Source organism: Streptomyces sp. NBC_01476 (assembly GCF_036227265.1).
GTDB lineage: Bacteria > Actinomycetota > Actinomycetes > Streptomycetales > Streptomycetaceae > Actinacidiphila.
In genome coordinates this window covers 2,648,488-2,706,158 of the sequence record NZ_CP109446.1, presented here as the reverse complement: position 1 = coordinate 2,706,158, position 57,671 = coordinate 2,648,488, and the positions used below count along the sequence as shown (strand labels likewise).

Below are 57,671 nucleotides of genomic sequence, written 5' to 3'. Positions count from 1 at the left end.
ATCGACTACCTGCGGCCGTTGGTACACCGTCATGAGCCGGTCACCATCGAGACGTGGGTGACCGATATCACCGCCGCGTCCATGACGGTGAAGTACGAGGTCAAGGACGGGGACGCGGTTTACGCGCGGGCGTCGACCGTGGTGGTGCCGTACAGCCTGGTGAACCAGAGGCCGCGGCGGATCACGGCGGAGGAGAAGGAGTTCCTGGAGCGGTATCTGGACGAGGGGACCGTCGCCGCATGAGCGTGCGGCTCGGTTTCGCGGAAGGACCTGGCGGGGAGGGCGCGGCGGAGGCGGAACTCGCCGCGTTCCTCGGCCGGCTGGTGCGGTGGGACAAGGCCGCGGTGGTACGGCTCAGGTCCGCCGAGGAGGAGCCGGCGCTGGGGGTGTTCGGGCACCCGCCGTTCGGGGGCGTGCTCGCGGTGAAGAGCATGGCGCTGCGCGGGGGCGGGATAGGGGCGGCGGTCGACGCGACCGTTTCGGCCGGGGAACTGCTCGAAGCGGTGGGCGAGGCGGCGCACGGCGGTGAGTTCGGGGTGCCGGCGTCGGTGACCGGCCCCGCGTGGGCCGGGCTGCTGCCGCCGCGTGCGGGATGGCGGCGCGAGGCCGAGATCGACGCCGGGGCTGTACGGGAGCTGGCGGCGCGGGTGGTGGCCGAGTTCCGGGCCAGGACCGAGGCGCTGGTGCCCGAGCAGCGGACCCGGGCGGAGCTGGACGCGCTCGCGGAGGAACTCTGGCGCAGGCCGCTGCCCGCGGGTTCCGCGGCCCAGGAGGTGACCCTGCGGGTGGTGCACGCCGCCCATGCGCTCGGCTTCCTGCCGGCGCAGGGCCGGGAGGACACCGTGGCGGTACTCGCGGCGGGCGCGTGGGTACGGCTCCGGACGGCATACGGCTCAGTGGCGATGCGGGGTGCCTCCGCGGGGTCGGGCCTGACCGTCTCCCCCGCCTGACCGCCCGCGCGGCGGCCTGAGCGTCCTTCCGCCGCCCCGCACCCCGGCGGTGCCGCCCCGCCCGACCGCCGACCCGGGCGCTCGTCCCGCCCGGCCGGCGTCCCGGGGCGTCCGTTCTACCCGGGCATCCGCTTGGCGTCCGGCGCCGGTTCCGCCCGAGCGCTCACCCCGCCCGACCCGACCGCCGTCCCGGGGCGCTCGCCTCGCTGGGCGTCCGTCCTGCCCGTGTCTCCGCCCGGTGTCGGGCGCCGGTTCCGCCCGGCACTCACTCCGCCCCGCCCGACCGGCGCCCCGAGCGCTCACCCCGCCCGACCGCCGACCCCGGCTTTTGTCCCGGCCCGCGCGGGCGTTCGCCCGGCCCCGCGTTCGCCTTCGGGTCCGTTCGGATGGCTCAGTGGGTGGGTTCTTGGTTTGAGAGGGGGACTCGCAGACCCCGGGCTGGGGGAGGCCCGTTTCGGGGGGTGGCGGGGGTGGTGGGGGTGGTTGCCTGGAAGGGAGGCCGGGAACCGGGGGGATCGGTAACCGGAAGATTCCCGCACTGTGGAGAGGCCGCGCCATGACCGAGCAGCAGACCCGTTTCACCACTCCCTTCACCGCCGAGTCCACCGCCGCCGAGGTGATCGACGGTATCGACCTCACCGGGCGCCGGGCGATCGTGACCGGCGGGGCGTCCGGGATCGGTGTCGAGACCGCCCGGGCGCTGGCTTCGGCCGGCGCCGAGGTGACACTCGCCGTACGGGACACCGGGGCCGGCGAACGTGTCGCCAGGGACATCACCGCGACCACCGGCAACCAGGGGATCCATGTCGCGCGGCTCGACCTCGCCGACCAGAAGTCCGTGGCCGGCTTCGTCGCCGCCTGGGACGGCCCGCTGGACATCCTGATCAACAACGCCGGCGTGATGATGACGCCCGAGCTGCGCACCCCCGAGGGCTGGGAGCTGCAGTTCGCCACCAACCACCTCGGGCACTTCGCGCTCACCACTGGGCTGCACGACGCGCTGGCCGCGGCCGGCAAGGCCAGGGTGGTCAGCCTCTCCTCGTCCGGTCACCAGCGGGCCGGTGTGGACTTCGACGACATCCACTTCCGTCACCGCCCCTATGACGCGGCCGTCGCCTACGGCCAGGCGAAGACCGCGAACGCGCTTTTCGCGGTGGAGGCGAACCGCCGCTGGGCCGCGGACGGCATCACCGTCAACGCGGTGCACCCCGGCGCGGTCCTGGACACCAACCTCTCGCGGCACCTGCCGAAGGAGGAACTGGACCAGTTGGTCAGCAGCGGCGCCTACGTCTTCAAGACGCCGCAGCAGGGTGCCGCGACCTCCGTGCTGGCCGCGACGTGGCCCGCGCTCGAAGGGGTGGGCGGGCGGTACTTCGAGGACGTCAACGAGGCGCTGCCGTACGACCCGGAGGCCCGCGGCGGGGTCACCCCGTACGCCCTGGACCCCGACGCCGCGGCCCGGCTCTGGCAGGTCTCCCTGGACACGCTGGACACGCCCGCGCGCTGATCCCGCCCGCCGATCCGCCCGGGCCCGTACGCCAGAAGCCCGCCCGCCCCGGAACCCCGCAGTGGACCCCTACGCGTCCGGCTCCCGCTGCGTGTCCGGCCAGACCCCGATGTGGTCCGGCTCCAGCTCCAGCAGCACCCGGGACCGTATCTCCAGCGCTTCGGTGTAGTCGCGGGGCAGCTGGAGCCGGCCGGCCCGGTCGACGGTGGCGTACTCGCGGGCCACCACCGACTCCTGCCCGTGCTCGTCGATCTCGGTGCGGCGGACCACCTCGGAGGAGGTGCGGCCGTCGCGGATGGCCACCGTGCGCCGGACGGCGTTGGCGACCGCGTGGTCGTGGGTGACCACCACGACGGTGGTGCCCAGCTCCTCGTTGGCGGTGCGGAAAGACGCGAAGACCTGCTCTCCGGTGGCGGAGTCCAGTTCGCCGGTGGGTTCGTCGGCGAGGATCACCGCCGGGTTGTTGGCCAGGGCCACCGCGATGGCGGTGCGCTGCTGCTCACCGCCGGACATCTGCCCGGGCAGGCGGTCGCGGCAGTAGCCCACGCCGAGCATGTCGAGGAGTTCGGTGGCGCGGGCCGCACGCTGCCGCTTGGCGCGCAGCCCACCCCGCGCCCCGGCCCCACCCCGCGCTCCGGCCCCACTCCCCGCCCCGGCCCCGCCCCCCGCTCCGGACCCGTCGCCCGGCCCCGCCCCGCCGCCCGACCCGGCGAGCTGCATCGGCAGGACGACGTTCTGCGCGGCGGTCAGATACGGCAGCAGATTGCGGGCGGTCTGCTGCCAGACGAAGCCGACGACCTCCCGGCGGTAGCGCAGGCGGGACTTGGCGTCCATGTTCAGCAGGTCGTAGCCGCCGACCGAGGCCGCGCCCGCGGTGGGGACGTCCAGGCCGGCCAGGATGTTCAGCAGGGTGGACTTGCCGCTGCCGGACGCCCCGACCAGTGCCATCAGCTCACCCGGCCCGACCAGCAGGTCCAGGCCCTGGAGCGCTTGCACCTCCACGCCGTCGGCGGTGAAGATCCGCACCAGGCGGTCGCAGCTGATCAGCGCGTCGGTGCCGTACGAGGCTCCCTCCGCCCGGCGCTGCGCCGCCTGCCGCTCCAGATCGGCGAGGCTGGGCGGCGGCACCGCACCCCCGGAACCGGTCCCTGCTGTCTCCGACGTCGTCCCAGCGCTCATGCCCGGTCCCCCGCTCTCAGTTCGGTACTCTCACGCCGCCGCCCGCTCACCCAGACCTGGGCCACCAGCACCGCTCCCGCCAGTATGAGCAGCCCGGCCGACGGCAGGGCAAGGGACAGGGGGTCGGCCCGCAGACCGAGACCGAAGTCCACCGGTGCCAGGCTCTGCGGCCCGTTGCCGAAGGTCAGCGCCTTCAGATCCACGCCGGGGCCCAGCAGCGGGATCACCGCGAGCCCGACCAGGACGCCGCCGATCGCCGCCAGCAGGACCTGCGGCAGCATCTCCAGCAGCACCAGCCGCCGTGCCTGGCGCCGGTTCATGCCCATGGTCCGCAGCCGTGCCAGCAAGGTTGCCCGCTGGGGCGCCGCCTGCAGCAGCGAGAGCAGCAGCGCCAGCGCGCTGTAGGCCCCGCCGACCGCGACCGAGGCCAGGTAGAGGGAGCGGGCGCCGTGCTGGAGCGGGCTGTCGTTCATCGCGGCCCGCTGGTCGGTACGGAGCAGCGCCGTCGCCGAAGCCGTGGTGTTCCGGACGACGTCCCGCAGCGCCTTGGCGTCGATCGTCCTGCCCGGCGCGGCCATCGCGAGCAGCGTGGTGGGCCGGGTGAACAGGTCGTAGCCGACCAGGCCCTTGTGCTGCGCGGCCAGTTGCGCCGAGGAGATGATCACGAACTCGCCGCCGGGGGTGGCCGGGGTGAAGGAGAGCACACCGGCCCTGCGGACCTCGGCGATGCCCACGCCGGTGTTGATCCGGTCGGTGCTGTCGCCGATCGCGGTGGCCAGGCGGGGCGAGAGCACCGCCGGCAGCGGCCCGCGACCGTCGTAGCCGGCGAACGCCGAGGCGGGGAAGGCGGGCAGCCCGATCGCCCGGGTGAGGCCCGCGTACGCCACCGGGTCGACGACCACCAGCGAGTACGGTTCGGTGAAGACCGCGTCGGGGCTGTCCGGTTCGATGCGGGCGGTGACCATCCGGCCGATCCCGGGCACTTTGCTCAGTTCGCCGGGCAGTTGCGGGGCGAGGGTGTGGAGGGCGTCGATCCGCAGGTCCGCGCCGACCGTCGCGGTGGCCGCCCGGTCCCGGCCGTGGTCGATGCCGCTGAGCACCGAGCCGCCGAAGGACGCCAGGGTCAGCGCCACCAGCAGCGCCAGCAGCGGCAGTTGCCCGGTGGCGGGGGAGCGGCCGGCCCTGGCAAGGCCCAGGTGGGTGACCGCGCCGGACAGCCGGGCCGCGGGGCGGGCCAGCAGCCGCAGCGGCAGCGGATAGACCCGCAGCAGCACCACCGCCGCGGCCACCGCGACCAGCACCGGCGCGGCGGCCAGGAACGGGTCGGTGCCGCCGCTGGTGCCGCGCTGCCGCAGCGCCACCACCGCGCCGGCCATCAGCACGGTCAGCGTCAGCTCCACCACCAGCCGCCGCCGCGACGGCCGGGCCGCGGTCAGGTCCTCCCGCGTGGCCGGGCGCGGGCGGCGGACCGACCAGGCGGCGCGCAGCGGCAGGGTCAGCAGCGCGACCACGGTCACCACCGCGCCCAGCAGCACCGCCTGCGACCACCGGTCGGTCGGCAGCACCAGCAGCGCCAGCGCCGTACCGATCACCCCGGCCGGCAGCGCGACGGCCGTGGTCTCCCCGGCCAGCCGGCGCAGGATGCCGCGCAGCGAACCGCCGCGGGAACGCAGCAGGGCGATCTCGTCGCGCCGGCGCTCGGCGGCGAGTCCGCCGGCCATCAGCAGCACCGCGAGGGCGGTGGTGGCGGCGCCCACTTCCGCGATCAGCACCAGCGGATTGACCGCGTCGCGTTCCGCGGTGAAGGCCGCCAGGACGGTGGCGATGCTCCCGGTGGAGTGCACCTGCGAGTGGGTGCTCGCCTGCAGCGCGGCGGCCTGGGCGCCGCTGTCGAAGGAGGCCAGTTCGCGTTGCAGGGCGGGGACGTCGTGCGCGGTGAGCTTCGAGGCGTCCAGCGGGTGGTGCCAGTAGAGGGACGCGCCGGAACCCAGCAGCGGGAAGGCGTCGGCGGCGGTGCGGTTCACCAGCAGGGTGAAGTGCCAGTAGAACTTGGGTTCCTCACCGAGCGGGGGAGTCGGCGCGGTCTTCTGCGGGCGGAGCAGGTCGTCGTCCATGTGCCAGTAGAGCGACGCCGGGTCGAGCGGGGCGACGATGCCGGTGACGGTGACGGTCAGCGGAGTCCTGGTGCCCTGCTTGACCAGGTGGACCTGCCGCCCGACCGTCAGGCGCAGCGTTTTCGCGGTCTGCTCGGTGATGGCCGCGTCCACGTTCAGCGGCCGTGCACCGGAGTCCGGGACGTCCAGCGGGCCCGGCATCTTCCCGCTGACCAGCTTCACGTGCGCGTCCAGCCCGGCTTGGGCGACGAGGGAAGCGCCGGGGTCGTGCGAGGAGAACCGGGGGAGCGCCTGGTCGGTGACGTCGGACTCGGCGCCGGTCCGCACTCCGTACACGGCGCTGTTCCGGAGCAGCCGGACCGGCGGGCGGACCATGCGCTGGAACGCCTTCTCCACGGCGTCCACAGCGCCGGGGGCCACCGGGTCCTGGCCGGCGGAGAGGGTGGGGTCGTAGGAGTCGGTGAGGTCCAGACCGCGGGCGAGGGGCGAGGCGCCGGCCAGGGACGTGCGCAGCGCGCTGTCCTGGTAGCGGTCGACCGACCGCGGCAGGGCGGCGGCGAGGAAGGCCGTGACCAGGACCAGGACGAAGAGCGCGGCGGCCGGGCCGGGCGCGGTCCGCAGCCGTACCCGCACCCAGTTCAGGCCGGTGGGGTGCTCCTGACTCGCTGTCATCTCAGTCCTCCCCCTGCCGCCGCAGCGCCGACGCGGGATCGCCGCGGCGCACCGCCGTGGCCAGTACCACCAGGAGCGGCACCACCAGCACCAGCGCCAGCAGTTCCACCGTCCGGCCGGCCGGCAGCTCGATCAGCAGGGCAGGCACCGGCCGGGACGCCTGCGTGGTCAGGACGATCAGCGGGGTCACCAGCCGGGTCAGCAGTTCGCCCAGCACCACCCCGACGACCAGCGAGATCAGCACCAGCAGGCCCTGCTCGGCGGCCACCACCCGGGCGAGTTTGCGGCGGGGGGCGCCCAGTGCGCGCAGCACCGCGAACTCGGGGTTGCGTTCCCTGATCGCGCCCGCTGACGAGACCGCGAACCCGACCGCGGCCAGCACCGCCGCCGCCACGACCGCCGCGGGCAGCGCCGACTGCGGGCCCGCGCCCAGCGGGTCGGCCCGCAGTTCACCGGTGATCTCGTCCGCCACCAGCAGGGTGTCGACATCGGTACGGGCGCGCAGGGCGCTCGCCACCCGGGCGGAGGCGCCGGGGGCGGTGGACACCCACCACTCGGTGGGTGCGACGGGCTGGGCGTCCCGCGCCTGCAGCTGCCGGTTCACCGCGCGCAGGTCGAGCAGGACGGCGCCCGCGTCCTTGCCGGTGGAGTCGTCCGCGGACTCGGTCGCCGCGTCGGAGGCGTCGGCACCGGAGAAGACGTCCGAGGCCCCGCCGACGAGATTGTCACCGGTGCCGGGGATGCCGCGCACGGCCGCCGTGATGTGCACCGGGAGGGTGATCCCGCTGAGCTGCACCTGCACGGTGTCGCCCGGCTTCGCGCCGTTGGCCTTGAGGAACGAGTCGGTGGCGATGCCCCGCAGTTTCGGCGGTTCCGGGGCCACGGCGTCCAGTTGGACGGTCACGTTCGGCGGCTGCTGCAAGGTGGGCCGGTCCAGCTTCAGGCCACCGGTGGTGTAGTCGACGCCCCAGAGCGAGGAACCGCCGGCCCGTGAGCCGGCCAGTGCGGGGGCCTTGAGGTCGGGCAGGCCCGCATAGCTGCTGTCGTCGAAGCTGATCCGGGGGGCCCACTGGCCGGTGGCGGTGGGCAGTGGCCGCACCGAGCCGTCCGCGTCGGTCACCTGGGCGGAGGAGACGGTCAGCCGGTGAGCGGTACTCGTCTCCGGCAGCGTGTAGGTCGCGCTGAGCCGGATCAGCCGCAGGGGTCCTGCGGGTGCGCCGCCCGCGGTGCCGACCTGGGAGGTGAGGTCGAGCACGACATGGTGCGGGGCGCCGTCCGGGGGCAGGTCGCCGACGGCGAGGTCGTACGGCACGCCCTCGGCGTCCAGGACGGTCGCGGTCAGTGTGTCGGGCGCGCCGCCGCCGGCCGGCCGGCCGTTCGCCCCGGTGGCCCGGAGCGCGGCGGTGAAGGTGACCTTGCGGGCGTCGCCGGGGAGCGGGAAGCCGTACGGGGAGGCCGCGCCGGCGGACCCGGCCGGCGGACCCGAGCTCCCCGACCCGTCCGTGCTCCCCGACCCGCTCGTGCCCCCCGACCCGTCCGACCCGCCCGTGCGCTCCGACCCGCTCGTGCCCGCTGATCCGGCTGCCCCGTCCGCCCCGTCCGCCCCGTCCGACGATCCCGCCCCCGCCGGGGCGGCGGCCGCCCGCGGCACCGTCCCCCCTTCCGTCCGCAGCGGCGCCAGCAGCTCCGCGATCGGCCGCCCCCCGGTCAGGTCCGGGCGGACCCGCATCGCCTCGCCCGCCTTCCGGGTGTCGATGATCAGGGCGGTCGCCTGCCGTTCCTGGCTCAACTGGAGCGGCTCGCGGGCCGCGGGGGCCGCCTCGGTGATGCCGGGCACCGACGCGTAGATGCCGGCCTGCCCGAACGGCGGCGTGGTCATCCCGGTGACCCGGATGTCGGAGCCGACCGCGTACCGCGCCTGGTCGCGCTGCGAGCGGTCCCAGCTGGCGCCCTGCCCGATCGCGAAGATGCCCATCGCCACGGCCAGCACCAGCAGCAGGACGGCGCCCGCACCGCGCCGGGGGCGGCGGGCGAGCTGCCAGCCGGCCAGCGCCAGGGCCAGGCCGCTGCCCCGCGCGGCACGCCGCTCGCCGAGCTTCGCGGCCAGCGGCAGCAGCCGCAGCACCAGCACGGTGCCGGCGAGCAGGCACAGCGCAGGCGCCGCCACCAGCACCGGGTCCACGCCGAGGCCGCCGCCGGTGGTCACGCTCAGCGTGCCGCTGCCGGACGACCGCCGATGCAGCTGCCAGAAGGCGACCCCGGCGACCACCAGCAGGCCGACGTCCGCGCCCGCCTGGACGGTGCCGGGCAGCGCGCCGCGCCGGGCGCGGGAGGCGCGCAGCGCGGTGTGCGACCCGGTGCCGCGCAGTGCGGGCGCGATGACCGCGAGCGCGCAGGCCAGCGCGACGATCCCGGAGACCAGCCAGGCCGCCCCCGGGTCGCCGTCGCCGAGCGAGGTGCCGGTCCTGGCCATCGCGCCGGTCCCGCCCAGCAGCCGCATGACCGGTCCGGCCAGCAGCGGGGCGGCGATCACTGCCGGCAGCGCGAGCAGCAGCGCCTCGCCGGCGGCCAGCCACGCCACCCGCTCCCGGGAGCCGCCGCGGGCCCGCAGCAGCGCGGTCTCGCCGGCCCGCTCCTCGGCGAGGAGCTGGGCGACCAGCAGCAGGGCGAAGGCGGCCAGGATGACCAGTTGCAGGGCGCCGATCAGCAGCGTGGAGCGGGTCACCAGCAGGCTGCGGCGCAGCGCGTCGAGCAGATCGGGCAGCCCGCTGGACGCCTGGGCGGCCGTGGTGGCGGGGTCGTCCTTGAAGGCCGCCACGGTCTGCCGTACGTCGTTCTCCAGGCGGTCCATCGAGCCGGTGGTGGCGGTACGGAAGTCGCCGGACGCCTGCCAGGCGACATTGTCGGCGGCCACCCGGCCGGAGCCGAAGGTGCCGTCGGCGACCAGCATCGGCCCGTAGGTGGTGAAGGCCAGGGTGTGGATGCCGCGGCCGTCGAGCGTGTCCAGCTGCCAGTAAGGGGAGGTGGCGTCGGCCGGGCGGTAGACGCCGGTGATCCGGATCCGCAGCGGTCGCCCGCCCAGCCGGTCGGCGAGCGTGACCGCCCGGCCGGGGCCGGTCTTGAGCGCGGTCGCCACCGCCTGGGGCACCGCTACCTGCACGTCGGCGGCGGACTTGGCGGCAGCCTGCGGCCAGCTGCCCGACACCAGCGTCATCCGCGCGCGGTCGAAGGTGGCCAGCAGGGTCAGATCCGGGTCGGTGCTCTTCGGGGAGCCCGGCGGGCGCAGCGCGAAGGGGAGGCCGAACGGGCCGGAGCGGGTGCTGGCGTCCACCGTCGCCGGCAGTCCGGCGAACGCCCCGCGCAGCCGGGCGCGTACCGCGGTGTCGAGGGGGCCGGGGTCGGTGCCCTGGACGCTCGCCTGCACCTCGATGGTGGACTGTGCGGCGGCCTGGTGCTGGAGGGTCCGGCGCAGTGCCGCGTCACCGATGGCACCGGTGAAGGTGGTGAAGGTGGCCAGCACGCAGGTGGTCAGGACGACGGTGAGCAGGGCGGCGGACAGGAGCAACCGGTGCGCGCGCACGCGCAACAGTACAAAACCGGCCACTGATGCTCCCCCGTCCTCTTACAGGGGGGATGCTCTCAAGCGGGACCCGATGGTGAACAGTGGGAGAGATTGTCGCAATACGATCGTGACCGACCGGTCCCCGGACACTCGGACGTCCGGGGACGTATGGCTGAAAACGGCCGCTAGCCCGGGGTGTTGACCATCGAAGCGGCCGCGTACACCAGGTAGTCCCACAGTTGATGCTCGTACGCGGGCTCCAGTGCCAGGTCGTCCACGGCGTCGCGCATGTGGCGCAGCCACGCGTCGTGCGCGGCTCGGTCGACGGTGAACGGGGCGTGCCGCATGCGCAGGCGGGGGTGGCCGCGCTCGTCGCTGTACGTCCGGGGGCCGCCCCAGTACTGGATCAGGAAGAGCGTCAGCCGCTCCTCGGCGGGGCCCAGGTCCTCCTCGGGGTACAGCGCGCGCAGCTCGGGGTCGTCCGCGACGCCTTCGTAGAAGCGGTGCACCAGTTTGCGGAACGTCGCCTCGCCGCCGACCAGCTCGTAGAACGTCGCTTGCGGGAGCGTGCCGTGCGGGATCTCAGTCACCCTTCTATGGTCGCAGACGGTCCGGCCGGGCAGCGGGGGCCCGGCACCATTGCGCCGCCCGTGGGAAACCGTCCCCGCCGCCCGGTCGTAGGACCGGCTCCGGGGGCGCACGATGGAGAGATGACCGCGGGCGTGGGCCAGGAGCGCTACCGGGCGGCCGCGGACGCGCTGCGGGCCCGGATGGTGCGGCGGATCGTGGCCGGGGGCGGCCTGACCGACCCGGCCTGGCGGGCCGCCTTCGCCGACGTGCCCCGGGACCTGTTCGTGGACCTCCCCGAGGACACCGACCACGGGAGCCGGCTGCGGCGGCTGGCCGGGGTGTACGCGGACCGGCCGATCGCGGTGCGGACGGTCGGCGGCGAGCTGGTCTCCTCCAGCAGCCAGCCGTCGCTGATGGCGCTGATGTGCCAGGCGCTGGACGTCGCCGACGGGCACCGGGTGCTGGAGATCGGCACCGGCACCGGCTACAACGCGGCGCTGCTCGCCCACCGCCTCGGCCCGGACGCGGTCACCACCGTGGACCTCGACCCGGAGCTGACCGGGGCCGCCCGCGCCCATCTGGACGCCTACGGCACCCCCGCGGCCCGCTCGGTGGCCGTGGTCACCGGTGACGGGGCGCTGGGCTACCGCGACCGGGCCCCGTACGACCGCGTCATGGCGACCTGCGACATGCCGGTGATCCCGGCCGCCTGGCTCGAACAGGTACGGCCCGGCGGTCTGATCCTGGCGCCCTTCGCGACCGGTCTGGTGGCACTGACGGTGAACGGGCCGGGGCAGGCCGAGGGGCGGTTTCTGGCCACCCCGGCGTACTTCGTCCCGCTGCGCGGCACCGCCGCCCGCGCACCGCGCGGCGGCATCGGCGAACGGCTCTTCGCCGACCGGACCGCGGACCGCACCCGTTACGGCCTCACGGTGGCGGACGGCCGCCAGTGGGTGTGGCGCGACGACCCGGCGGGTCCTGACCGCTGGGAGGTGTAGCGGAAGCCGGCCGCCCGCGAGCCGGTGTCAGGCCGCGGCGCCCCGAGCCGCGCCGCGGCCCCGGCGGCTCAGCCGATCGGCTCCCACACCGACGCGTCGTGCGCGAACAGGACCCGGCGCGGGTCGAACTCCAGCAGCCGCGCCGGCCAGGAGTCGGGCGGCGGCAGCGGTGGTACGGCGCCCTGCCCGACGGCGGTCACCGCCAGCCGGGCCGCGGCGAAGTCGGAGGCGGAGGCGTGGGTCTGCCCGGCCAGCACCACGGTGCCGTCCGGCTGCCCGACCACGAGCGACTGGTGGCCCGCGGTGTGTCCGGGGGTCGGCACGATCCACACCCCCGGCCGGATCTCCGCCTCCCCGGACAGCTCCTCGTAGCGCGCGCCGGGGAAGCCCACCAGCGCGTCGGGGGTGTGCTTGCCCGCCCGGACCAGCGCCATCTCCGCGGCCTGGACCATGATCGGGGTCGCCGGGAAGAGCGGGTTGCCGCCGATGTGGTCGAAGTGCAGATGGCAGTTGACCACCAGCGCGATCTCGGCAGGCGACGTACCGGCGGCGGCCAGCGCCTCCTGGAGCGGGCGGCGGTACGGCCGGTAGTGCGCGTCCGTCTCCGGGTCCGCGGCGCCGATCCCGGTGTCGAAGAGCAGCAACTCGCCCTGGTGGGCGACCAGATAGCCCAGCGCGGGCTCCACCCGTGGCTGTCCGTCAGCGGTCTCGGTGCCCGGCCGGACGAACCAGCCGAGATCCAGCCGGCGTACGGCCGTGTGCGCGCTCATCAGCACCTCCTGGGTGTCACGCCCGCTTGAGTGTGATCGTCGTCCACGCGCCCACGTGCACCCGGTCGCCCTCCATCAGCGGCACCGGGGTGTACGGGCGGATCGGGTCCTCGCCGAGGTTGACGGTGGTGCCGTTGGTGGAGTCCTGGTCGACCACGGACCAGGCGCCGTCGGGCTGCTGGACGAGGACCGCGTGCTTGTGCGAGACCCCGGGGTCCTCGGGCGAGCGGGACAGGTCGATGTCGGGGGCCTCGCCGGTGCTGTGCCGGCGGCGGCCGATGGTGATCTGGTTGCCGATCAGGGGCAGTCGGACCTGGGGGGAGTAGGCGGGGAAGTACAGGCTCTCCGCCTCGGGGCCGCTGCGGGCCATCATCGCGGTGAAGTACTCCCGGTCGGCGGCGATCACCGCGATCCACGCGGTACCCCGCTGCTCCGGCTCCTGCCGGGCCGGCCCGGACCCGGACGCAGGGCCGGACGGCGGCGGGATCAGATAGTCGCCGGAGCCCGAGGTGACCGACTCCGAAGGCAGCGGCTCGGCCGGGCGGTTGATCTCGGAGCGGGCCGACAGCGGGGACTCGTAGGCCGGCTGCTCGGCGACGGTGGGCGGGACCGCGGGCACCACAGGGCCCACGGGGGGCGCCGGCGTCACCGGCAGCACGGGGGAGACGGTCGCGGCGTGGGTGCGGAAGTTGTAGCGGCACTCCTCGCAGAAGAGCGCCATGCCCTCGCGCGGGGTGTGGCACTGCGGACACAGCTCCGCCACCACCGCGGTCGCCTCGACGTCGAAACCGGGCGGTGAGAAGGAGGTCGGCGGGGTCGAGGCGGGTGACGACGACGAGCTGGACGACGCGGGACGGGACCCGTAGGGCGGTGCGGGCGGCGCGGCCATCCGGATGCCGCAGACCTCGCACCAGTCGTCAGTGGTCGACTGATGGCCGTTCGGACACATCGGCATGGTGCCGGCTCCCCCTGCTTATTTCTTTACGCGTACGGTCTTTGTCGACCGCGTCTCCAAGGTCATCTCATCGGCGTCGGCGACCCTCGCCTTCAGCCGCACAGTACCGCTCGCCGCGTCCACCACGTCCACCACCTTCGCCAGCAGCTTGGCGGTGTCCTCGTTGCCCGAAGCACTGGCCAGCTGCACCGCCCGGCCCAGCTTGGCGGTCGCGCCGTCCATGTCGCCGGACTTGCGGGCCTCCAGGCCCTGCTGGATCACCTGGGCCAGCTCGGCCTGCCCGGTGTAGTGCGCGACCTGCGGGTTGATCCGGGTGGAGGCCGCCATGTCGTCGGTCCACACCGCCCGGACCAGGCCCTGGCCGAGCACCTGGGGCGTGCCGTCGGGCTGGGGCAGCACCAGCGACAGCCGGGCGGCGAGCATCTCCTGGCCGACGCCGGCGGCCGGCACCCGGACCGCCACGTGGTAGTCGCGGGACTCGTCGCCCCACGAACCGGTGGGGTAGTCGCCGGCCCGCGGACCGGCCTCGGTACGGCGGCCGGTGAGGTCCTCCACCGTCGGCGCCACCTGCTTGACGAAGGTGATCTCGGAGCCCTGCGGGGTCCACAGCCGCAGCGCCACGTCCGCGATCTCCTTGCCCATCGCGTTCTCCATCATCGCCTGGAAGTCGGCGGCCAGGCCCGCCGGGTCGGCGACGATGTCCACCGAGCCGAGCAGCGCGGAGGCGATGCCGGTCAGCTCCTTGACCTCCCAGTCGGTGCCGACCCCGCGGGCGTCACAGGTGAAGGAGCCCGCGCACTGGTCGAGCGCGGCCTGCAACTCCTCGGGCTTCTCGTGCTCGTTGCGGCCGTCGGTGAGCAGGATGCCGTGCCGTATCGACACGTTGCCCGCGCCGAGCAGCCGGTCGGCGAGCTTCAGCCAGGTGCCGATCGCGGTGCCGCCGCCCGCGGTGAGCTTGCGCAGCGCCTGCTTGGCCTGCGCCCGGGTGGCCGGATCGGCCACCGCAAGGCCGCCGTTGGCCGGGAAGACCTCCCGGGCCTGGTGGGTGCCGGCCACCACCGCGAAGGCCACGCCGTCGCGGATGGCGTCGATGGCGACCGCCGTGGCGTCCCGGGCGTTGCGCATCTTCGTCGGCGGGTACTCCATCGAGCCCGAGCAGTCCACCATGATCACCACACCCGCGCTGGCCGCTGCCGGGCTCTGCTGCAGCCGGGCGCCGGTCGTACCCCCGCCGGTCGAGGTGACCGTGACGATGGCGTTGACCTCGCGGCCCCCCTCGTGCAGGTACTCGTTCTGGTACACGTCGACCGAGAACTGCGGCACGTTCGACTTGGAAAGAATGGCCATCGCTACCCCCAACACTCCTTCGGACATCTGGTCCAGCCCACCCCCGGCTCCGCCGGACCGCGTCTCAGGCGGGTGGGAATCCTGCCCGTGAGACAGCGGCCGGGAACGGGAGAACCGCGACCGTTACGTTGTCGTGGCCGCCGCCGTCGAGCGCCACCCCCAGCAGGGTGCGGGCGCTGTGCAGCGGCCGGGTCCTGGCGTCGGCGGGAAGGACCTCGGCCATCTCCGCCGCCGACTCCGCGTAGTTCCACAGCCCGTCGGTGCACACCACGACGACCCCCGGGCTCTCCGGCTGGAAGGCGGCCACATGCGGGTCGACCTCCACCGCGTCGGCGCCGAGCCAGCCGGTGATGGCGTGCGCGCGGTCGTCGGCGTACGCCTCGGCCTCCGTCATCAGACCGGCCGCGACCATCCTGGCCGCCCACGAGTCGTCCTCGGTGAGGCGGGCCGGCGGCTGCGCGCGGTCGTCGGGGATCCAGTAGGCGCGGCTGTCGCCGATCCAGCCGACGGTGAAGACCGGGCCGATGACGACCGCACCGACGCAGGTGCAGGCCGGGGCGTTGTTCTGGTGCGGGCCCCCGCCGGGCAGCTTCTCCTCCTCGGCGAGCCGGGCCACCGCGTCGAAGGCGGCCAGCAGCGCGCCGCTCATCGCGTCCTCCGCGCTCGCCCCCCGCTCCAGCGCGGCCAGCAGGGACTCGCTGCCGGCCGCGGACGCGGCGGCCGAGGCGTCGTCCGGCCGGTAGGAGGTGGAGACGCCGTCGCACACCACGGCGGCCACCGCGGGGGTGCCGTCCGGCAGTGAGGCGGCGGCGACGGTGAAGGCGTCCTCGTTGCGGTGGTGCCGCAGGCCGCGGTCGCTGACCGCGGCCACGCCCTCCAGCTCCTGCTCCTGGTGGTCGCGCTGCCGCGGCTGGGCGTGCCCGCAGTGCTCGCAGTACCCGTCCTCGTCCACCCCGCCGACCCCGCAGGCCACGCAGACCGGCCCGCTCTCCCGCGCGGCCGGCTCCTCGCGCGGGTCCGACAGCCGTGCGGCCACCCCGAGCACCAGCGTGTCGCCCGAGCCCCCCTCGGGGGCGGCGACCAGCGGCGGCGGCAGGTGGAAGGAGTCGGTGCCGGCCGCGTCGGGCGCGGGCGGCCATACGAGGGCGGCGGCCTTGCCGGTGTCCGTGCCGGTGTCCGGGCCGGCACCCTCGGCGGCGGCGCCCCCGGCTGCCGGGCCGGGCGCGCTGCCGCCCGCCGGGCCGGGCACGCTGCCGTCTGCCGCGGGACCGGTCGGGGCAGGCTCCGCGGCCGGCGGCGGCGCCGACAGATCAAGACCGCAGCCCTCGCAGAAGAGGTCGTTCGCCCCCAGGTGCTCGCCGCAGGCGCGGCAGTTGCCGGGCGTGGACGCCTGCGGGGCGGCGGCGGAGGCCGAGTCGGGGAGTGGTGGCATCGGCTACACCCAGGTCCGGGGGCGGAAGCGGTTGGCGCGCTCCACCAGTTCGATCCGCTCGCTGCCCTGCTGGGCGAGTCTGGCCAGCACACGGTAGGAGCGTTCCAGGCCGAAGCGCAGGTCGCGCTCGGTGAGTTGGGCGCCGAGCACACCGCTGCGCGGCTGCCCGGCGGGTGCGCCGCCGGCGGGCTCACCGGTGCGGCCGGCGAGCACCCAGTCCAGCGCGCTGCCGAGCACCTCGGTGGCGAGCTGCTCGCGCCGGTCGGAGTCCAGGCCCTGCCGTTGCAGGTCCTCCACCTGCCGGGCGGCGGCGTGCAGGTCGCCCAGCAGTGGTTCCCGCGGCGAACGGTCCCGCAGCCGGGCCCTGATCGCCGCCACCCGGGCGGCGGTGTAGTGGATGGACGACTCCGGCACCGACTCCAGGGCCCGCACCGCCCCGGGCCGGTCGCCGGACTTCAGCAGCACCCGGGCGAGGCCGAAGGCGGCGCTCACATAGCTGTGGTCGGTGGTCCACACCAGCCGGTAGTACTCGGCGGCGTTGTCCAGCTGCCCCAGCACCTCGGCGCAGACACCCAGGGCCAGCTTGGGCGCGGGCTCGCCGGGGAAGGCGTCGTACACCCCGTCGAAGCTGAGCGCCGCCGTCTCGAAGTCGGCCGTGCACAGCGCGGCCAGCCCGCGGTGCCACACCACCCGCCAGTCGGCGTCGCTGTCCGCGGAGCCGGCGAGGGCGCTGAGCACCTGCTGGGCGCCGGCCGTGTCGCCGAGCTCCAGCCGGGCCCGTACCTCCCGCAGCCGCTTCTCCACCGAGTCCTCGGGCGCGAGCTGGAGCGCGGTGACCAGCTCGGCCGGCGCTGCGGCCGAAAGCCCGGCCAGGAAGCCCGCGTTGGGGTCGCCCGGGTCCACATGCGGTACGGGCAGGGCGAGGGCGGCGGCGGCCGGGTCGAGCCGGGAGACCACCGCGCGGGCGGGCGAACCGCCGCCTGGGCCCGCCTGTCCGGGCAGCACCGGCGGCGGCCCGAAGGTCCCGGGCAGTGCCGCGGCGGCGCCGTTCGGGCCGGCCGCAAGGGGCGCGGCCCCCGCCTTGTCCCGTCTGCGGGCCGCTTTCTCCAGCGCGCGGTCCGCACCGAGCGCCGAGGTGTCACCGGCCACCGGACGGACCAACTCGGTGTCGACCACCCGCAGTTCGGGGCCGAAGAGGGTGGACAGGGCCGGCCGCGGCTGGCCGGTCTCCAGCGCCACCACCTCGCGCAGCACCCCGAGCAGCTGGTCGGCCATCTCCTCGGCGGAGGCGAACCGCTTGCCCGGATCGGGGTCGGTGGCGCGGACCAGCAGCCGGTAGAAGGACTCGTAGCGGGTGAACACCTCGATGCTGCCCGGGTCGGGCAGGCTGTCCGCGAAGACGTTGGTGTAGCCCTGGAAGTCGAAGGTCAGCACGGCCAGTGTGCGGGCGACGGTGTAGAGGTCGGAGGCCACCGACGGGCCGGCCTCGGCGACTTCGGGGGCCTGGTAGCCGACCGTCCCGTAGATCGCCGACTCGGTGTCGTCCATCCGCCGGACCGCGCCCATGTCGATGAGTTCGAGGCGGTCGCCGGTCTGGATCGCGTTGTCCACCTTGAAGTCGCAGTAGAGCAGGTTGCGGCTGTGCAGGTGGCCGAGCGCCTCCAGCGCCTCGATGGCGAAGGCGATGGCCTGCGCGACCGGCAGCGGCTCGCGCTTGCCGTCCGGCGTGCGCCGCTCGTTGGCGATCTCCTTGAGCGACTTGCCGCCGACGTAGGCCATCACGATGTAGCCGTCGAGGGTGCCGGTGCGCTGGTCGAGGTGTTCGACGAAGTTGTAGATGCGGACGATGTTGGGGTGCTCGATCTCGGCGAGGAACCGCCGCTCCGAGACCGCCGCGGCGAGCGCGTCCTCGTCCCCGGTGTCCAGCAGGCCCTTGAGCACCACCCAGCGGTTGGAGACCGCGCGGTCCACCGCCAGGTAGATCCAGCCGAGGCCGCCGTGCGCCAGGCAGCCCACCACGTGGTACTGCCCGTGCACCACGTCGCCGGCCTGCAGCTTGGGCGAGAAGGAGTACGGGTGGCCGCACTTGGAGCAGAAGCCCTCGGTACGTCCTGGCCGGTCGCCGCGGCTGCGGCCGACCGGGGCGCCGCAGTCGCCCTTGCTGCAGAACCGCTTGCGCTCGGGCACCTCGGGGTTCTCCAGCACCGCGGCGGCCGGGTCGGGCCGCGGGATGGGCGGTACCGAGACCAGCCCGGCACCCAGCTTGCCCCGGGTGGGGCCGCTGGTGGTGCCGCGCGAGCTGCGGACCGACACCGAGCGGCCGGAGGCGGCGCCGGTCAGCGACTGCGAGAGCCGCCCGGACACCGAACGCTTGGACGCCTGGGAGGTGGACCGTGAGGAGCGCGACGAATGACCCGAGGCGGACCGGCCGGACTCCCCGCCGGCCCGCGCGGACGGCACGGCGGGCGCCGGAGCACCCCCGGCGGCGCCGCCCGAAGCTGTGCCCGCTGTGCCCGCTGTGCCCGCCGCGCCCGCTGACACCACGGACGCCGGCGCGGCGGCCGGCAGCGGCGACAGCCCGCAGGTGTCGCAGTACAGCTCGCCGCTGCCCATGTCTTCCAAGGTCCCGCCACAGCCGGGCCGTTGGCACTTGCTCACGGTCTCCCCCTCAGCCTTTCCCTGCCTGTTGTCCGACGTGCCCGGCGTGTCCGACGTGTCCGACGCGGCGCCCGGCGTGCCGCCCGGCCCGCCTCCCGCCGTCCGGCACCGCCCGGCCTGCCGTCCCGCACCGCCGCCGCGGTCATCCCGGCCCCCGGCGGTCGGTCGGGGTGCGCGGCGCACTGATCTCCGCGACCGCCTGCTGGTAGCGCTGCACGGTACGGTCGGCCGCCGCCAGATCGCACGGCGCGCTCCACAGCAGCCTGCGCGCCTGGTCGTACCGCTCGATCAGCACCGGGTCCTCGGCCATCCCGAGCCTGGCCACCTTCGCCCGGTAGGCGTCGAGCCGGCCGCGCAGCTCCGCGCGTACCGCGAGCGGGGCGGTCACCGCGGTCAGCGAGTCGCGGGCGCGCAGGAGTTCGTCGTCGGAGCTCTCCTCCAGGCGGTCAAGCAGCGGCGACAGCCGGTGCCACTGCGCGGTCCTGGCGAACTCCTCGGCGACCGCCAGCTGTTCGTGCAGCGCCGCGGCCGGGCCGCTGACCGCCGGCACGTCGGAGGCGAGGATCTTGGAGAGCACCTCGACCCGGGCGCTGCGGGCCTCGGTGAGCGTGCGGTCGGCCCGGGAGAGCACATCGCGCAGCCGCTTCAGCCGGTCCTCGGCGTCGTCCCGTACGTGCAGCACTGCCTCCACCTCGCGGCGGATCTCCTCCAGCCGCCGGCCTGCCCGGTCGTAGCCCGAGGTGTCGGGCCGCCCGGGGGCGGGCGCGGCCTGCCAGAAGGCGAGCGGATCGGAGACCGTACGGGCCCGCAGCTCGGCCAGCTCCCCGATCAGCGCCTCCAGTTCGTCCCCGCTGGGGTGCGCGCCCGGCCGCACACCGACCGAGTGGGCCAGCGACCGCACCCGCTGCGTCTCGGCCGCCAGCAGGTCTATCCGGGCGGGCAGCGCCGACCAGACCGAGTCGGCGGCGGCCACCGTCTCCATGGCCCGGTCGTACCAGCCGTTCATCCGTGCCAGCAGCTGCTCCAGGCTGAGCCGCTCGGTGAGCCGGGCCGGACCGGTCAGCGAACGGGCGTGGTCGGGCACCTCCGCGCCGGTGACGGTGACGCCTTCGCCCCGCAACAGCTCGGTCAGCTGCGTGAGTTCGGTCTGGGTGGGCCAGCGCCTGCGGGCCCGCAGCTCACGGGCGGCGGTCAGCGCGTCGGTGTACGCCTCGAAGTGCGCCCACAGCGTCGAGATCGCCGCGTCCGTCGCCGCCCAGCGCTCCTTGGTGAGGCCGGTGAGCTGCGCGCCCTCCAGCAGCCTGCGGCCGGAGTGGTCCTGGAGGGCGAACAGCGACGACTCGATGGCTTCGTGCTCGGCGCCGAGCCGCGCCAGCGCACGGTCCACGTCCTCCCGGCCCATGACCGGGCCGGATGCTCCCGCGACCGCCATCACACCTTCTTCCTGTGCGTCTGCCCCTGCGTCCGCCGGTTTCCGCCGTCTGCCGCCGTCAGTGCCGTGCTACCGCTCCTTGTACTTCGCGGGCGGCGGCCCGCTGATGCCCGGCAGGTCGGCGGCGAGCCAGTGCTGGTACGAGGCCATCCACCGGCTGTCCGCGCCACCCGCCTCATAGGCGGCCAGTACCCGGTTGACCCGGCGGACCAGATCGGGGTGTCCCTTCTGCATGGCCACACCGTACGGCTCCCGGGTGACGGGTATCCCCACAAGGTGCATGGAGGGGTCCTGTGCCGCCTGCCCGGCGGCCAGCGCGTTGTCGGTGAACACCGCGTCGGCGAGCCCGAGTTGCACCCTGACCAGGCAGTCGAGCTGGTTCTCCACCGGCATGACGGTGGCGCCGAACCGCTGGGCGTCGGACTCCTTGGTGCCGCCACCGGTGCCGGTGAGGCGGGTCAGACCGGTCGAACCCGACGCCGCGCAGACCGTCTTGCCGCGCAGGGTGCCGTTGTAGCCGGTGATCGCCGAACCGTCGGGCACCAGCAGCTGCTGTCCGGCGGTGAAGTACGCGGTGGAGAAGTCGGCCTGGGCCAGGCGGTCGCAGGTGATGCTCACCGTGCGCACCACCATGTCCACGGTGCCGTCGTCGAGCCGGTCGAACCGCTTGGCGGTGGGCACGGTCAGATACTGCACCTTCGCGTCCGGGCCGAGGATGTCGGTGGCGATGGCCTTGACGATGTCGATGTCGAAACCGGCCAGCTGACCGGTGGCCGGGTCGCGGAAACCCCACAGGTAGCTGTTCTGGTCGATGCCGACCCGCAGCCGGCCGCGCTTGACGATGGCCTGCACGGCGGCGCCGTCGGTGCTGCCGAGGCCGGGGTCGAGGCTCGCCTCGGGGGTGTCGCAGGCCGAGGTGGAGGCGTACCGGGCCGAGACGGCCGGTCCCTGCACCCGTACCGCCCCGCCGGCGTGCCGGCCGCCGCCGTGTCCGTGCAGCGGGGCCACCGCCGAGGTGAGGGCCAGTGCGCAGGCCACCGCCATCGCCGCTACGCCGCCCCAGCCGCGCCAACTGCCGTTCACCGTACGTCCCGTTCCCGTGCCTCGGTTGTGCCGCTCGGTCATCGCGCTCACCGGTACTCCGACAGGCGGCGCCCGATGCCGAGCGCCGCGCCCGCCGCCGCGAGCACCGCGAGCGCCGCCGCGCCGGCCGGCAGCAGCGACATCGCGCCGCGGCCGTCGTCCGCCGCCCGCTGGAACTCCGTGTGCTCCTGGTCCACGGCCGCGTTCAGGTCGGCGTCGACCTTCTCGAAGCACTCGCCGGTGGTGTCGGTGACCGTCCTGCCGCTGCTGTCCTTGCCGCCGATGACCAGGGCCACCGCGGTCGTGTAGTCGCCCTTGTCGTCCGCGGCCCGGGCCGCGGTGTGCCGGGCCCGCCATGTCCGCATGCTCGACGCGGCGGCCTTGAGCGGCTCGCTGCCCGCGCTGCTGTCGGCCAGCGCCAGCGCCTGGGCGAGTTCGCCGCCGGTGCTCCGGGGGTCCTTGCCGGCCAGTCGCACCATCTCGCCGTTGAAGTCGTCCTCGTAGCTGTCACCCGAACCGCGGGCCACCAGCGTGAGGTTCTCGTTGCCGCGGGCCTGGAGCACCCCGATCCGGGCGTTGTTGAGCACTTGCAGCGACTCGGCGCCGTGCGTGTAGGAGTCCGAGAGCTTGGCGCGGGCCACCGTGTGCCCGGCGACCAGCCAGACCAGCACGATCGCGCAGGCCGCGCTGGCGGCCAGCATGCCCTGGTTGAACACCCGGTTGGTGCGCCGGTAGTGGCGGCGCTGGGCCCACACCAGGGTGGCCAGCACCAGGGCGCCGAGCACCCAGGCGCCCCAGGGCAGGGCCTTGGCGTCGGCGTAGTCGCGGTTCAGCCGGTCGTTCTCGATCCGGTAGAGCTCACCCGCGGTCGCCAGCAGGCCGCCCTTCTTCTGCATCTGCTCGTCGGCGTAGCGCAGGTAGGCGCCGCCGAGCGGCAGGCCCTGCCGGTTGTCGGCCTGCGCGGTGGACACCAGGCCGGTGTAGTACGGCAGTTGCTCGTTGAGCTTGGTGAGCTGGGCGCGGGCTTCCCGGGAGTCGTCGCCGCTCGCCGCGGCCTGGGTGATCAGACCGGCCGCCTGGGTGATGTCCTGCTGGTAGAGCTCGGCGACGGACGGCGGCTCCTGGCCGCCGGCCAGGAAGCCGCCCGAGACGCGGGCGTCGGCGTCGGCGAGCAGGCGGTAGATCTCGGCGGCGTCGGCGCTCAACGGGGCGCTGTGGTGGAGCACATGGTCGGCCGCGGTGGAGCGGTCGGTGATCTGCCAGGCGGTGACGGCGCCGAACGCGACGACGAGGACGGCCAGGGCGGCGCCGATCAGCCGCAGCCTGCCCGGCTCGGTGGTCGCGGCGGTACGCAGCCGGAGGGTGGTCTCCACCCAGGCCCTGCGCCGGGGCGCGGCGGCCCGCGGCTCCGGCACGTCCGGCTTCGCGCCCTGTGTCGGCGTGTACGTCACCTAACCTCCCCCAGCGGACCCGCTCTGCGCGGGGTCACCCAGCAGTATGGCTGCCGCGGCCGGCGCGGTTCCAGCTCACCGGGGTTCTCCCCGGGCCCCTGCCAGGTCACACGCGCCCACCCGTGTGTTCGGTTCCCGTCCGATGAGCTGCCCGGCGGCCGTGCCGGAAGGCTCTCGGCCTTCCGGCACGGCCGCCGGGGGGAGTTACGCGTAATGCGCCCGCAGGCGTGACCGTGCCTGCGGCGGAGCGCCGACGTGGTCGAGGCCGAGCAGGGCCGCGCCCAGCACCGGGGGCGCCGTCACCACGTGCGGACGGGCCTTGGGGGCGCGGGCGGTGAGCCGCTCGGTGATCGCGTCCATCAGGTACGGGTTGCGCGCCGCCATCACCCCGCCGCCGAGCACCACATCGGCCTCCTCGTCGAGCAGGCCGAGCCGGCCGAGGGCCACCGTGGCCAGTGCCACGATCTCCTCGGCCTGCCGGTCGAGCAGCGAACGGGCCACCGCGTCACCGGCGTCCGAGGTCGCGAAGAGCACCGGTGTGAGCTCGTAGCGGCGCGGCGCCGGGATCGTCTCCAGGTGCAGCGCCTCGATGAGTTCGTACATCGAGCCGAGCCCGAAGTGCCCGGGCAGCGTACGGGCCAGCGCGGTGGGCCCGCCGCGGCCGTCCTCGGCGCGGGCGGCGTGGAAGAGGGCCTCCTCCGCCAGGCCCGAACCGCCGCCCCAGTCCCCGGAGATCTTCCCTATCGCCGGGAAGCGGGCGGTGCGCCCGTCCGGCAGCATGCCCACGCAGTTGATGCCGGCGCCGCACACCACGGCCACGCCGCGCGGCTCGTCGACGCCGGCCCGCAGTATCGCGAAGGTGTCGTTGCGCACCTCAGTGCTGCGGGACCAGCCGTACGCGTGTACGGCGGCTGCCAACTGCCGCTCCTCGACAGGGAGATCGGCGTTGGCCAGGCAGGCCGAGGTGTGTTCTGCCAGGGGTACGGGCGGCGTCCCTCCGCCCGTCGGAAAACCCGCGTCGGCCGCCGCGCGCTCCACGATCCGCGCGAGGGCCGACACCGCGGCCCCGATCCCGACGACCGGCGGCTGGAAGCCGCCGCCGCGAGCGGCGCCGAGCACCGTCCCGTCGGCGGCGACCAGCGCCACGTCGGTCTTGCTGTTGCCCGCGTCGACGGCGAGTACGCCGCCGGGGACGAGTGGCTGGGGATGCTTCCCGGGCGGCGCGCCCTGGGGGAGGTTCAGGCCCACGCCAGGTGCTCCCGGTTGTGCGCGATCAGCCGGTCGGTCAGCGCCTCGGCGTACTCGTACTGGCCGATCAGCGGGTGCGACAGCAGCGCGGAGAAGACCCGGTCCCGGCCGCCGCGCAGCGCCGCCTCCAGCGCCAGGTCCTCGTAGGCGGTGACATTGGCCACCAGGCCCGCGTAGAGCGGCTCCAGCGGCGCCACCGGCAGCGGCTCGGCGCCTTCCGCGCCCACCACGGCCGGCACCTCGATCACCGCGTCGTCGGCGAGGAACGGCAGGGTGCCGTTGTTGTACGTGTTGACCACCTGGACATCACCGGTGTTGCGCAGCAGCGAGGAGGCCAGGGCGACCGCCGCCTCGGAGTAGTACGCGCCGCCCCGCTTGGCGAGCAGTTCCGGCTTCTCGTCCAGCCGCGGATCGCCGTACATCTCCAGCAGCTGCTTCTCCATCGCCGCCACCTGCGAGGCCCGCGAGGGGGTGGTCCGCAGCTCGCGGACCACCTCGTCGTGGGCGTAGAAGTACCGCAGGTAGTACGACGGGACCACGCCGAGGCGGTCCAGGATCTCGCGCGGCAGGTGCAGGTCGGCGGCGATGTCGTCGGTGTGCTCGGCGAGCAGCTTCGGCAGCATGTTCTCGCCGTCCGGGCCGCCGAGCCGCACCCCGCGCTCCCAGGTCAGGTGGTTGAGGCCGACATGGTCCAGGTGCACCTGCTCGGGCCGCACATCGAGCATCGCGGCGAACTTCCGCTGGAAGCCGATCGCCACGTTGCACAGCCCGACCGCCTTGTGGCCGGCCTGCAGCAGCGCCCGGGTCATGATCCCCACCGGGTTGGTGAAGTCGATGATCCACGCGTCCGGCGCCGCCCTGCGCACCCGCTCGGCGATGTCCAGCACCACCGGCACCGTACGCAGCGCCTTGGCCAGACCACCCGCGCCGGTGGTCTCCTGTCCGACGCAGCCGCACTCCAGCGGCCAGGTCTCGTCCTGGTTCCTGGCCGCCTGGCCGCCGACGCGCAGCTGCAGCAGCACCGCGTCGGCGCCTTCCACCCCTGCCTCCAGGTCGGCGGTGGTGACGATCCGGCCGGGGTGCCCCTGCCGGGCGAAGATCCGCCGGGCCAGTCCGCCCACCAGCTCCAGCCGGTCGGCGGCCGGATCGACCAGCACCAGCTCCTCGACCGGCAGGGTGTCGCGCAACCGCGCGAATCCGTCGATGAGTTCGGGTGTGTATGTGGACCCGCCGCCCACGACTGCCAGTTTCATCCCTTGACTCCCGTCAGGGTCACGCCTTCGATGAAGGCCTTTTGCGCGAAGAAGAAGACCACGATCACCGGGGCCATCACGAGAACGGTGGCCGCCATGGTCAGATTCCAGTTGGTGTGGTGGGCGCCCTTGAAGGACTCCAATCCGTAGCTGAGGGTCCACGCCGCCGGGTTGGAGCTGGCGTAGATCTGCGGGCCGAAGTAGTCGTTCCAGCAGGAGAAGAACTGGAAGAGCGCGACGGCGGCGATGGCCGGCCGGATCATCGGCACGATGACCGTGATCAGGGTGCGCAGTTCACCGCAGCCGTCGACCCGGGCGGCCTCGGTGTACTCCTTGGGGATGGTCAGCAGGAACTGGCGGAGCAGGAAGATGGTGAAGGCGTCGCCGAAGGCCATCGGGATGATCAGCGGCCAGAGCGTGCCGTCCATGCCCATCTGCTTGGTCCAGAACAGGTACATCGGGATGATCACCACCTGCGGCGGCAGCATCATCGTGGAGATCACCAGGATCATCACCAGATTGCGCCCGCGGAAGCGGAACTTGGCGAGCGCGTAGGCCACCGGCAGCGAGGAGACGATGGTCAAGGCCGTGCCGCCGACCGCGTAGAGCAGGGTGTTGCGCCACCAGGTGAGGAAGCCCGGGGTGTCCCAGACGGTACGGAAGTTGGACCACTGCCAGGTGTGCGGCCACAGATCGCGGGTGAGCGCCTGGCTGTCGCTCATCACCGCGGTGAGCAGGACGAAGACGAACGGCAGGATGAAGAAGGCGGCGGCCACGATGCCGAGGGAGTGCACCGCGATCCAGTTGAGGGTCCGCTTGCGCCGCGCGGTGCGCGCGGCCTGGCCGTCGGTGCGGTAGCCGGTGCCGGCGGCCGGTTCGGTGAGTGTCGCTTGGGTCATGTGGATCAGTCCCTCAATCCTCGGCCGACAGGAAGCCGTTGCGACGGCGCAGCAGCAGTGCCGTGAAGGCCATCGAGAGCACGAAGAGCACCAGTGCGATGACGCACGCGGAGCCGTAGTCGAAGCGCTGGAAGCCGGCGTTGTAGACGAGTTGGGGCAGGGTCAGGGTGGACTTGTCGGGGTAGCCGGGCTCGACCTGCTGCCCGGAGTTGCCGATCACGCCCGAGGCGACCTTCCCGGCGACCAGCGGCTGTGTGTAGTACTGCATGGTCTGGATCACCCCGGTGACCACCGCGAACATCACGATCGGCGAGATGTTCGGCAGCGTCACGTACCGGAAGCGGTGCCAGGAGCCGGCGCCGTCCAGTTCGGCCGCCTCGTACTGCTCCTTGGGCACGTCGAGCAGCGCCGCCATGAAGATCACCATCAGGTCGCCGATGCCCCACAGCGCCAGCATGGTCAGCGCGGGCTTGGACCAGTGCGGGTCGGTGAACCAGCCGGGTGTCGGCAGGCCGATGTCGCCCAGCAGGTGGTTCACCGGCCCGGTGCCCGGGTTGAGCAGGAAGACGAACGCCATGGTGGCGGCGACCGGCGGGGCCAGGTACGGCAGGTAGAAGAAGGTACGGAAGAGGCCCGCACCGGTCTTGATCTTGGTGATCAGCAGCCCGATGCCCAGGCCGAAGATCACCCGCAGCGTCACCATCACGATCACCAGCCAGAGCGTGTTGCGCAGCGCCGGCCAGAAGAACGGGTAGTCCTTGAAGACATAGGACCAGTTCTTCCCGCCGGTCCAGGTCGGCGGGTTGATCCCGTTGTAGTGCATGAACGAGAAGTAGACGGTGGACAGCAGCGGATAGACGAAGAAGACGCAGAAGCCGACGATCCACGGCGACAGGAACGCCAGGGTGCGCAGCGCCGACTTGCGGCGCTTCTTCTTCAGCAGCGGGTGGACGGCGGTGGCGGTCATCACTTGGCCTGCGCGATGTCCTTGTCGACCTGCTTGTCGACGCCTTGCAGTCCGGCCTGCAGATCCTTGGACTTGCCGGACTCCCAGGCATAGCCGAAGTCCTGCAGAGTCAGCTGGTACGAGCCGCCGTTGATGCTCGGCGGGGTGGTGGTGCTGTCCGGGTTCTGCGCGATGTCGATGAAGGTCTTGAAGCCGGGGTCCTGGTCGAGCTGCGGCGACTTGAGCGCGGCCAGCGTGGAGGGCACATTGTGGATCGCGTTGGCGAAGGAGACGACCGCGTCGGTGTCGGTGGTCATGAACTTCACCAGTTCCCAGGCGGCGTTCTTCTTGGTGCTGGTGTTGGCGATGCCGATGATGGTGCCGGACAGGTAGCCCTTGCCGTAGGTGCTCGCCTGGTCGTCGGGGACCGGGAACGGCGCCACGCCGAGGTCGTTCATCCCGGCGTCCTTGGCCATGCCCAGCCGCCACTCGCCGTCGATGCCCATGGCGACCTGACCGGTCTGCAACGGGTTCTTGGCGCCGAACTCGTCACCGAAGGTGTTGCGGAACTTCTCCAGCTTGCTGAAGCCGCCGAGCGACTTCACCATGTCCTGCTGCCAGGTGAACATCGACGCGAAGCCGGGGTCCTTGGCGACCTGCGACTTTCCGTCGGCGTCGAAGTACTTCACGCCCCACTGGGCGGCGAGGTGGGTGGTGGTCGACTCGTAGCCGTGGAAGTCGGGCATGTAGCCGAGCTGGGAGTACGAGTCGCCGCTGGACTTGGTGAGCTTGACCGCGTCCTGCTTGAACTCGCTGAGCGTCCTGGGCGGCGCGCTGATGCCGGCCGCCGCGAACGCCTTCTTGTTGTAGTAGAGGCCGTAGGCGTCGCCGAGCAGCGGCAGGGTGCAGCGCTTCCCGTCGAACTGGGTGTATTCCAGCATCGGCTTGGGGAACGTGGCCGCCGGGTCGATGTGGTCCTTGGTGAGGAACTGGGTCAGATCGACCATGGAGCCGGACGAGCAGAACTGGCCGACGTTATCGGTGGTGAAGGAGGAGACCACGTCGGGGGCCTTGTCACCGCCGGAGCGCAGCGCCTGGTTGATCTTGTCGTCGGTGATGTTGCCCTGCACCTTGACGTGGATGTTGGGGTGGGCCTTCTCGAACCGGGCGACGTTGTCGTTGATCGCCTTCAACTCGTTGGGCGCGGACCAGCCGTGCCAGAAGTTGATGGTGACGTCCTTGGTGGCGTCGTCGCTCGCGCCGCTCGAACTCTGTCCGGTACACGCGCTCGCGAGCAGGGATATCGCAGCGGTTGCCGCCACGGCGGCGGCTGCCTTCGTCAGTCGGGACACTGCTCTTTACCTCCGGGAACGGAAAGGGGCGGGCGGGGGTGCGGGTGGGCCCCCAGGGTGTGCGGTGCCGTCGGAACGGCGGGGGAGAGGTGCCGTTCCGCCGGGCGGGCGGGGAGTCAGCCGGTCGGGGAACCGGGAGTCGGAGGAGCCGGGGTCGGAGGAGCCGGGGTCGGGGGAACCAGGGGTCGGTCAGCGGGAGGTGTCGAACACCTCGTCGCGGGTCGTGGCGAGCGCGCTCTCCAGCGCTCCGCTCAGCACGGGGTGCAGTTGTACGGTGCCGAGCACCAACCGGGGCCGGGGCACGGCCAGTTCGGCCAGCTCCGACTGGATCAGCGCGCGCAGGGGTTCGCCGCCGGCGACGAGCACATTGCCGGAGAGCACGATCAGCTCGGGGTCGAGGACCGCGACCAGGGAGGCGAGACCGACGGCGGTGCCGGTCGCGCAGCGGGCCAGCAGCTCGGGGTAGGGGCCGGTGGGCCCGTCCGTGCCGTCCTGGTGGCGGGCCGCGGCCCGCGCCAGGAGTTCGGTGGCGGCGTCCGGCTGGGTGCCCTCGGGGATCTCCAGGCCGAGTTCGCGGGCGATCGTGATCACCGCGTTGCAGCCGGCCAGCTCCTGGAAGCCGCCGTTGTTGGCCTTGGTGACATTGCGTACCAGCGGGGTGCCGGGCACCGGCAGGAAGCCGACCTCGCCGGCGCCGCCGGTCCAGCCGCGGTGCAGCCGGCCGCCGATCACGATGGCGGCGCCGATGCCCTCCTCGTTCCACAGCAGCACGAAGTCCTCGTGCTCACGGGCGGCGCCGATCCGCTGCTCGGCGACCGCGGCGAGGTTCACGTCGTTGTCGTACTCCAGCGGCATCGGCAGTGCGGCGGCCAGTTCGTCCAGCAGGGCGGTGGAGTGCCAGCCGGGCAGGTGGCTGGCGTACCGCAGCCGTCCGGTGCTCGGGTCGAAGGCGCCCGGCGTGCCGATCACCACCCGGTGCAGGTCCGAGCGGCTGAGCCCGGCCGCCTTGACCGCGCCGTCCAGTGCCCGCACCACGTTCTCCACCGCGCTGCCGGCCTTGCGCTGCGGGGTGGGCAGCCGGAAGGAGCCGACGGTACGGCCGGTGATGTCGGCGACCGCGGCCCTGATCCGCTCCGGGTTGACGTCCAGGCCGGCGACATGGGCGGCGGCGGGGTTGACCGAGTACAGCTGGGCGTTGGGGCCCGGGCGGCCCGCGGTGGTGCCGGTGGCGAGCACCAGGCCGGCGGATTCGAGGCGGGCCAGCAACTGGGAGGCGGTCGGCTTGGACAGACCGGTGAGTTTGCCGATCCGGGTCCGTGACAGCGTGCCGTGCTCCAGCAGGAGGTCGAGCGCGGCGCGGTCGTTCATGGCGCGCAGGACGCGCGGGGTTCCGGGGGTGCCAGCCATGCGCGCCATCCTCTCTCACTCGTCCGCCGCGACTGCCCTGATCACTGTTAGGAAAGTTTCCTATTGGCAAAACGAAAGGTAGGCCCGCCGTCAGCAGCGCGTCAAGGGGTGTTGGCGCCGCGTCGGCCAAGTCGTTACCAACCGTGCCCCGCCCCGCCACATCTCCCGCGCCACCGGCCGCCCCGACGCGTACGGCCCCTGTCGCCACCAGCGTGACAGGGGCCGTACCACAGCAGAAGAGGGCGGGGCGGGCGCTTCAGCGCTCCCCGGCGGACGGCGAGCGCTTCACCGCTCCCCGGCGGACGGCGGCGGGATCTCCGCCGCGGCCGGCCGGGCCGAGGCGGGCGTCTCGGAGACCTGGGTGGGCTCCCGCTCGGCGGCGGTGGCGCCCGGCTCCTGGGCGGCCGCGGCGGGCGAGCCGCTGGTGATCTCGATGCCCGCCTGGTCGAACGCCTTCTTGATGCGCCAGCGCAGCTCCCGGGCCACCGCTTCCGACTCGCCCGGCATCGTCCTGGCCTGCGTCTGGATGACCACCGACTCGACGCCGACCGACTCCAGACCCAGCACCTGCACCGGCTCCCAGAGCTTCTCGTCCCACGGGTCCTCCTTGGCCAGCCCCTCGGCGACCGCCGAGATCACCGACCGGGCCCGGTCGAGGTCCTCACCCGCGCCCACCTGCACATCGACCATGGCGGTCGCCCAGCCCTGGCTGAGGTTGCCGATCCGCTGCACCTCACCGTTGCGGACGTACCAGATCTCGCCGTTGTCCCCGCGCAGCTTCGTCACCCGCAGGCCGACCTCGATCACCGTGCCCGAGGCGACGCCCGCGTCGATCACGTCCCCGACGCCGTACTGGTCCTCCAGGATCATGAAGACCCCGGACAGGAAGTCGGTGACCAGGTTCCGCGCGCCGAAACCGATCGCGACGCCCGCCACACCGGCACTGGCCAGCAGTGGCGCCAGATTGATCTTCAGCACCGACAGCACGGTCAGCGCCGCCGTGCCCAGGATCACGAACGACGTCACACTCTTCAGCACCGAGCCGATCGCCGCGCTGCGCTGGCGGCGCCGCTCGGCGTTGACCAGCAACCCGCCCAGCGTGGTGCCGGCCGCGGCCTCGGCGCCCCTGTTCATCCGTTCGATCAGCCGGGTGATGGTCCGTAGCACCACTGCCCGCAGCACCACCGCGATGACCACGATCAGGACGATGCGCAGCCCCGCGGCCAGCCAGTTGGCCCAGTTCTTGTCCACCCAGTCGGCCGCCTGCGTGGCGGAGTGCGGGAGACCCTGCTGGGTCGCGGCATACGGGGGCGCGGCGGCGCTGGTCGTCGCGTAGATCACGTGCGGGAACCTCCGTGGGGGTGCGGAGGTTCCAATCTAAGGGCAACTGACGCTGTCCTGATCCGCCACCGGGGGAGCCGAGGCCCGCCGGGCGGGGGATGAAGGGAATGCGGCGGCGCACGGCGAAACGGAGTGTGGTTCAAAACACCTCCGGTCCGTTACCAAGGCATGGTGGCGCGCCGCCCCGTGTTCCGGAGAGACTGAAGTCAGATCGTCCCGGCGCGAGCCACGCGCCGCCGGCGTTAAAGGAGGCATCCGTGCCGCATGTGCTGGTCCTGAACGCGTCGTACGAGCCGCTCGGCGTCGTACCGCTCCGCCGCGCGCTCGTCCTCGTGCTGAACAACAAGGCCGTGTGCCTCGAGGAATCAGGCGCCTATCTGCACAGTGAGACGCAGGCGCTGCCGGCGCCGAGTGTCGTCAAGCTGACCAAATTCGTCCGGGTGCCCTTCCGGGGCACCGTGCCGCTCACCCGCCGAGCACTCTTCGCCCGCGACGGCGGCAAGTGCGCGTACTGCGGATCCGCCGCCACCAGCGTCGACCACGTCATTCCGCGCAGCCGCGGTGGGCAGCACGCCTGGGAGAACGTGGTGGCGGCGTGCAGACGCTGCAACCACGTCAAGGCGGACCGCCATGTGGCCGAGCTCGGGTGGCGGCTGCGCCATCAGCCCGCCCCGCCGTCCGGGCTCGCCTGGCGGATCATCGGGACCGGGCACAGGGATCCGCGCTGGCTGCCATACCTGCAACCGTTCGGCGCGGACGACGCCCTGGCCCGGATCGACGGCATATCAGCCTGAGATCCGGGCTTTCGTGTACCGCCCCCCGGCGATGTCCGGGGGCGGTTCCGATCGCGGGGCGCTCACCTGGGCTTTTCCCCCGGGGAGTCACCCCGCGGCGGCGTATGCCTCGACGCTGTAGAGCGAGTAGCCGTACTTCGTGGCCCGCTTGACGCCCTGCACCCGCAGAAAGCGGGTGTCGGCGGGCGAGTCCAGCCAGACGGTCTCGACTCCCCCGTCACCGTCCGTGACGGTGGCCGCGGTGTGCCACGTCACTCCATCGGCGGAGGTCTGGAGCTGGTACTTGGCGGCGTAGGCGTCCTGCCAGTGCAGCACCACCCGCCCGACCCGCGCCGGAGCGGCCAGCCGCACCTGCACCCAGGAGCTGTCCACCACCGGCGAGGACCAGCGCGTCGACGGGTCGCCGTCGGCGATCGCGGCGGCCGGGAAGTCGGGCGTCTCGTCCGCCGAAGAGGTGGCGGCGGAGCCGGGTACGAGGTCGGGCCCGCCGGTCCTGGGGTGCGTCTTCACCGTCAGACGGCGCTCGACGGTCCGGCCGGAGACGGTGAAGCGGACCGGGACGGTGTACGTGCCGGGGGCGGTGCCGGCCGGGACGCTGACCTGGAGCGGGACCCGTACGGTGGCGCCGCGGGGGAGCGCGACCTGCCGCGGGGCGGTGACGGTGATACCGGACGCGCCCGGCGGCCCGGGGGCGACAGCGGCGGTCAGGTCGCGCGGCAGCCCGGCGGAGACCGAGGCGGTGAAACGGGCCGGGGCGCCGCCCGCCTCGGCGTCGATCTCGGTGCGGTCGGCGGTCACCCGGGGCGCGTCGGCGAACCACGGGACCAGCTCGCGCACCCCGTCCGCGTCCGAGATCCGTACGGCGTCGGCGAGCGCGCCGACGTGCAGCTCCGTCCAGCCGTGCGGATCGAGGGTGCCCACCTGGTGCCAGCCGGTGGTGGTCCGCACCTCGACGGTGGGCGCGTTCCCGGTGCCGGGGGCGGGCGGCGGGCGGTGCTCGACGTACGGGAGATTGAGAGGGAAAGGGTGCGGCATCGCGCTCAGGTCGATGCCACGGGGCTTGCCGCCGGTGCTGGGGCCCGCCGCCACGGTGACCGTGTCCAGCAGCCGCGCGCCGCCGAACCGTACGGTCGCGGGGCCCGGTCCCGCCGCCGTGCCGACATCGCCGTCCACCAGGGCGGAGGCGTGCGCGGGGCCGCTCGCGGTCGGCGCGCCGGCGCCGCTCACCGAGACGGCGAACTCCCGGACCGTCACCGGGCCCGGCTGGGTGCCGGTGGAGCGCAGCCGGATCTGCCGGGCCCTGGTGCCGGCCGGCAGCGCGGCCGTGATCACCGCCTGGTCGTGGTAGGTGCCGATCCGCTGCCAGCCAGTGCCGTCGTCGCCGGAGATCTCCAGCACCGCGTCGTGCAGGAAGTCGTCGGAGCCGCCGCCGTCGCTCATCGTGATCCGCACCGCGCTCACCGGCCTCGCGGTCCCCAGATCCACCCCGAAGGCGTCGTCCGGCTGCGGCGGGGCGTCGCTCGACCAGGCGGTGGTGTCCTTGCCGTCCACCATCGCCGACGGGTCGGTGCCGTGGCCGGAGCCCATGGTGGTGGTGGCGCTGCGGCCGTCCGAGCGCAGGCCCAGCCACGCGTCGCCGTCGTCCACCGCCTTGTCGAGGAAGCCGTCCAGGGTCTCGGCGCCGACCTTCGCGGTGCCCTGGGCCAGCGGGGCCCGGTCGCGGTCCAGCGCCTGCCGGGCCCGCCACGCCGCGGAGCCGTCGCCGGCGGCCTGCGCGCGGAGCATGTCCACCGCGTCGGCGCCGGCGGCGCCGTAGGCGGAGAGCCGGTCGAGCCAGGGCGCGACCTCGTCGCCGAAGGAGCCGCCGGCCAGCGGGTCGAGGGCGGCGGGCGCGGTACGCATCGTGGTGAAGGCCGAACGCAGCCTGGCGGCGGCCGAGTCGAGCTGCCCGGGGTCGGCGCCCGGGGTCAGCGCGGCCCAGAAGTCCCGGATCAGCGGCTGGAGATACGCCGACTCCTCGCCGCCGAGCGCGGAGGACGACTCGTTGCCGGCCAGCGCGCCGAGCGCGGCCCTGGCCGCCGGATCGGACCCGGCCAGGTCGTCGATGGCGGCCTGCCAGGACGCCGCCGGGTCGTAACCCCGGGCGTTCCAGGCGTAGTCGGCGGCGGTGAAGAGCGGGATACGGGACGCGACCGGCTGCTGCATCGCGCTGGCCAGCACCCCGGCGGAGACGGTCGCCAGCGCCGGTTCGCGGCCGGTGTAGGGGCCGAGGAAGAGGCGGTCCGGCGCGAAGTCGTTCACCGGGTAGTTGTCGACGGTCATCAGGGGGTGCCGCAACGCGTCGCGAGCGCCCGCCACTTGGGAGCCGGTGATCTGCTTCGGCAGCACGCCGACGCCGGTCCAGGCGACCTCGATCTCCGGACCGAGCGCCTTGGCCAGCGCGGTGCGGTACGGGGTCGGGCCGTCCTGGTAGAACTCGGTCGGCAGCAGCGAGAGTTCCGGCCCGCCCTGCGGGCCGCCGTACCTCTCCCTGAGGTACGCGGCCATCGCGTTGGCGACGCTCGCCTGGGCCCGGGCCGCCGCGTCCGGCCCGGAGCCGAAGTGGCCGGAGTCGGCGCCGCAGTGCCACTCGCTGTAACTCACGTCCTGGAACTGGAGCTGGAAGGCGCGCATCCCCAGCGCCCACATCGCGTCCAGCTTCTTCTCCAGCGCGCGCCGGTCGGACGCCGAGGAGTAGCAGAAGGTCTGGCCGGGGGCGACCGCCCAGGCGAGCGTCACATGGTCCTGCTGGGCGCGCTGGGCCAGCGCCCGGAAGTCGGCGCGCTGGGCGGCCGGGTACGGCTCGCGCCACTGCGCCTGGCGGTAGGCGTCGTCGCCGGGGGCGTACAGGAAGCGGTTCTGCTTCGTCCTGGCCATGAAGTCGAGCTGTTCCAGGCGCTGTTGCTGGGTCCACGCGACGCCGTAGAAGCTCTCCGCGGTGCCGCGTACCGGGGCGGTGGGCCAGTCCCGGACGGTGACGCCCGCGAAGCCGCGCTCGCCCCGGTCGGTGGCCGCCAGCTGCCGCAGCGTCTGGGCGGCGTAGAAGAGGCCGTCGCCGCCGATGCCGTTCAGCGCGATGGTGTCGCCGCTGACCGCCAGCCGGTAACCGCCGGCCGGCAGGTCGCCCTGCGCCGGCGCGCCGAGGGCGTCCAGCTGCGCCAGGGCGGAGGAGCCCGCGTACACCGTCAGGCCCGGGCCGCGGAACTGCGCCCGCACCACGTCCTTGGCGCCCTGGGCACGCAGCGCGTCCTCGACGACCGCGAGCGCGGGCGGGTCGGCGTCCGGATCGGCCACCAGGGTGACCTGGGCCGTGACGCGGGCGAACTGCCCCTGCGCGCGGAGCGTCTGCGGCTTCGGCCAGACCGCCGGGGGCGCGGGCGACTGCGCCTTGGCGGTGACGGAACCGGTGACAGGGGAGACCGCCTGATCGGCGAAAGCGGGCGCCTGCCCGAGCCATCCGCCGACCACGGTGGCCACCACCGCCACGGCGGAGCTCTTGCGCAGCACGATTGCCTCCCGGGGCACGCCACACCCAGTCCGAACGGCGACCCCATCACCCCCGCCCCCCACGTGTCAACGCCCCCCGCGCCCCTCCGCCTCCCCACGCCCCCACCGTTCACCCCCAGTTGGCCCGCCGCGCGCCCCCCGGCCCGCGGCGAAACCCTCCGCCGCCGTACCGCCGAGCGGGCTACGGTGCGGTCACGAACGACCCGCGTGCGGCGGGCCCGACCTGCTTCCGGCAGTCCCGCCAGGACCCGCCCGACGGCTGCGCGGGCTGGTGGACGCGGGCGCCGTCGGGGGTGCGTGACGGAGGTGCGCGACGGGGACGCGGCCGAGGTCAGGGGCGGCGCCGGAGGTTGTCCACAGGGGTTCCGCGGCGGGCGGGGACGGCGTGCGAGGATGGCCGTCTCACCTGACCAGAAGGAGTGGGCCGCTGTGGCTGGTACGAACCTCACACGTGAGGAGGCGCAGGAGCGTGCGCGTCTGCTCACCGTGGATGCTTATGCGATCGAGCTGGATCTGAGCGGCGCCCAGGAGGGCGGCACCTTCAGGTCGGTGACCACGGTGCGGTTCGACGCGGCCGAGGCCGGAGCCTCGACGTTCATCGACCTGGTGGCCCCCACCGTGCACGAGGTGGTGCTCAACGGCGAGCCGCTCGACCCCGCGAAGGTCTTCGCCGACTCGCGGATCGCGCTGCCCTCCCTGTGGGCCGGCGGCAATGAACTGCGCGTGGTGGCCGACTGCGCCTACACCAACACCGGTGAGGGCCTGCACCGCTTCGTCGACCCGGTCGACAAGCAGGCGTACCTCTACACCCAGTTCGAGGTCGCGGACTCCCGCCGGGTCTTCGCCGGCTTCGAGCAGCCCGACCTGAAGGCGACCTTCGCCTTCACCGTCAAGGCCCCGGCCGGCTGGACCGTGATCTCCAACTCGCCCACCCCCGAGGCCCCGGCAGACGGCGTCTGGGTCTTCGAGCCCACCCCGCGCATCTCCACCTACATCACCGCGCTGATCGCCGGCCCGTACGCGTCGGTGCACAGCAGCTGGCAGGGCGACGGCCGCAGCGTCCCGCTCGCCATCTACTGCCGCCCCTCGCTCGCCGAGCACCTCGACGCCGAGGCGGTCTTCGCGGTCACCCGGCAGGGCTTCGACTGGTTCCAGGAGAAGTTCGACTACGCGTACCCGTTCGCCAAGTACGACCAGCTCTTCGTCCCGGAGTTCAACGCCGGCGCGATGGAGAACGCGGGCGCGGTCACCATCCGGGACCAGTACGTCTTCCGCTCCAAGGTCACCGACGCCGCCTACGAGGTGCGCGCCGAGACCATCCTGCACGAGCTGGCCCACATGTGGTTCGGCGACCTGGTCACCATGGAGTGGTGGAACGACCTCTGGCTCAACGAGTCGTTCGCCACCTACACCTCCATCGCCTGCCAGGCGCACGCCCCCGGCTCCCAGTGGCCGCACTCCTGGACCACCTTCGCCAACTCCATGAAGACCTGGGCGTACCGGCAGGACCAGCTGCCCTCCACCCACCCGATCATGGCGGAGATCAACGACCTGGACGACGTCCTGGTCAACTTCGACGGCATCACCTACGCCAAGGGCGCCTCCGTCCTCAAGCAGCTGGTCGCCTATGTCGGCATGGACGAGTTCTTCACCGGTGTGCAGGCGTACTTCAAGCGGCACGCCTGGGGCAACACCCGCCTCTCCGACCTGCTGGGCGCGCTGGAGGAGACCTCCGGGCGCGACCTGAAGACCTGGTCCAAGGCGTGGCTGGAGACGGCCGGCATCAATGTGCTGCGGCCCGAACTGACGGTGGACGACCAGGGCCTGGTCACCTCCTTCGCGGTCCGCCAGGAAGCCCCCCCGCTGCCGGCCGGCGCCAAGGGCACCGCGGTGCTGCGCCCGCACCGGATCGCCATCGGCGCCTATGACCTCAAGGACGGCAAGCTCGTCCGCAGCAGCCGGATCGAGCTGGACGTGGAGGGCGAGCTGACGCAGGTGCCCTTCCCGCAGGGCACCCCCCGCCCCGACGTGATCCTGCTCAACGACGACGACCTGTCGTACGCCAAGGTCCGCCTCGACGAGCAGTCGCTGGCCACCGTCCGCGACCACCTCGGCGACTTCACCGAGTCGCTGCCCCGCGCGCTGGTCTGGGCGGCGGCCTGGGACATGACCCGCGACGGCGAACTGGCCACCCGGGACTACCTGGAGCTGGTGCTGCACGGCATCGGCAAGGAGACCGACATCGGGGTGGTGCAGTCGCTGCACCGCCAGGTCAAGCTGGCGCTCGACCTCTACGCCGACCCGGCCTGGCGCGCGGCGGGGCTGGCCCGCTGGACCGAGGCGACCCTGGAGCACCTGGAAGCCGCCGCCCCCGGCAGCGACCACCAGCTCGCCTGGGCCCGCGCCTTCGCCGGCACCGCCCGCACCCCCGAGCAGCTGGACGTGCTCCAGGAACTCCTCGACGGGACGCGGACCTACGAGGGCCTGGCCGTCGACACCGACCTGCGCTGGTCGCTGCTGACCCGGCTGGCCGCGACCGGCCGGGCCGGCGAGGACGCGATCGACGCCGAACTCGTCCGCGACGCCACTTCGGCGGGCGAGCAGCACGCCGCGGGCGCCCGCGCGGCCCGGCCGACGGCGGAGGCCAAGGCCGACGTGTGGGCGTCGGTGGTGGAGGGCGACAAGCTGCCGAACTCCCTCCAGGAAGCGGTCATCTTCGGCTTCGGCCAGAGCGACCAGCGCGAATTGCTCGCCCCCTACACCGAGCGGTACTTCGCCGCGGTCAAGGAGGTGTGGGAGACCCGCAGCCACGAGATGGCCCAGCAGGTCGTGGTCGGCCTCTACCCCAGCCTGCTGGTCTCCCAGGAGACGCTGGACGCCACCGACGCCTGGCTCGCCTCGGCCGACCCGGTGCCGGCGCTGCGGCGCCTGGTCATCGAGTCCCGCGCGGGCGTCGAGCGCGCCCTCAAGGCCCAGCAGGTGGACGCCGCGGCCAACTGATCCACCGGCCCCCGGGCAAGTATGGTGCCCGACCCCGGGCGAACAGCCCGGGTCCTGGAGCGCCCCACCGGGGCCGTACCCGGGGCCGGCGGACGGGGGTGCCGGGATGCGGCCCGTGCACGCAGCGGGGCTGCCCCCGTGCTCCCAGGACGTTGGCGGCCGGGACGCGGTCCCGGTTTCCCACCGGGGCTGTATCCGGGGCCCTCCCCGGGTCGGCGGACGGGGGTGTCAGGATGCCGGGGTGACCGACATCCCTGACTCCGCCGGCGCCGGCCCCGCCCGGGGCCCCGTCCGGATCCGCCTCGCCCACACCGCGGAGCTGACCCCCGGCGAACTGGCCGCCGCCCGCACCCTGCTGGACGACGCCTTCGCGGACAGCCCGGGCGAGGAGTTCACCGACGAGGACTGGGACCACAGCCGCGGCGGCATGCACGTCCTCGCCTGGGAGGGGGCCGCGCTGATCGGCCACGCCGCCGTCGTCCAGCGCCGCCTGCTGCACGGCGGCCGGGCGCTGCGTACCGGCTATGTGGAGGGCGTCGCGGTCCGTGCCGACCGCCGCGGCCGGGGCGTCGGCGCCGCGCTGATGACCGCCGCGGAGCGCGTCGTCCACGGTGGCTACGAACTCGGCGCGCTGGGCAGCGCCGAGGACGCCACCGGCTTCTACACCGCCCGCGGCTGGCGCCCCTGGCAGGGCCCGCTCTCCGCCCTCACCCCCGACGGCGTCGTCCCCACGCCGGAGGAGGCGGGGTGGATCCACGTCCTCGCCGTCGCCGGTACGCCGCTCGATCCCACCGGTCCGCTGACCTGTGACTGGCGTGACGGCGAGGTGTGGTGACCGCGCGCGTACCCCCGCAGGTGGCGAACGCCCGCCGTACGGCCGACGTTCCGGCGTGCCTGCGGTCATGAACCGGCAAAGCAGGTCAAGGTGTGGCCAACCGCTTCCTGCTCGTTGGTCACGTGTTCACCGGTAACCCCCATCGCCACACGCATAACTCCCGCAAGAGTTTTGAGGGGTCCCCGACAAGGACCCAGTACCGGCAGCTCCAGGGTTCGCAGGCTCAAAGCTCCAGGAGGGAATGTTCATGGCCGAGTTGACACGACGCCGGCTCCTCGGATCGGCGGCGGGTGCCATCGGCGGGGCGGCGGCGCTCTCGCTGCTGCCACCCAGCGTGCAGAAGGCGGTGGCCGCCGGGCCACCGCGCCGCAGCTCCATCCAGGACATCAAGCACATCGTCCTGCTGATGCAGGAGAACCGCTCGTTCGACCACTACTTCGGCACCCTTTCCGGCGTACGCGGCTTCAGCGACCCCAACGCGCTGAAGCTCTCCACCGGCCGCTCGGTGTTCTACCAGCCGGACACGGTGAACCCGGACGGCTACCTGTTGCCGTTCCACCTCGACACCAAGACCACCAGCGCCCAGGCCATCCCCTCCACCAGCCACGCCTGGTCGGTGCAGCACCAGGCGTGGAACAACGGCACGATGGACAAGTGGCTGCCCGCCCACCGTGCCGCGGACGGCGCCAACGGCCCCTATGTGATGGGCTACTACACCCGCGAGGACATCCCCTTCCAGTTCGCCCTCGCCGAGAACTTCACCATCTGCGACCACTACTTCTGCTCGGTCATGGGCCCGACCTGGCCCAACCGTCTCTACTGGATGACCGGCTCGATCGACCCGGGCGGCACCAAGGGCGGCCCGGTCATCTCCAACAGCGCGCCCACGCCGTACACCTGGACCACCTACGCCGAGCGCCTGCAGGCGGCCGGTGTGAGCTGGAAGGTCTACCAGGAGGACGACGACTACGGCTGCAACATGCTGGAGAACTTCCAGAACTTCAAGAACGCCAAGCCCGGTTCCGCACTCTACGAACGGGGGGTGCGCCCGGGCCCGGCCGGCGCCTTCGAGGACGACGCGCGCAACGACCGGCTGCCGACCGTCTCCTGGATCATCCCCACCAGCACCCAGTCCGAGCACCCGGACTACCTGCCCGCGGCCGGCGCCGACTTCGTGGCCCAGAAGATCGAGGCGATCGCGTCCAACCCCGCGGTGTGGGCGAAGACCGCGTTCATCCTCAACTACGACGAGAACGACGGCCTCTTCGACCACGTCCCGCCGCCGGCCGCACCCGCCGGGACGGCCGGTGAGTTCGTGCAGAACCTGCCGATCGGCGCCGGCTTCCGGGTGCCGGCCATCATCGTCTCGCCGTGGACCGTCGGCGGCTGGGTGGCCAGTGAGACCTTCGACCACACCTCGCCGCTGCGGCTGCTCGAACACGTCACCGGCGTCCAGGAGAGCAACATCAGCGCCTGGCGCCGCCGTACCTTCGGCGATCTCACCTCGGTCTTCCGCTTCACCGACACCCACCCCACGCCGCCCCCGCTGCCGGACGACACCGCCGAGCAGCTGGAACAGGCCGAGCAGGAAGTGGCGACGCTGCCCAAGCCGACCCTGCCAGGGGCCGCGCAGTCCTTCCCGCACCAGGAGCCGGGCAGCCGCCCGCACGTATGACCGGACGGCGCGCCCGTGAGCCCCCGTGGCTCCCGCCGCGCCCGCCCGGCACACCCCGCACCCGCCCAGCCCCCTCGCGCCCGCCCAGCCCCCTCGCGCCCGCCCAGCACCCTCCCGCACGCTTCACGCACCCCCCCCACACCCCGCGCGCCCGCCGAAAACCGGTGGGCGCGCGGACGCGCGGACCGCTAGGGTCGGCACCTTTGGCGGAAAGCGGCGGGGGAGGGCACGGACATGGCGGGCGCACGGCTCGGCCGCGACTTCTCCGTGCTGTGGGCGGCCAACTCCGTCTCCACCCTCGGCGACGGCATGGTGGCCGCGGCGGCCCCGCTGCTGGTCGCCTCGGTCTCCGACGACCCGGTGCTCATCGGCCTCGCGGTCTTCGTCCAGCAATTGCCCTGGCTGCTGTTCTCCCTGGTCAGCGGTGCCATCGTGGACCGGCTCGACAAGCAGCGGCTGATCGTCGCGGTCGACGCCGGCCGCGGGCTGCTCACCGCGGCGCTCGCGCTGGCCGTCTGGACCGGCCATGCCTCGATCCCGGTGATCTACGCGGTCGCCTTCCTGCTCGGCACCGGTGAGACGCTCGCCGAGAACGCCGCGGCCACCCTGGTGCCCGCGGTGGTCGCACCGGACCTGCTGCCCGCGGCCAACTCGCGGCTGCACGGCTCGTACTTCGTACTGAACAAGTTCGCCGGCCGGCCGGTGGGCGCGAGCCTCTTCGTGCTGGCGTCGGCGCTGCCGTTCGGGCTGGACGCCACCTCGTTCCTGGTCTCCGCGGCGCTGGTGGCGACGATGCGCGGGGTCCGGGCCAAGGACCGGCCGGCGGCGGAACCGGGCCGGAGCATCCGCGCCGACATCACCGACGGGATCCGCCGGCTGTGGGGCGACCCGGTGGTGCGGATGCTCGCGGTAGCCCTGTGCCTGATGAACGTCACGCTCACCGCCGGCTTCTCGGTCATGGTCCTCTACGCCCGCGACCGGCTCGGCATGAGCGACATCGGCTACGGCTTCCTGCTCTCCGCCAGCGCGGTCGGCGGCGTGCTGGGCGCGGCGCTGGCGCCACGGCTGCAGTCCTGGTTCCGGGTGTCACTGCTGCTGCGCGGCGGGCTGGTGATCGAGACGCTGACCCATGTGGGTCTGGCGCTGTCCACCACGGCCTGGGCCGCGTCCGCCGTCCTGGTCGCCTTCGGCGTGCACTCGTCGGTCTTCGCCGGGGTGGAGACCACCTTCCGGCAGCGCCGGATCCCGGACGAGCTGCGCGGGCGGGTGCAGAGCGTCTTCATGATGTTCGCGATCGGCGGCAATGTGGCCGGCGCGCTGATCGGCGGCCCGCTGGTGAACTGGCAGGGGATCACGGCGCCGTTCTGGTTTTCGGCGGCGGCGATGGCCGTGGTCACCGCGTTCTGCTGGCGCCCCTTCGGCCGGCATCTGCCGGACGGCGCCGCGGCGGAACGCGAGGAGCCGGGCCCGGCGGCGGGCAGCACCGAGCCGCCGGTTCACCCGCAGACGGGGTGAGGCCGGAACTGCCGCCCGGCGAACGCCGGACGGACGGGCGAGGACCGCGTGAAGGCCGCCGAGCAGACCGGGGAGGCCGGGGAGACCGCCGCGCGGAACGCCGGGAAGCGGGCCGTCAGTTCTTCTGCTGCTTGCGCGATCCGTCGGTGAGCACGACCCCGGCCGTGATGATCAGGAACAGCGCGATCGGGCAGCCGACGAAGAGACCGAGCGTCTGGATCACGCTCAGGCCGGACCCCGGGTCGTCGCCGTCGTCACGGGTCAGCGCGAACGCGGGGGACGACACCAGCAGCATCAGCGTCGTACCGACGGTCACGACTCCGGCGCGCATGATCTTCTTGTTGAGCTTCTTGTCCACGCGCTCAATGTAGTGACCACGCTCGTGGGCCGCGCGCCCGGGGTGCGTTACGGGGTGTCGTGCCGCCGGTCAGGATTCTGCCAGCGCCCGCCGCACCTCGTCGGCCAGCGCGTGCAGCCGCGGCGAGGCGGCCAGTTCCTCCAGCGTCATCGGGGTGCCGTCAGGTCCTGCCAGCGGCAGCCGCCAGTTGGGATACTCCGTCGAGGTGCCCGGCAGATTCTGCGGCCTGCGGTCGCCCACCCCGTCCGGCAGCCACACCCCGACCATCCGGGCCGGCGTCCGGGCCAGGAACCGGTGCACCGCCTTGACCACGGCCTCCTCGTCGGCGGCGCCCTCCGGCAGCATCCCGAGCCGCCCCAGCAGCGCGATCCACTCGGCCACCTCCGCGGCGTCCTCGGCCTGCTCCTCGGCGAGCGGCCGGGTCAGCAGGCCCAGCCGGTGCCGCAGCCCCACATGTTCGCCGGTCAGCCGGGCCGCGGTGCTCGGCAGGTCGTGGGTGGTGGCCGTCGCCAGGCAGAACTCCCGCCAGGCCGAGGGCGGCAGCGGCCGCCGGTCGCCCGGCTTTCCGTCGGCGCGCTGGTAATCGCGTTCGAACCACAGCACCGAGGTGCCGAGGATGCCCCGGCCGGAGAGTTCCTCGCGTACGCCCGGCTCGACCGTGCCCAGGTCCTCGCCGATCACCACCGCGCCGGCCTCGTACGCCTCCAGCGCCAGCAGGCCCAGCATCGCCCCGGCGTCGTAGCGGACGTAGGTGCCCTCCGTCGGCGGGCGGCCCTGCGGGACCCACCAGAGCCGGAAGAGGCCCATCACATGGTCCATCCGCAGCCCGCCGGCGTGCCGCAGCATCCGGGAGATCAGATCGCGGTAGGGCGCGTAGCCGGTGGCGGCCAGCGCGTCCGGCCGCCACGGCGGCAGGCCCCAGTCCTGGCCGCGGGAGTTGAAGGCGTCAGGCGGCGCGCCCACCGACATCCCCGCGGCCAGGACGTCCTGCATCGCCCAGGCGTCCGAGCCCGACGGATTGACCCCCACCGCCAGGTCGTGCACGATCCCGACCGGCATCCCCGCGTCCTTCGCGGCCTGCTGCGCCGCACCCAGCTGACCGTCCGTCAGCCAGGCCAGCCAGCAGTGGAAGTCCACCCGGTCCAGGTGTTCGCTGCGGGCCCTGGCCACCTGCGCCGAGCGCGGATCGCGCAGGCCGGCCGGCCAGGAGTGCCAGTCGGGGCCGTGCAGTTCGGCCAGCGCCGACCAGGTGGCGTGGTCGTCGAGCGCCTGGCCCTGCTCGGCCAGGAAGTCGGCGTACGCGGCCCGCCGGCCGGGGCTCAGCGGCACCTGCCGCAGCAGCGCCAGCGCCTCCGCCTTCAGCGCCCACACCGCGTCCCGGTCGATCAGCGCGTCCTTCAGCAGTACGGACTCGCGCAGCACGGCGGCTCTGCGCAGCAGCGCCTCGGTCTGCTCCCGGCCGTCGGGGGAGAGGTAGGCGTACTCCGGGACCTCCTCGATCCGCAGGTACACCGGGTCACGGAAGCGGCGCGAGGACGGGCTGTACGGGGAGGGGTCGGTCGGATGCCCCGGTACGGCGGCGTGCAGCGGATTGATCTGCAGGAACCCCGCGCCGAGGGTGCGCCCCGACCACGCCGCGAGGTCGGCGAGGTCACCGAGGTCGCCCATGCCCCAGGAACGCGAGGAGAGCGTGGAGTAGAGCTGGGCCATGAAGCCGAAGGTGCGCCCCGGCGGGCCCGGCAGGCGCCGCGGGGCCACGATCAGGTCCCCGGTGGCGGTACGGCCGTCCGCCGCCTCGGCCCGCAGGGTGTAGCGGCCCGGGGCCTGCGGGGCGGTCGTCCCGTGGCCCGCGACGGTCAGCCGGGTGCCCGACGGCGGGCGGGGCAGGGACTCACCCGAGCGGATCACCGTGCAGGGGCTGAGCAGACGGTGCGTGGCGCGCTGCTCGTACGCGGCCAGGGCGTCCTTGACGGCGCGGGGGGTGGAGGCGTCCACACCGAGCGCGGCCAGGACGGCCACCACCGTGTCCTCGGGGACGGCGATCTCCGTTTCCGGGGCGGGGCGATAGGTCACGTCCACCCCGTACAGGCCAGCGAGCCGCACCCGGTCCATCAAGTCTCCGTCCTCCCGGCCGACGCGTAAGCCCTACCCCGTCGAGCCTGCCCCTACCCTGCCCCTACCCTGCCCCGACTCTGCCCTTACCTGCCGCTCCGCCGCAGGCTAAGGCCCGCGCGGGTGGGAGACACCGCCCCCCGGCAGGGGGGCTTGCCCCACCCCGAGGACGCCAGGGGACGTCATGGCCGGGGCGAAGACCGGTCCGTAGCGTCGAACCTACCGTCACACAAGGAGGTCGCAGCCCATGGCATCCCGCCGGAAGCGCGAACGCACCGCCCCGGAACCGCGCACCGCCGACCCTGCGAACGCGGTGGAACTCCACGGGGTGACCCGTACCTACGGCTCCGGCGACGCCGCCGTCCACGCCCTGCGCGCCGTGGACCTCGCCCTGCCCCGCGGCAGCTTCACCGCGGTGATGGGCCCCTCCGGCTCCGGCAAGAGCACCTTCCTGCAGTGCGCCGCGGGCCTGGACCGACCGACGCGCGGCAGCGTCCTGCTCGGCGGCCAGGACCTCACCGGCCTCGGCGAGAACGACCTCACGAAGCTGCGCCGCAACCGCATCGGCTTCGTCTTCCAGTCCTTCAACCTGCTCCCCTCCCTCACCGTCCAGCAGAACATCCTGCTGCCGCAGCGGCTGGCCGGTGTGCGCCCGGACCGCCGCAAGGCCGCCGCCCTGCTCGACCGGGTGGGCCTGGAGGGCCACGGCAGCCGCCGCCCGGGCGCGCTCTCCGGTGGGCAGCAGCAGCGCGTGGCCATCGCCCGCGCGCTGATCACCGACCCCGAGGTGATCTTCGCCGACGAGCCGACCGGCGCCCTGGACACCGGGTCCGCCCGGGAAGTGCTGGGGCTGCTGCGGCACGCGGTGCGGACCCTCGGCGCCACCGTGGTGATGGTCACCCACGACCCGCTGGCCGCCTCCTTCGCCGACAAGGTGGTCTTCCTCGCCGACGGGACGCTCGCGGGCGAACTGCGGGACCCCGACCCCGCCTCCGTCGCGGACCGCATCGTCGCGCTGACCTCGGCGACCTCGGCCCGCCCGCTGGGAGCGGCGGCATGAACGGCCTCGCCCGCTCCTCGCTGCGCTTCCGCCCGGCGTCCTTCATCGGCACCTTCGTCGCCCTCTTCTTCGCCGCCACCGTGGTGACCGCCTGCGGCGCCCTGCTGCAGACCGGCCTGACCGCTCACGTGCCGCCGGAGCGCTACGCCAAGGTGCCGGTGGTGGTCGCCGCCGACCCCGAGGCGCACATCACCGTCGGGCACGGCGAGGACCGCGACACCGAGTCGCAGGCGCTCACCGACCAGCCGCGGCCGGCCACCGATCTCGCCGCCCGGATCGCCGCCGAGCCGGGCGTGGCCGCGGCCGTACCGGACATCGCGTTCCCGGTGCAGGCGCCCGGGACGCGGTTGCCGCCGCTCACCGGCCGCAACGCCTCCGCCCTGCTCATCGAGAACCCCGCGGCGACGACCGCCGCACCGCACCCCGGCCAGGTGCTGCTCGACCGTGCCTCGGCCCGCGCCGCCCACCTGGCGGCCGGCGACACCCTCACCCTCACCGCCCCCGGGGGCGCCGCCGCCTACCGGGTGGCCGGCCTGACCGGTGACCCGCGGCCCACCGCGTACTTCGCCGACACCGCGGCCGGCCCGCTCTCCGGCCACCCGGGTCTGGCCGACGCCGTCGCCGTCCTCCCCGCGCCGGGCGTCGGCACCGACCGGCTCAAGGAGGCGGCCGAGCACGCCGTCGGCGGCCGGGCGGAGGTCCGCACCGGGGACGGCCGCGGCGCCGCCGAGCAGCCGCGACTGGCCGGGGCCAGGGAGATGCTGACCGCGATCGGCGGCTCCTTCGGCGGCGTCGCCACCGCCACGGCGGTCTTCGTGGTGATGGGTACGGTCGCGCTGGCGGTCGGGCAGCGCGGCCGGGAGATCGCGCTGCTGCGGGCGGTCGGCGCGACCCCGCGGCAGATCCGCCGTACGGTCGCCACCGAGGCGGTGCTGGTCGCACCGGTCGCGGCGCGGCCGGCCTGCTGCCGGGCTTCGCGCTGGGCCACTGGTGGCTGAATCAGCTGGTGGCCAAGGACGCGGTACCGCCCGGCGTGACCCTCGCGGTCGGCTGGATCCCGATGGCGGCCGCGATCGGCGCCGGGCTGCTCGCCGCCCTGTCGGCCGGGTATCTGGCCGCCCGCCGCCCGTCGAAAGCCCCGCCGAGCCAGGCGCTGGGCGAGGCCGCCGTCGAACCCCGCAGGCCCGGCGTGATCCGTACCGTCCTGGGCGTGACGGCGCTGGCCGGCGGCATCGTGCTGGCCGCGGTCGCCGCGCACACCACAGGGGACGACGCCGCCTCGGTCGCGCTCGGCGTGGTCTTCACCTTCATGACGGCCGTCGCCTTTCTCGGTCCGCGGCTGGCCCGGCTGGCCGCCACCGTGCTGGGCCTGCCGCTGCGGCTGTCCGGCCGGGCGTCCGGTGAGCTGGCGGTGGCCAACACCCGGGCCAACTCCCGCCGGCTCGCCTCCGCGATCACCCCGATCGTGCTGGTCACCGCCTTCTGCGGCACGCTGCTGTGCATGGGCGGCACGATCACCCACGCGTCGTCCCGGCAGGTCAGGGAGGGTGTGGTCGCCGACCAGGTGCTCGGTTCCGCCGGCGCGGGACTGCCGGCGGACACGGCCGGACGGGCGGCACGGACCCCGGGCGTGGGCGCGGCGGTCGGCGTGCTCAGGACCGGCGCGCTCTACCGGGCGAGCGGCACGCTCAACTCGGCGAACGTCCTCGGGGTGAGCGGCGACCCGGCCGCACTGCCCGAGGTGCTGCGACTCGGCGTCCGCAGCGGCTCGTTGAAGAACCTCACCGGCGACGGCCGCACTATCGCGGTCGACACGCTGCTCGCCGCGTCGGCCCATGTGAAGGTCGGCGGCACGCTGCCGCTCTGGCTCGGCGACGGCACCCGCGTCAATCCCACCGTGGTGGCGACGTACGGACGGGGCCTGGGGCTCGGGCAGTTGCTGCTGCCGCGCGCGGCGGTCGCGGCGCACTCCTCGGCCGCCTTCGACAGCCAGGTGCTGGTGCGGGACCGGCCCGGTGCACGGCAGGACGCCGTACAGGCGGCCTTGCGGAAGCTCGCGGTCCCCGGCCTCACGGTCACCGACCGGGCGGGCTACCGGGCGCAGGCCGACCAGGACCTGGAGCTGAACGCCTGGTCGAACGAGGTGATGGCCTGGGTCCTCGGCGGCTTCGCCGCGGTCGCCGCCGCCAACACCCTGGTGATGACCGTCCTCGACCGGCGCCGGGAGGTCGCGCTGCTGCGGCTGGCCGGCACCACCCGCGGGCAGGTGCTCGGGATGCTGCGCTGGGAGGCGCTGCTGGTGGCCGCCGCCGGGCTGCTGACCGGGGGCGTCATCGCCTGGATCACCCTGGTCCCGATCGCCCGCGGCCTGACCGGCGGGGCGCCGTACGTGCCGCCGGCCACCGCGCTGGGCATCGCGGGCGGCGCGGTGCTGCTCGGCCTGCTCTCAACCGGCCTGCCGGCCCGCGCGCTGCTGCGCACCAGCCCGGTGGCAGCGGGCGCGGCCCGCGAATAGGCCGGGGCGCGACGGCCCGGGCCAGGACCGCGAGCGGCTGGTACCCGGGCCGCGGCGGACCCCGGGTACGGCGACGGGGCGGGCGCCCCCTGAGCGCCCGCCCCGCCTGGTTCCACCCCGTCAGCCGGGGATTCGGTCCCGCTCCGGCGCCGGATGGGTCACCGGGCCGGATTTTCTGCTGGGACCGACGTTACGACACGGTCCTGGTGATGATCACACTGCCCTTGCCCGCAAGCTGCCCGCGGGCGTCCAGCAGCTGGACCTCACCGAAGAACTGCCGGCCGGCCGGCGCCGCCGCCGACACCAGGACCGAGGCCGAGACCTCGGTGGAGGCGCCGTGCGCCAGGTTCACCGTGGCGGTGTCGTCCACCGAGACCGTACCGAGGGTGTCCGAGTAGTAGACGTCCTCGTAGTCGTAGGTGGTCGAGCCGGACGGCACCGAGTAGCCGTCCACCTCGAAGGTGTACGTACCGGCCGCCGGGGCGGTCAGGCTGACCGCCTCCTCCGCGTCGCCGTCGGCGGACTGGGCGATGAGCACCCCGTCCCGGTACACGTACAGGTCCAGGTCGGACCCGGTGTCGGACGGCGAACCGATCGACACGTCGAGCCGCGAGACGCCGGCCCCGAGGGTCAGCTCGGTGGTCTGCACGTCGCCCTGACCGATGGTCGGCTTCGCGGTGAGCGCCGACCCCAGCGGACCGCCCTGCAGCTTGCCCTTGAGCGCCGCGAAGTTGTTCTTGACGGTCCAGTCGGCGGTGGTCGGCGTACCGACCTTCGCCTCGTCGATCGTCTGCGTCGCCGGGTCGAACGCCGCCCCGAGCAGGGAGACGGTCAGCCGGTACGGGTTGTCCAGCTGCGGCGAGGTGCGGCGCGCCTCGACCTCGATCTCGTACACGCCCGGCAGCGGGTCGGCGTAGGACCGCACGTCCGGCCGGCAGGTGTTCGCCGGGTTGTCGTAGTTCGGGTAGCAGTCCGGGGTCTGGGTCGAGTCCAGCGGCACACCGTAGGGGTGCATGGTGACGAACCGGGTCTGGCTGCCCGGCTTCAGCCCGTCCATCGCGACCTCCAGGGAGGTCACCCCGGCCGGCACGGTGACGAAGTACGACGTGGTGACGTCCCGTTCGATGCTGCCCGAACGGGTCAGCGTGTACGACGGGCTCGGCAGCGGGGTGGAGACCACCACGGTCGACTGGATCTGGGTGTCGGTGCCGCGGGTCAGCGGGTCGTCCACGTTGAGCAGCGCGCTGTGCGCGCCGACCGTGCGCGGCTTGGCGGTGACCTTCACCGTGACCGGCTTGTTCAGCGGCAGCAGCACCAGGGGACTGGCCACCGAGAAGGTGCCGTCGTTGTGCGCCCAGCTCAGGGTGTGCAGCTGCGCGTACGCCGGGCCGCTGGTGCGGGTCACGGTGACGCTGTACGTCTTCTGCCGGCCGACCTGCAGGCCGCCCTCACGGTCATAGACACCGGTACCGAAGCCCGGGGTCTGCAGGAAGCCCGCCAGCGCGGTGTTCACCGGCGCCTTGACGGTGTACGTGTCGGCGCTGACCCCACGCTTGAGCAGGTCCCAGGCCGGGCCGACGGCGATCAGACCGGCGCCCTGCGCGATGGTCTGCGCGCCGGAGATGTTCTTGGCGGTGCTGGTGATGGCGGTGCGCAGCTGCGCCGGGCTGACCGTGATGTGGTGCGCCTTGGCCGCGGAGAGCAGCAGCGCCGCGGCGCCGGCCGCCTGCGGGGAGGCCATCGAGGTGCCCTGCAGCATGCCGTACCCGGGCGGCAGGTCGTAGCCTGCCTCGGCGACCGGGGCGCCGGCCTCCCAGGTCGGGATGGCGTTGACGGAGGCGCCCGGGGCGGTGATCACCGGGGCCAGGCCGCCGTCCTCGCGCGGACCGCGGGCGGAGAAGGGCAGCAGGCTGTACGGCACGGTCATGACCGAGCCGTAGTTGGCCGCCCAGGTCTCCTTGGAGATGGAGGCGGCGACGCTCAGCACGTGGTCGGCGAGACCGGGGTCGCTGATGGTGTTGACGCCGGGGCCGTCGTTGCCCGCGGAGATCACCAGCTGCACGCCGTAGGTGTCGATCAGCCGCTTGTAGAGCTGGGCGGTGGCGCTGGCACCGTCGTTGAGCGAACCGAGGCCGCCGACGGACATGTTGACGATGTCCACGTGCCGGTTGACCACCAGGTCGGTCATGCCCTCGGTGAGCGCGATGTTGGTGCAGCCGCCGCTCCAGGTGCAGGCCCGGGAGGAGACGATCTTCGCGCCGGGGGCGGCGCCGTCCATCGCGCCGCCGAAGAGGCCGTTGGCGGCGGTGATGCCGGCCACGTGGGTGCCGTGCTCGGACTCCACCACGCCGATGTTCACGAAGTCCGCGGTCTTGCCGACCCAGTCCCCGCCGTACGGGTCCATCGGCACGTTCTTGCGGATCTCGATGGTGAACGGGATCGACTCCGAGATCGCCGTCTTCGGGTTGTCGGTGCCGAAGTGGCCGATCTGGAAGCCGTTCTTGTACGGCTTCATCGCGGTGTCGTCGGTGAAGTCGCCGTTGTTGTTCAGGTCCACCCGCACGGTGCCGGCCGCCGGGTCGTAGAGCAGGCCCCACACGTCGGTGGTGTCGCCGTCGCGGTTCAGGTCGCCCTGCATGTCGCCGCCCTTGGTGGCGGCCTCGGCGAAGGTGCTGAAGAGGTACGAGCCGGCCGGCGCCTTCCAGGCGCGGTTCGCGGCGGTGAAGCTCGGGCCGTTCGCCGCGGTGACCATCGCCCGCCAGGTGCCGTCGCCGTCCAGGATCGGGTCGGTCGAGGTGACCCAGTCGACGATCTTGCGCTCACCGGTGGTGGTCTTCTGCAGCGCCGGGTGCCCGACGTCCACACCGGCGTCCAGGATGCCGATGGTCACCCCGCGGCCGTCGTTGGCCGGGTGGTCCTTGACGAAGTCGACCGCGCCGGTCTCGAAGGCCGGCTGGTACGGGTTCTTCGCCGGGGTCTTCTTGTCCGGGCCCGGGTAGGTCTTCGCGGGCTTGCCGTGGCCGCCGGGCTTGGTATGGGCCGCGCCGGTGGCGTCCGGAGTCGGGTCGTCCAGGGTGATCTCGTGCTTGAGGTCGATCGCGAGCACCTGGGGAAGTTTCTGGGCCGCCGCGAGCGCCGAATCCGCCTTCGCGGTGGGCACGGTGGCGCGGACGTAGCCGAGGTTGTCGTACGTCTGGCCGACGCTGGCGCCCTGCGCGTGCAGCTTCGCGGTGACCTGCGCGGTGTCGCCGGGGGTGGTGGCCAGCATGAAGGTGACGTTCTTGTCGCCGTCGGACTTGGCCTTGGCCAGCAGCGAGGCGTCACTGGAGCCGAGCTTGTCGGACGCGTCCTTGGTGGGGGCGTCCGGGGCCGGGGTGTCGCCTGCCGCGGTGGTGGCGGTGGCGGGGGGCGCCGGGTCGGCTACCGCGAGCGCGGGCCCGGCGGCCGACAGTGCGGCGACCAGGCCCGCGGCCAGCGCGATGCGGGCCGCGCGTCTCTTCGCGGTGGTGTGATGGAAAGGCATGGGCATCCCTGTTCGGACGGTGGCGGTCTGTTCGGAGTGCGGAGCCGTACGACCGCTCACACTGATGGAATGGGCTGCCTTTTGGGGAGACTTGACCTGCGTATGGTCCTGTCGTGACGTAAACCCGCCAACCGCCAGGGCGGCCTTTTCCGGTGAAATGCCACCAGACCGGGGGGACTTGGGCAGGGCCGCGGATCAGCGCGGCGTGACGACGACGTAGGCCGCCGGAGTGCGCTCGGCGGACGCCACGAGGGCGGTCCTCACCACGGTCGCCCGCTGGTCCAGGGAGCCGCGCAGCTCGGCCGGCGTCAGGCGGATCAAGGTGATGCCCAGCGCCTCCAGACGTTCGCGCTGCCGGGTGTACCGGGCCTCCACGGCGGCGTCGTCCAGCGCCTCGGTGCGGGTGTCCACGGCCACGGCGACGGCGTGCTCGGGCCAGTAGGCGTCCACGCCGCCCAGCGGAGGACCGCCGGGCAGCCGCAGCTCCACGTTCCACACCGGGTCGGGCAGGTGGTGGCAGCGCACCATCGCGTAGAGCCGCTGCTCGGCCATCGTCCGGCCGGCCGCGATCAGCGCGGGCACCGCCGCGGCCACCTGGGGCCGCTCCAGCACCCCCGCGGCGGAGAGCTCGGCCAGGACGGCGGCGGGGTCGCAGTGGCCCGCGCGTACGGCCTCGACGAGCAGCCGGCGGACGGTCTCCGCGTCGTCCAGCCGGCGCAGCGCGTCGGCGAGGGCCCGGGGCACCGGGGCGCACGGCATGCCGCCGACGTCCTGCGGCCGCGGCAGCGCCCGCACCCGGTGCACGGCCACGTCGCCGGCGTCCCGCAGTCGGCGCTGGAACGGGACGAGGACGTCGATCACCGGCATTCCCCGCAGCGGCGGCACCGCCGCGAAGCGGTGGAGCGCGAGAGCGGCCGGTCCGGTGACCACGGCCTCCCGCCCGCCGCCGACCGGTCCGTGCGCGCCCGGGTCCCGGCCGGCGTACAGCAGCGCCGCCTCCACCCGCTCCTCGCTGCTCAGCGGGCCCTGCCGCAGCAGGTACACCCCGGGCAGCACCTGCCGCCAGGGGCCGCCGGGCCTGCACCGTTCGGCGATCACCGCCGGGGTCACCCCGTGTGCCTTCAACTGCCGTCCGCTGGCCACGGCTCCGGTGGCGCTCACGCTCGGGGCAGTGCCGTGGTCCGTCTGGTGGTTCGTGTTCATGCGGGGGTCGTTCCCGCCCCGCCCCCCGGCCCTAACCGCTGTTACAGGCCCGTCGACAAAACCGGACAACACCGCGCTAAAGTCCACCAGTTCGGTTGCCGATGATGCCCTTACCCCCATTCGAGTGACCCCAGGTCCCTGACCAGCCCCACCCGGGGCGGCGTGGCCCGCAGGGCACGCCGCCCCGGGTGGGGGGGAGGGTTCAGCGCAGTGCGTCGCGGGACTGGGCGCGCAGGGAGCGGGCGAGGTCGTCGCGGGCTTCGAGGACCAGGCGGCGCAGCGCCGGGGCCGCCGCCGGGTGCGCGGCGAGCCACGCGTCCGTGGCCTCAAGGGTCTGCGGGCTGTCCTGCAGGGACGGGAAGAGCCCGCGCACGATGGACATCCCGATCTCGATGGACCGCGACGCCCACACCCCCTCGATCGCCTCGAAGTACGGCTCCACGTAAGGCGCGATGAGCTCCCGCGCCCCCGGCTGCGCGAACCCGGCGATCGTCGCCTCGACCAGCGCGTTGGAGAGCTTGTCGGACTCCACCACCTCCGCCCACGCCGCCGCCTTCACCTGCGCCGAGGGCCGCGCCGCCAGGCACCGCACCTCGTGCCGGTGCCCGGACGCGGTGTCGTCGCGGGCCCGTTCCGCCGCGACGGCCCCCGCGTCCGCCGCCCCCTGTGCGGTGAGCGTCGCCAGGAACGCCCAGCGCAGCTCCTGGTCCACATCGAGCCCGTCGACCTTCGCCGTACCGTCCAACAGCCCCCGCAGCAGCTGCAGATCCGAGGCCGACACCGCCACCGCCGCGAAGAACCGCGCCCACGCCAGCTGGTGCCCGCTGCCGGGCTCGGCCAGCCGCAGCTCCCGCAGCGCCCCCTCCGCCAGCGACTGCCCGGCCTCGTCACGCGCTCGGGGCGCCACGTAATGCGTCAGCGCGGTCCGCGCCTGCTGGTGGAGCGACTGGAGCACCCCGATGTCGCTCTCCCGCCCGGCGAAGCGCAGCAGCAGGTCCAGATAGTCCCGGGCCGGCATCAGCCCGTCCCGGGTCATGTTCCACACCGCCGACCAGGTCAGCGCCCGGGCCAGCGCGTCCGTCAGATCGCCCAGATGCCCCCGCACCGTCTCCAGCGACACCTCGTCGAAGCGGATCTTGCAGTACGTCAGGTCCTCGTCGTTCAGCAGCACCAGATCCGGCCGCTCCTGCCCGGCCAGCTCCGCCACCGCCGTCGAGGGCCCGGCCACATCCGTCTCGGCCCGTGCGTACCGCTCCAGCGCCCCGTCGGCGCCGCGCCGGTAGAGCCCGACCGCCACCCGGTGCGGGCGCAGCTCCGGGTGCGCCTCGTCGGCCGTCTGGACCACCGTCAGTTCGGTGATCCGCCCGGCCGCGTCATAAGTCACCTGTGGGGTCAGTGAGTTGACGCCGGCCGTCTCCAGCCACGCCCGCGACCACTCCGCCATGTCCCGCCCGGAGGTCTCACCGAGCACCGACAGCAGGTCCGCCAGCGTCGTGTTGCCGTAGGCGTGCCGCTTGAAGTACCGCCGGGCCGCCTCCAGGAAGGCGTCGCGGCCCACGTAGGCGACCAGCTGCTTCAGGACGGCGGCGCCCTTGGAGTACGTGATCCCGTCGAAGTTGAGCTTGGCGGCCTCCAGATCCCGGATGTCGGCCACCACCGGGTGGGTGGAGGGGAGCTGGTCGGCCCGGTACGCCCACGCCTTGCGCCGGTTGGCGAAGGTGATCCACCCCTCGGTGTACCGTGTCGCCTCGACCTGCGAGAAGGACCCCATGAAGTCCGCGAAGGACTCCTTGAGCCACAGGTCGTCCCACCACCGCATCGTCACCAGGTCGCCGAACCACATGTGGGTCATCTCGTGCAGCACCACGTTCGCCCGGTGCTCGTACGCCGCCCGCGTCACCTTCCCGCGGTAGATGAACTCCTCCCGGAAGGTCACACACCCGGGGTTCTCCATCGCACCGAGGTTGTACTCCGGCACGAACGCCTGCTCGTACTTCCCGAACGGGTACGGGTAGTCGAAGTGGTCGTGGAAGAAGTCCAGGCCCTGCTTGGTCACCGTGAAGATCTCGTCCGCGTCCAGGTGCCGCGCCAGCGACTTGCGGCACAGCACGCTCAGCGGGATGTCCAGCACGGCCCCGCTGCCCAGCGTCCGCGCGTAGTGGTCGGACTCCACGTGGTACGGGCCCGCCACCACAGCGGTGATGTACGTCGCGATCGGCTGCGTCGGGCGGAACTGCCAGATGAGGGCGGGCTCGTCGCCGCCGGCCGGCTCGTCACCGCGCACCGGGTCACCGTCGTGCGGGGCGTTGCTGATCACCGTCCACCGGGCCGGCGCGGTCACGTAGAAGGTGAACGGCGCCTTCAGGTCGGGCTGTTCGAAGTTGGCGAAGACCCGGCGCGCGTCGGCCGGCTCGTACTGCGTGTAGAGGTAGACCTCGCCGTCCTCCGGGTCCTCGAAACGGTGCAGCCCCTCACCGGTCCTGCTGTACGCGCAACGCGCGTCGACCACCAGCGTGTTGCGCTCGGCGAGGCCGTCGAGCGTGATCCGGCAGCCGTCGAAGACCTCCGCCGGGTCGAGCGTGCGGCCGTTGAGCCGGACCGAGAGGACCTCCGGTGCGATCAGGTCCGCGAACGAGGAGGCGCCCGGCTGCGAACATCGGAAGTTGATCGTGGTGTGCGACCGGAAGGTGCGCGGCCCCTCCCCTTCGGACGGTCCCACCGCCGAGGTGACGTCCAGCGCCACGTCGTACCGCTCGACGGACAGGATCGCGGCCCGGGCGTGGGCCTCCTCGCGGCTCAGGTTCTCGCCGGGCACGGGCGGCTCCTCGGTAGAAACGGCACATATCGGGTATGCGCACTCGGTGGACGTCCCGCATCTTCCCATGCGGCCGATCGGGGCCCGGCGGGGAATGCCCGCGCGCCGGTCCCGGTTGTGCGCTGAAGGAGAGCAGCATGTCCGTCACCTTTACCGAGGAGTACGCAGTGACCGCGACCGAGACGACGAAGACGCCGGCAGACTTCTGGTTCGACCCCCTGTGTCCGTGGGCGTGGATGACCTCCCGCTGGATGCTGGAGGTCGAGAAGGTCCGCCCGGTCGAGGTGCGCTGGCACGTGATGAGCCTCGCGGTCCTCAACGAGGACAAGCTCGACACGCTCCCCGAGCAGTACTCCACCTTCCTCAAGGAGGCGTGGGGCCCGGTCCGCGTCGTCATCGCCGCCCGCGAACTGCACGGCGACGAGGTGCTCGGCAAGCTCTACACCGCGCTCGGCACCCGCTACCACAACCAGGGCCTGCCCAAGACCCGCGAGACCATGGTCGCCGCCCTGGAAGAGGCCGGCCTGCCCGCCTCGCTCGCCGACTACGCCGACTCCGACACCTATGACACCGAACTGCGCGCCTCCCACAAGGAAGGCATCGACAAGGTCGGCCAGGAGGTCGGCACCCCGGTCATCGCGGTCCCCGGGTCCGACGGCGAGCAGATCGCCTTCTTCGGCCCGGTCGTCACCCCCGCCCCGCGGGGCGAGGAGGCCGCCAAGCTCTGGGACGGCACCTTGATGGTGGCCTCCATCCCCGGCTTCTACGAGATCAAGCGCACCCGCACCCAGGGTCCCATTTTCGACTGAGAGCGTTCGGTTCCCATGCCACACCTCGGACTGGTGAGCGTCGTCGTGCGCGACTACGACGAAGCCATCGCCTTCTACCGTGACGCCCTCGGCTTCGAACTGCGTGAGGACACCCCGCGCGGCGACGGCAGCCGCTGGGTCGTCGTCGCCCCGCCCGGCGCCCGCGAGACCGCGCTGCTGCTGGCCCGCGCCGCCACCCCCGGTCAGGCCGACCGGGTCGGCGACCAGACCGGCGGCCGGGTCGGCCTCTTCCTCAACACCGACGACTTCGACCGTGACTACAAACGGATGGTCGCGGCCGGCGTCGTCTTCGAGGAGGAGCCGCGCTACGAGTCGTACGGCGCCGTGGTGGTCTTCCAGGACCTCTACGGCAACCGGTGGGATCTGATCCAGCCGGCCTGACGGCATGGGCGGCCTGCCTTGCGCGGCTCGGCTCGGACTTGCCCGGCCCGGCTTGCTGGGCTCGGCTCGGACCTGCCCAGCTTGGCGGGACCCCACAGTGCGGGACGGACCTGTCCCGCACCGCGGGGTCCCGCTCCGCCTCCCGCCGGCGACGTGAGATGGCTCACCCGACCTGCCAGGACACCGCCAAACCCGGGCGCCCGCCAGTGCCTTGACGACGCACGGAACTCTCCAAGCGGTCCGCCTCCGCTTTGTCGCGGTCGCACGATGATCGCCCGGCGGCGCCTCGGTTAGCGTCACCGCATGAGTACCGCTGCCCCCGCCGCCCACGGCCCCGTGCTGGCCGACCTGCTGCCCGCCTCCCGGCTCCGCGACGCCGCCCT

The 57,671-nt window shown here is 73.5% G+C and carries 40 protein-coding genes (2 of these 40 only partly in view); 15 read left to right on the top strand and 25 right to left on the bottom strand.

The features are described from left to right. The 3 genes from OG552_RS12110 to OG552_RS12100 all read left to right on the top strand — a co-directional run. On the top strand, positions 1–243 hold the 3' portion of the coding sequence (locus OG552_RS12110) for an acyl-CoA thioesterase (RefSeq protein WP_329132124.1). It extends 180 nt beyond the left edge of the window; only the last 243 of its 423 coding nucleotides appear in the window; the start codon falls outside the window, past its left edge; it ends in the stop codon at positions 241–243. After that, positions 240–950: a hypothetical protein gene (locus OG552_RS12105; protein ID WP_329132122.1), complete on the top strand. Its 711-nt coding sequence runs from the start codon at positions 240–242 to the stop codon at positions 948–950. Before OG552_RS12110 ends, OG552_RS12105 begins: the two co-directional genes overlap by 4 nt. Positions 951–1,506: 556 nt before the next feature. Beyond that, the gene (locus tag OG552_RS12100) at positions 1,507–2,457 is read left to right on the top strand and encodes an SDR family NAD(P)-dependent oxidoreductase (RefSeq protein ID WP_329132120.1); all 951 of its coding nucleotides are present in this window, start codon (positions 1,507–1,509) and stop codon (positions 2,455–2,457) included. Between the two features lie 69 nt (positions 2,458–2,526). Here the strand turns inward: OG552_RS12100 and OG552_RS12095 are convergent, their stop codons facing one another. From OG552_RS12095 to OG552_RS12080, 4 genes are all read right to left on the bottom strand, one after another. Beyond that, positions 2,527–3,636, bottom strand: a complete 1,110-nt coding sequence (locus OG552_RS12095) for an ABC transporter ATP-binding protein (protein WP_329132118.1) — start codon at positions 3,634–3,636, stop codon at positions 2,527–2,529. Then, positions 3,633–6,422: an FtsX-like permease family protein gene (locus OG552_RS12090; protein WP_329132116.1), complete on the bottom strand. Its 2,790-nt coding sequence runs from the start codon at positions 6,420–6,422 to the stop codon at positions 3,633–3,635. The genes OG552_RS12095 and OG552_RS12090 overlap by 4 nt, the downstream gene beginning before the upstream one ends. 1 nt (position 6,423) lies before the next feature. After that, on the bottom strand, positions 6,424–10,002 hold the full coding sequence (locus OG552_RS12085) for an ABC transporter permease (RefSeq protein ID WP_329132114.1): 3,579 nt from the start codon (positions 10,000–10,002) through the stop codon (positions 6,424–6,426). A 167-nt stretch (positions 10,003–10,169) separates the two neighbouring features. Beyond that, positions 10,170–10,574 carry a globin gene (locus OG552_RS12080; protein WP_329132112.1) on the bottom strand — a complete coding sequence of 135 codons (405 nt, stop codon included), beginning with the start codon at positions 10,572–10,574 and terminating at the stop codon, positions 10,170–10,172. 120 nt (positions 10,575–10,694) lie between these two features. Here OG552_RS12080 and OG552_RS12075 point away from each other — a divergent pair, with 120 nt between their 5' ends. After that, positions 10,695–11,552 carry a methyltransferase domain-containing protein gene (locus tag OG552_RS12075; RefSeq protein ID WP_329132110.1) on the top strand — a complete coding sequence of 286 codons (858 nt, stop codon included), beginning with the start codon at positions 10,695–10,697 and terminating at the stop codon, positions 11,550–11,552. A gap of 68 nt (positions 11,553–11,620) precedes the next feature. Here OG552_RS12075 and OG552_RS12070 read toward each other — a convergent pair whose 3' ends face one another. From OG552_RS12070 to OG552_RS12000, 15 genes are all read right to left on the bottom strand, one after another. Beyond that, positions 11,621–12,322, bottom strand: coding sequence for an MBL fold metallo-hydrolase (locus OG552_RS12070; protein WP_329132108.1), 702 nt, complete (start codon positions 12,320–12,322; stop codon positions 11,621–11,623). A gap of 16 nt (positions 12,323–12,338) precedes the next feature. Next, positions 12,339–13,277: an FHA domain-containing protein gene (locus tag OG552_RS12065; RefSeq protein ID WP_329132106.1), complete on the bottom strand. Its 939-nt coding sequence runs from the start codon at positions 13,275–13,277 to the stop codon at positions 12,339–12,341. Positions 13,278–13,295: 18 nt separating this feature from the next. Continuing rightward, a complete protein-coding gene (locus OG552_RS12060) occupies positions 13,296–14,624 on the bottom strand; it encodes a vWA domain-containing protein (protein ID WP_329132105.1) in 1,329 nt (442 codons plus the stop codon). 64 nt (positions 14,625–14,688) lie between these two features. Next, complete coding sequence (locus OG552_RS12055) at positions 14,689–16,056, bottom strand: PP2C family protein-serine/threonine phosphatase (RefSeq protein WP_329132103.1); 1,368 nt, start codon at positions 16,054–16,056, stop codon at positions 14,689–14,691. Between the two features lie 3 nt (positions 16,057–16,059). Further along, a complete protein-coding gene (locus OG552_RS12050; RefSeq protein WP_329132101.1) occupies positions 16,060–18,669 on the bottom strand; it encodes a serine/threonine-protein kinase in 2,610 nt (869 codons plus the stop codon). A gap of 187 nt (positions 18,670–18,856) precedes the next feature. Beyond that, positions 18,857–20,146: a hypothetical protein gene (locus OG552_RS12045; protein ID WP_329132099.1), complete on the bottom strand. Its 1,290-nt coding sequence runs from the start codon at positions 20,144–20,146 to the stop codon at positions 18,857–18,859. Between the two features lie 69 nt (positions 20,147–20,215). After that, positions 20,216–21,271, bottom strand: a complete 1,056-nt coding sequence (locus OG552_RS12040) for a glutamate ABC transporter substrate-binding protein (protein ID WP_329140750.1) — start codon at positions 21,269–21,271, stop codon at positions 20,216–20,218. Positions 21,272–21,276: 5 nt separating this feature from the next. Beyond that, positions 21,277–22,680, bottom strand: coding sequence for a hypothetical protein (locus tag OG552_RS12035; protein WP_329132097.1), 1,404 nt, complete (start codon positions 22,678–22,680; stop codon positions 21,277–21,279). Positions 22,681–22,884: 204 nt separating this feature from the next. Then, positions 22,885–23,922, bottom strand: coding sequence for an N-acetylglucosamine kinase (locus OG552_RS12030; protein WP_329140748.1), 1,038 nt, complete (start codon positions 23,920–23,922; stop codon positions 22,885–22,887). Then, entirely contained in the window at positions 23,919–25,181 is a 1,263-nt protein-coding gene (locus OG552_RS12025) for a 6-phospho-beta-glucosidase (RefSeq protein ID WP_329132095.1), read from the bottom strand. Before OG552_RS12025 ends, OG552_RS12030 begins: the two co-directional genes overlap by 4 nt. Next, positions 25,178–26,080 (bottom strand): carbohydrate ABC transporter permease, encoded by a 903-nt coding sequence (locus tag OG552_RS12020; protein WP_329132093.1) that lies wholly within the window; start codon positions 26,078–26,080, stop codon positions 25,178–25,180. The genes OG552_RS12025 and OG552_RS12020 overlap by 4 nt, the downstream gene beginning before the upstream one ends. A gap of 13 nt (positions 26,081–26,093) precedes the next feature. After that, positions 26,094–27,047: a carbohydrate ABC transporter permease gene (locus tag OG552_RS12015; protein WP_329132090.1), complete on the bottom strand. Its 954-nt coding sequence runs from the start codon at positions 27,045–27,047 to the stop codon at positions 26,094–26,096. After that, positions 27,047–28,378, bottom strand: coding sequence for an ABC transporter substrate-binding protein (locus OG552_RS12010; protein ID WP_329132088.1), 1,332 nt, complete (start codon positions 28,376–28,378; stop codon positions 27,047–27,049). Before OG552_RS12010 ends, OG552_RS12015 begins: the two co-directional genes overlap by 1 nt. A 189-nt stretch (positions 28,379–28,567) precedes the next feature. Then, positions 28,568–29,794: an ROK family transcriptional regulator gene (locus OG552_RS12005; protein ID WP_329132086.1), complete on the bottom strand. Its 1,227-nt coding sequence runs from the start codon at positions 29,792–29,794 to the stop codon at positions 28,568–28,570. 276 nt (positions 29,795–30,070) lie between these two features. Continuing rightward, a complete protein-coding gene (locus OG552_RS12000) occupies positions 30,071–31,126 on the bottom strand; it encodes a mechanosensitive ion channel family protein (protein ID WP_329132085.1) in 1,056 nt (351 codons plus the stop codon). A gap of 257 nt (positions 31,127–31,383) precedes the next feature. On the opposite strand from OG552_RS12000, the gene OG552_RS11995 reads away from it, so the two are divergent. After that, positions 31,384–31,920 (top strand): HNH endonuclease, encoded by a 537-nt coding sequence (locus OG552_RS11995; protein WP_093737143.1) that lies wholly within the window; start codon positions 31,384–31,386, stop codon positions 31,918–31,920. Between the two features lie 87 nt (positions 31,921–32,007). On the opposite strand, the gene OG552_RS11990 is transcribed toward OG552_RS11995, so the two are convergent. Continuing rightward, entirely contained in the window at positions 32,008–35,466 is a 3,459-nt protein-coding gene (locus tag OG552_RS11990) for a beta-N-acetylglucosaminidase domain-containing protein (RefSeq protein WP_329132079.1), read from the bottom strand. Positions 35,467–35,895: 429 nt separating this feature from the next. On the opposite strand from OG552_RS11990, the gene pepN (OG552_RS11985) reads away from it, so the two are divergent. The 4 genes from pepN (OG552_RS11985) to OG552_RS11970 all read left to right on the top strand — a co-directional run bounded on the left by pepN (OG552_RS11985) (position 35,896) and on the right by OG552_RS11970 (position 42,491). Further along, entirely contained in the window at positions 35,896–38,466 is a 2,571-nt protein-coding gene (gene pepN, locus OG552_RS11985; RefSeq protein WP_329132075.1) for an aminopeptidase N, read from the top strand. 250 nt (positions 38,467–38,716) lie between these two features. Further along, positions 38,717–39,301 carry a GNAT family N-acetyltransferase gene (locus OG552_RS11980; RefSeq protein ID WP_443071158.1) on the top strand — a complete coding sequence of 195 codons (585 nt, stop codon included), beginning with the start codon at positions 38,717–38,719 and terminating at the stop codon, positions 39,299–39,301. Between the two features lie 247 nt (positions 39,302–39,548). Next, positions 39,549–40,976, top strand: a complete 1,428-nt coding sequence (locus OG552_RS11975; RefSeq protein ID WP_329132071.1) for an alkaline phosphatase family protein — start codon at positions 39,549–39,551, stop codon at positions 40,974–40,976. Positions 40,977–41,210: 234 nt separating this feature from the next. After that, positions 41,211–42,491 (top strand): MFS transporter, encoded by a 1,281-nt coding sequence (locus OG552_RS11970; protein WP_329132070.1) that lies wholly within the window; start codon positions 41,211–41,213, stop codon positions 42,489–42,491. Positions 42,492–42,606: 115 nt separating this feature from the next. Here OG552_RS11970 and OG552_RS11965 read toward each other — a convergent pair whose 3' ends face one another. Together OG552_RS11965 and malQ are read right to left on the bottom strand one after the other, a co-directional pair. Beyond that, positions 42,607–42,849, bottom strand: a complete 243-nt coding sequence (locus OG552_RS11965) for a hypothetical protein (protein ID WP_329132068.1) — start codon at positions 42,847–42,849, stop codon at positions 42,607–42,609. Between the two features lie 69 nt (positions 42,850–42,918). After that, complete coding sequence (gene malQ / locus OG552_RS11960; RefSeq protein ID WP_329132066.1) at positions 42,919–44,961, bottom strand: 4-alpha-glucanotransferase; 2,043 nt, start codon at positions 44,959–44,961, stop codon at positions 42,919–42,921. Positions 44,962–45,208: 247 nt separating this feature from the next. Here malQ and OG552_RS11955 point away from each other — a divergent pair, with 247 nt between their 5' ends. Genes OG552_RS11955 through OG552_RS11945 form a run of 3 tightly spaced genes read left to right on the top strand, consistent with a single transcriptional unit; the run spans position 45,209 to position 48,536 of the window. Beyond that, on the top strand, positions 45,209–46,021 hold the full coding sequence (locus tag OG552_RS11955; RefSeq protein ID WP_329132064.1) for an ABC transporter ATP-binding protein: 813 nt from the start codon (positions 45,209–45,211) through the stop codon (positions 46,019–46,021). Next, entirely contained in the window at positions 46,018–47,019 is a 1,002-nt protein-coding gene (locus OG552_RS11950) for an ABC transporter permease (protein WP_329132062.1), read from the top strand. The genes OG552_RS11955 and OG552_RS11950 overlap by 4 nt, the downstream gene beginning before the upstream one ends. Before the next feature lie 8 nt (positions 47,020–47,027). Beyond that, on the top strand, positions 47,028–48,536 hold the full coding sequence (locus OG552_RS11945; protein ID WP_329132060.1) for an ABC transporter permease: 1,509 nt from the start codon (positions 47,028–47,030) through the stop codon (positions 48,534–48,536). 190 nt (positions 48,537–48,726) lie between these two features. Here the strand turns inward: OG552_RS11945 and OG552_RS11940 are convergent, their stop codons facing one another. The 3 genes from OG552_RS11940 to pepN (OG552_RS11930) all read right to left on the bottom strand — a co-directional run bounded on the left by OG552_RS11940 (position 48,727) and on the right by pepN (OG552_RS11930) (position 56,077). Then, the gene (locus tag OG552_RS11940) at positions 48,727–52,059 is read right to left on the bottom strand and encodes a S8 family serine peptidase (protein ID WP_329132058.1); all 3,333 of its coding nucleotides are present in this window, start codon (positions 52,057–52,059) and stop codon (positions 48,727–48,729) included. Between the two features lie 195 nt (positions 52,060–52,254). After that, positions 52,255–53,262, bottom strand: coding sequence for a hypothetical protein (locus OG552_RS11935; protein ID WP_329132056.1), 1,008 nt, complete (start codon positions 53,260–53,262; stop codon positions 52,255–52,257). A gap of 202 nt (positions 53,263–53,464) precedes the next feature. Beyond that, positions 53,465–56,077 carry an aminopeptidase N gene (pepN, locus tag OG552_RS11930; protein WP_329132054.1) on the bottom strand — a complete coding sequence of 871 codons (2,613 nt, stop codon included), beginning with the start codon at positions 56,075–56,077 and terminating at the stop codon, positions 53,465–53,467. A gap of 137 nt (positions 56,078–56,214) precedes the next feature. On the opposite strand from pepN (OG552_RS11930), the gene OG552_RS11925 reads away from it, so the two are divergent. The 3 genes from OG552_RS11925 to OG552_RS11915 form a co-directional block, all read left to right on the top strand. Continuing rightward, positions 56,215–56,886 carry a mycothiol-dependent nitroreductase Rv2466c family protein gene (locus OG552_RS11925; protein WP_329132052.1) on the top strand — a complete coding sequence of 224 codons (672 nt, stop codon included), beginning with the start codon at positions 56,215–56,217 and terminating at the stop codon, positions 56,884–56,886. 15 nt (positions 56,887–56,901) lie between these two features. Continuing rightward, positions 56,902–57,288 (top strand): VOC family protein, encoded by a 387-nt coding sequence (locus tag OG552_RS11920; RefSeq protein WP_329132050.1) that lies wholly within the window; start codon positions 56,902–56,904, stop codon positions 57,286–57,288. Between the two features lie 303 nt (positions 57,289–57,591). Continuing rightward, positions 57,592–57,671: the 5' portion of a biotin transporter BioY gene (locus OG552_RS11915; protein ID WP_329132048.1), read on the top strand. 499 nt of this gene lie beyond the right edge of the window; only the first 80 of its 579 coding nucleotides appear in the window; it begins with the start codon at positions 57,592–57,594; the stop codon falls past the right edge of the window.

Coding starts and splice junctions, on each gene's coding strand:
- OG552_RS12105 (WP_329132122.1), top strand. CDS start 240: ATGAGCGTGCGGCTCGGTTTCGCGGAAGGACCTGGCGGGGAGGGCGCG.
- OG552_RS12100 (WP_329132120.1), top strand. CDS start 1,507: ATGACCGAGCAGCAGACCCGTTTCACCACTCCCTTCACCGCCGAGTCC.
- OG552_RS12095 (WP_329132118.1), bottom strand. CDS start 3,636: ATGAGCGCTGGGACGACGTCGGAGACAGCAGGGACCGGTTCCGGGGGT.
- OG552_RS12090 (WP_329132116.1), bottom strand. CDS start 6,422: ATGACAGCGAGTCAGGAGCACCCCACCGGCCTGAACTGGGTGCGGGTA.
- OG552_RS12075 (WP_329132110.1), top strand. CDS start 10,695: ATGACCGCGGGCGTGGGCCAGGAGCGCTACCGGGCGGCCGCGGACGCG.
- OG552_RS12070 (WP_329132108.1), bottom strand. CDS start 12,322: ATGAGCGCGCACACGGCCGTACGCCGGCTGGATCTCGGCTGGTTCGTC.
- OG552_RS12065 (WP_329132106.1), bottom strand. CDS start 13,277: ATGCCGATGTGTCCGAACGGCCATCAGTCGACCACTGACGACTGGTGC.
- OG552_RS12060 (WP_329132105.1), bottom strand. CDS start 14,624: ATGGCCATTCTTTCCAAGTCGAACGTGCCGCAGTTCTCGGTCGACGTG.
- OG552_RS12055 (WP_329132103.1), bottom strand. CDS start 16,056: ATGCCACCACTCCCCGACTCGGCCTCCGCCGCCGCCCCGCAGGCGTCC.
- OG552_RS12050 (WP_329132101.1), bottom strand. CDS start 18,669: ATGGGCAGCGGCGAGCTGTACTGCGACACCTGCGGGCTGTCGCCGCTG.
- OG552_RS12045 (WP_329132099.1), bottom strand. CDS start 20,146: ATGGCGGTCGCGGGAGCATCCGGCCCGGTCATGGGCCGGGAGGACGTG.
- OG552_RS12040 (WP_329140750.1), bottom strand. CDS start 21,271: ATGACCGAGCGGCACAACCGAGGCACGGGAACGGGACGTACGGTGAAC.
- OG552_RS12025 (WP_329132095.1), bottom strand. CDS start 25,181: ATGAAACTGGCAGTCGTGGGCGGCGGGTCCACATACACACCCGAACTC.
- OG552_RS12020 (WP_329132093.1), bottom strand. CDS start 26,080: ATGACCCAAGCGACACTCACCGAACCGGCCGCCGGCACCGGCTACCGC.
- OG552_RS12015 (WP_329132090.1), bottom strand. CDS start 27,047: ATGACCGCCACCGCCGTCCACCCGCTGCTGAAGAAGAAGCGCCGCAAG.
- OG552_RS12005 (WP_329132086.1), bottom strand. CDS start 29,794: ATGGCGCGCATGGCTGGCACCCCCGGAACCCCGCGCGTCCTGCGCGCC.
- OG552_RS11975 (WP_329132071.1), top strand. CDS start 39,549: ATGGCCGAGTTGACACGACGCCGGCTCCTCGGATCGGCGGCGGGTGCC.
- OG552_RS11970 (WP_329132070.1), top strand. CDS start 41,211: ATGGCGGGCGCACGGCTCGGCCGCGACTTCTCCGTGCTGTGGGCGGCC.
- malQ (WP_329132066.1), bottom strand. CDS start 44,961: ATGGACCGGGTGCGGCTCGCTGGCCTGTACGGGGTGGACGTGACCTAT.
- OG552_RS11955 (WP_329132064.1), top strand. CDS start 45,209: ATGGCATCCCGCCGGAAGCGCGAACGCACCGCCCCGGAACCGCGCACC.
- OG552_RS11950 (WP_329132062.1), top strand. CDS start 46,018: ATGAACGGCCTCGCCCGCTCCTCGCTGCGCTTCCGCCCGGCGTCCTTC.
- OG552_RS11940 (WP_329132058.1), bottom strand. CDS start 52,059: ATGCCTTTCCATCACACCACCGCGAAGAGACGCGCGGCCCGCATCGCG.
- OG552_RS11935 (WP_329132056.1), bottom strand. CDS start 53,262: ATGAACACGAACCACCAGACGGACCACGGCACTGCCCCGAGCGTGAGC.
- OG552_RS11925 (WP_329132052.1), top strand. CDS start 56,215: ATGTCCGTCACCTTTACCGAGGAGTACGCAGTGACCGCGACCGAGACG.
- OG552_RS11920 (WP_329132050.1), top strand. CDS start 56,902: ATGCCACACCTCGGACTGGTGAGCGTCGTCGTGCGCGACTACGACGAA.